The sequence below is a fragment of the Yoonia sediminilitoris genome (genome assembly GCF_003058085.1).
Classification (GTDB): Bacteria; Pseudomonadota; Alphaproteobacteria; order Rhodobacterales; family Rhodobacteraceae; genus Yoonia; species Yoonia sediminilitoris.
Genome location: NZ_QBUD01000018.1, coordinates 1 through 57,671, shown reverse-complemented (window position 1 = coordinate 57,671; position 57,671 = coordinate 1). Strand labels below are relative to the sequence as shown.

Sequence of the window (57,671 nt, the reverse complement as noted above, 5' to 3'; positions counted from 1 at the left end):
TCCCCCATCGAAACAGATGCCAACACATCTCCCGAAAACCACCTGCCCGAAATTTTACTATAAGGCTGCCATCGGGCTCATCGGTGATCTCTTGTGTCGGGTGGAACATGTAGAGCCGTGCATCTGCCGCGGCGGCAGATGAGAACCGCCAAACCACATCTTGGACTTCCTCTTGCCAAGTCCCAAAAGCACGCTGCAACCAGACATTGAGGTCAAAATCTTCAGAGCGCTCAAAACTCTCATTGGACAGTGCGATCCGCTCAAAGCCAGCCAGCGCGAACAGGCGAACATCTTCGGCCCAATCGCTATAAGCAACAAGATACTGTCGACCTTCCCCGAGAAGCATTGCTAAAGGACCGAGCCGCGCGTTTTGGCTCAAAAGACCTGACGCTCGGGTGCGATGGTCGGCATTGATCCAGACCCCGGCAAGGATGGCTTGGCGAAGGTCGTTCAGTGTTTCTTCCGAGATGCGCTCTCTGGGGCCGGGACGCAGGGCGACACCATCCGCCTCAAGAAGTGCGGCAATATCAGGCTCAAGCCGTGTGCGTATGGGGCCTGACAAGCCAGCCCGCAAGCGATCCGACAATATGTCGAGATTATCTGCAGTAACAATATCACCGCTTTGGCGGGCGAGTTCGGCACCGCGATTAAGCGTTGCAATGTCATCGATGCTTGGGTCTGCGAGACGTCCCGTTGTGCCCGGAGGCAGACGCCAACGTTTGCGCTCCCCCGGCTCGCTAATTTCTTCGACCTGTGGAAAGGCATCCCTGATCGCATCTCGCATCCGTTCCGCTGTTCGGCGCGAGACTTCATAAGTTTCCCCAATGTCATTGAGCGACAGACCATCGGCCCGACCCTGCATCTGCAGAGCCAACCTCACTAGATCTGTTAGTCGGCCATAGCGCATTGGAGGATCTCCGTTCTACGCAGTCTTGCGCAAACCGCTCAAGGCTTCAAGCAGACGACGACAGCGCTTTCCGATCTAGTGTGATGAGCACGTCCCCCCTCCGTCAACTCGACACTCGAAATCCAACTGGGGTACTAGCGTTTGGTTTCGATGTTTGTTCGCGGGTTAGCTCAGCAATAATCGCTGAGGGCTCCTTGATGCCCAGCAAGGTGCTCCGTTTAGCCACAACCGCAAAATCCCCTGGCGTCAGTTGATCGAGCAATTGAAGCTCAGCAGAAGGCTCGTTCAGGAAAAATCGCCGGAAACAGGCTCGGCGCTGTTCAAGGCTCAGTGGTAGGAACCCGATCCGCAAGCTAAAGCGTCGAGCGGTCGCAGGGTCCAGCTGATCACCAAGGTTTGTTGTGCATGCAAAGGGTAGAGGGTGGTTCTCCATCCACGTGAGCATTTCATTTACTTGTGAGATTTCCCAGCCATGAGAGGTGGCTTCGCGTGACCTGAGTAGCGAATCGGCTTCGTCAAATACAAGGAATGCCTTGGTATCACGCGCCTCTGCAAAAGCATCTGCAATGTTACGCTCGCTTCCACCCACAAAGCGATCTAGCAGATCAGAGGCACGCCGTTCCAGGACAGGCATATTAAGGCGTTCTGCCAGATAGCGTGCAAAGGCGCTTTTGCCGGTACCTGGTGGCCCGCTGAGACAAAGTCCACCGGTATTGGCGGGACCACAAGTAACGAACCGCTCTGCGATCAAGCTTAAGTCATGATCTGCATTGGCCAGTTCTGGATCGAAATACACTTCTCTATTTGAAACATAGGGAGTGTGACCGCCGCGTACCGCGCGAGAAATCGCCGTTGCGGCCAACCACACGTCATCTGTACCACCACGCGCAATACGTGCTGCGCGAAGGGCGCTATTGGCTAACGCTGGCGCATCCTCCATGTTGTGCGCCAAGTCCATGCAATGCTCTTGGGATAGTGGCACCCGATGTTTTCTTGCAAGTTCTTGCCACACCCGGGCACGAACACTGACCGGGGGTGTGCGCAACTCAAGCGTAAAGCTGATCCGACGCAGAAAAGCCGGATCGCAGTCACTGATGTCATTTGTCGTCCAGAGGGTAGGTACAGCGTTTCCTTCGATTAGCCGGTTTGTGTGTACCTTTGAACCCGAACGACGCAGCGAAAGTCCAAAGAGCCCGTTGTTGAGCCCCGGGAAAAGATCCTCCATCTCATCAAACAGGATAACGCTATTACCTTGATCGGCAAGAAGTCGTTGGCCAAGACGCAATTGCTGTAACCGCTCGAACCGCGTCGGCTCGTCGCCGTCTTCGTCGGATTCGCCAACTGCATGGAGGCTTACAGCCAGCCTTTGGGCAAGCACTTTGCAGAACTCGGTTTTTCCTGTCCCGGGTGGTCCATGCAGCAGAATATTCACGCCCTTTTCGCGTTTTTTTATAGCACCTTTCAATAGTCGAAACGCGAAATCGCGAGACTCACCGAGATGTTCAAAATCTTCCCATGCAACATCTGTGGGTTCTACAGCGGAAAAGAGCTTTCCCAAAATATCTGACAACCCACGTGAGGGCGGCTCTAGTGATATCAGCAACCTGTCTGATGGCAGAAGACCAAGGCCATGAATTGGAGACTTTTCGTGATGCAAAAGGCCAGAGGATAAAAGTCTGGAAGATGATGTCAGTGCTTTGCGCACCCTCGCGGGTGAGATGCCAGTCAGGTAAATGACAGCGTCCTCAACCGGAATCCTTGCTTCATCAGTAAGACTATTGCAGAGCGATTGGAGCGGGCCCGTGCGGGCAGCACGAACTGCCAGAGCGAAGATCTGTTCTTCGTCGGGATCAAGCAACATATGCACTGATAGTGCTGCAATGTTTTTGGAAAGTGCATCAGGGCGGACGCATCGGGTCTGTGCAGCCTTACGGGCTAGGCGTAAGCGAAGGTCTTCCCATATCGCGTTTGGTACGCCCCTCCGCTTATAGTTCTCAAGATCTGGATCCCAACGAAATCCGAGATCCTGCTCTTCCATCCAGTCTGACAGCTCAAGAGCGGCGATGCTGCGTCCAGACAAGCGTGCTGCGATGCGGTCAGCAACTTCTATTAAAAAACGTTGTTCAAATCTGTTGATCATGGTGCCTCCGTGTTCATACACAACATAAGCTAGCAATACGTCATATTCGGGCGTATTGACCCAAGAGGAGTGCCGCGAAGTGCGTATCACCGCGTGACGACCAAACTGGTAGCGGGTAGAATGTGTCATGAACTTTGCATTCTATGATCTTGAGACAACCGGCATCTCTCCGGCATTTGACCAACCCCTGCAATTTGCGGCCATCCTTACGGACGCGCACTTCAGGGAGATCGAGAGGGTTGATTTGCGGTGCCGCATTGCGCCGCACATCATCCCCTCACCGTGGGCGCTGGCTGTAACTGGGTTGCATCCGCAGCAATTGGTTGACCCTGACTTGCCAAACCTGTTTGAGCTTTCACAGTCTTTGTCCCAACTTGTTTCACGCTGGTCACCTGCCATCTGGACAGGGTTCAACAGCATCCGTTTTGACGAAGAAATGCTGAGGCAGGTGTTTTATCAAAACCTCCAAGCCAATGTTTTTGCGACGCAGTTTAATGGAAACACACGATTTGACATCATGACCGCCGTTTTTGCGGTTTGGAATAGAAACCCAGAGATCTTCGATTGGCCGGCTGACGAAACCGGTCGTGTGCGTTTCAATCTTGATCGTTTGGCGCCGTCAAACGGTTTTAATGGACATAATGCCCACGATGCGCTCGGCGATGTTGAAGCGACAATTCATATTGCACGCGCGATTGCCCAACGTGATCCCGCTCTTTGGGCCGAGCTTCTTGAGAACCGACACAAGGCGAGTATCCAAGCACATCTAGAGGGCTTTCAACCGATGGAACTATTTGGGTGTTTTGGCGCAGGCCCACCGCGTGGTTTAGTTGGTTGTTTTTGTGGTTACTCAGCGAGCAACCCCAACCAAGCAGCTTTCTTCGATCTTGAGGCTTGTGATCCTGCTGATTTGATTGACGCAGACGAAAGAGAACTTTTCAATGCTGTTGATGGGTCAACCAAGATTATCAGATCTGTTTCCATCAATAAGTCACCTCCACTTTTGGCGCTTTCCGACCCAACAGACGAGCAGCTGCGTCGTGCTCGTTTGATTGCAGAGGCGCCAGTGTTTCGCGAGCGTGTCGCTTGCGCGCTAGCTGCGCGCTTTCCTTCGGATACTGAAGCTCCCCTGCCACCGATCGAGAGACAGATATTTGATGGCTTTTATAGCTACTCTGACAAGGCGCTTATTGGTGAGTTTCAGAAAGCGGAATGGCCACGCCGTCAAGAAATCGTAGTCGAATTGGATGATAAGCGCCTGCGCCAGCTTGGTCGCCGACTTGTTGCATTTTATGCACCATCTTTGCTTGTAGAGGATGAGCGTCAACAGTTTGATGACTGGCTTCACAAAAAATGGACAGGGCCAGACCTGCCATCGACTGAATGGATGACGCTTGGAAAAGCACGGCGCGCATTGGATGAGATGCGTAAGGATGCCAATTGCAACAAAGTGATGATTGACGAGATTAATCAGTTTCTTTGTCAATTTGATTAATAACAAAGAGAGATGTGACAATCGCCATGAATGCTCCGATCGAAAATGACCCTGATGTTCGCCAAAATATGTTGAGCCTGGACGAGAAGCTTACCAAGGATCAAGTTGAGTACGTCGGACGAATGCTTCGTAAGCTGATCACTCAGTTGGAAAAAAAGCGCTATTCTGAGCCTCTGCGGCCTGTAGAATGGGAACAGTGGAATAATTTTATTCTCTCAACTTACGCTTGCGGATTTGTCTGCTGTGATGGCGGCGAGACCATGGACGATCGCGCACAGACACCGATATCACAGGTGATAAGGGCGCTTCAGGAAGATCCGAAGCCTGTCGAGGGATTTAGCCTGCGTGAATTGCGACAAATCATTCACTTTATCATACGAAGTGAACGCTGGGGGGATGCTGGGGCAGAAACTGGTGGCGGTGCCGTCTGGGGGCTTATTGATACATCGCTTGGTGATGCTATAGCACGTCGTCTAGGAGCTTAAGAGTATGGCCCAACTTTCAGAAGAGTTCGATTACCTGCGTGACATGCATCGCAGGTTGAGGGATCAAATCTCGCCGGAATTAAACCTACGGACCCATCGTTCAATAATTTGGCTGAGCCGCGCAGCTGCATTGATTGAAGATGATGCAGATGCCGCGTTCATTTTTGCTTGGATTGCGTTCAATGCCGCCTATGCAAAAAATATGGATGAGGACCCTGGCTCATTCGCGCGGACCAACTTTCAGAAATTCTTTGATGCGCTGGTTCGCTGCGATCCAAATGGCCGTATTGCGCACGAAGTATGGTACCAGTTTGAAGGTGTGGTGTCCGAACTGTTAAACAACAGGTACATATTTAGCCCATTCTGGAAGTTTCATAATGGTGATCCCGAATATAGCAATTGGGAACTTCGATTCGAGAACGCCAAGAAGGCAGCCCAATATGCGATTGAAGGGCATGAAACAACGAAACTCCTGAGTATTGTATTTGACCGCCTTTATGTCCTCCGCAACCAGCTGCTCCACGGTGGGGCGACCTGGAACAGTAAGGTCAACCGCAAACAAGTGCAGGATGGAGCTGAGCTGCTGATAAGTTTGATGCCTGTTTTCTTAGAGACGATGATTACCAACCCTGAAGAGAATTGGGGTGATCCCTATTACCCAGTGGTGGATTGAGGGAGCCAACTGCCTCTACCCGGTAAGGTCAAGCCCTGTCGCTCCAGCTTAACAATGTATCAATTACAAGCGCCAATCAGGATGAAGTGCGGTTTGGACCAGCATCTCTGGCTAATGTGACGGATCTGTTTAGCCGACCCCCAGTGCCAAAACCCAGACGGAACCAACAGCAATATACGAGGAAATCTTCATGAATGCTCTGGATGATGTCCTTAGCCGTATCGACGATATCGTTGAACAGATACCACAACTTCTCGAAATCGCACCGGTCCCCGAAAATCGGCTGCGTGCGATCTTATGGGGCCTCGCGATTGGTGATGCACTCGGCAACACATCCGAGTCTCGCGTCCCACGGAACAGGTTCCGGGAATTTGGTAAAATCACCGGATATCTACCGAACCGTCACGCCAACGGACAAAGGGTAGGTCTACCTAGCGATGACACGCAGATGGCCTTCTGGCTTCTTGAGCATCTACTTGGTGAAGGACGTCTAGATCCCAATCTTCTCTCCCAGGTTTTTGCGACTCGAACAGTTTATGGCATGGGCCAATCGGTAAGGAAGTTCCGGTTCAATCTGGCCAGTGGTCTCAGGTGGGAAGTTGCCGGTGTTCCCTCGGCGGGAAACGGGGCAATAATGCGTATCGCGCCCATGCTAGCACTGCAGCCACACATGGCGGGTGCAGATCTTGCGCGTGAAATTGCCAAGTGTGCTGCCATCACTCACAATGAGCACGGAGCGATCGCAAGCGCCGTGGCCTGGGTACACCTTCTGGCCGCTCTCGCTTCGGGTCGGCAACAATTTGAACCGCATAACATCCTTCAAACATTTGTCCGTCTGCAAGTAGGTCTTGAAGGCCCCACCCGGTATCGCCCACGTGGCGGCAAAATGCTCGGACAGTTCGATGGCACCCTGACCGAGTTCCTAAATCTGACTGTACCTGAAGGCATCAAAAAGGGCATGACGACACTCGACTTTGGCGATCTCACGTACTCCGGCGCGTTCCTTCTGGAAACATTACCTGTCACGATATTCCTCATAGGCCAGAACCTGGAGGATCCTGATCGCGCCATCTTAGATGCCGTCAACCACACACGGGACAATGACACAATTGCGTCGCTTGTGGCCAGTGCGATGGGTGCACTCCACGGTATCTCGGCCTTTCGCGACGAATGGAAGACTGGCCTTCTCGGGCGCACCAGTGCAGACGATGATGGACACGTTCAAGCTCTTATCGAACAGGTCTGTCGAGAAGGGGTACGGACGCCATACACCGCCCCACCATAGCCCTTCACCAAGGGCTATTTTCGGTGAACACTAGCAGATGTCATAAACAAAAGGCTCATGTAGGCGATTGGCGTAGCTTTTCCGCCGGTTTGTGACCCAAAAAAAAGACAGTTTTTGCGTCTAATCCCGACGATCGCATCGCTCGTTTAGCAGTGTTCTTGTCCAACTCCAGGATGCCGTGATCAAGGGATTGCAGTAGCGGCGCATGCGAGTCAGGACATAATGGACTACGCCGATCATCAGCGATTTGCCCAAGATACGAAGCAACTGGTGATGCGCTTCCGCGCGGAAGGACGGCAGGAAATGAGCTTATCTCTGGCAAGATGGCGCACCAAGCCGAGGCGCAGTTGTTTAGCAGTCTCAAAACTTCTTCTTGGATACGACCGAAAATGACGTAAGCGGATAGTAGTGTTGATTGAATGGACAAAAAGGAACACCGCTTGCCTCGAAACAGCACAACCCTCCCACTTCGCATCGATAGCCTGCCAATCAGCAACGGTCTGCTCGGACTCACGCTTTGCCCAGGCAAGAAAGGCGACAGCGTCTTTGGCGGGGCTTGGGATCGCGATCTGGACGTCGATCTTGATGTGATCAAAACTTGGGGGGCGCATACCGTTCTAAGCCTGATTGAAGATCATGAGTTCGACTTGCTTTCGGTGTCGGGGCTTAGCGACGCCGCAAAGTCCCGGGGCATGGAATGGTATCACTTCCCAATCCGGGATGTGGATGTGCCAACGCCAGAGGCCATGCAGAAGTGGAGGCTTTTGTCGCCACGTCTTCACCAAACTTTGGAAAACGGCGGCCGTGTGCTGGTCCATTGCAGGGGCGGCCTTGGCCGTGCCGGCACGGTTGCAGCCCTACTGCTCGTCGAGCGGGGGCATTCAGCTAGCGGAGCTATGAAGATTGTGCGCACGGCGCGGCCGGGGGCGATAGAGACCCAGGTGCAGAAACATTTGGTGACAGCCCATGGAAGACATGATGGATTGCGGCCTATCCAACTCCATTCCAGCCTACTCGGCGGTGCCATTGGCGACAGCCTCGGCGCCGAGATCGAGTTCCTTTCTCTTGCCGAAATCCGCTGTCGCTACCCCGGCGGTATCATGGACCTGCCGCCGCATATGGGACTGCGCGGCGCCATTACCGACGACACTCAAATGACGCTATTCACGGCCGAGGGGATCGTCCGCGCGCTCATTCGCAGCGAGCTGAAAGGCATCTGCCACCCGCCATCTTTCATCCATCATGCGCTTTTGCGCTGGTACAAAACCCAAGGCGGCAAACCGGAGGTTCGAACAGATGATGTGGGCCTGATCGAAGACCCACGACTTTGGGTTTGCCGCGCGCCGGGCAATACCTGCCTATCATCACTGGAAGCGAGTGCGTATTTTGGTGACTTGGCGCGAAACAATAGCAAGGGGTGCGGTACCATCATGCGCGTTGCACCAATTGCGTTAATGTTTCCACGCGATCAGGTGCGCGAGATGGCGATTGAGACATCAGCGCTGACTCATGGCCATGTGACCGGTCAGCTTGCGGCCGCGGCATGGGCAGAAATGCTTGCTGATGTGGCCGCAGGCGCGCGCCTTGAGGAGACTGCAAACCGCACCGCAGAGATTTATGCGCGACTGGATGGGGGCAATGAGACTGCGCGGGCCATTCAAGCCGCCCTTGCCGTGCCGCGTGACGGTGCCGGTGAAACTGTCGAGTCTCTTGGTGGTGGCTGGACGGCAGAAGAGGCCCTTTCCTTATCGCTCTACGCCTGCCTAACTGGCAATTCCTTTGAAGAGGTTCTTGCGATTGCAGTCACGCATGGTGGGGATAGTGATTCAACGGGTGCGATTGCGGGCAACATGCTGGGTTTGCTCGATCCCGCGGCCGTGCTTCGACACAGATGGGCTGATACCGTTGAAGGCTCGGATCTAATCACTCGGCTGGTTCGTGACTTCAGACGCCTGTCTTCCGATATCGATGCGGCAGAAGAACTCTTCCAATACTACCTGGGCGGATAGAAAAAGCGATTGCTGCAATTGCTGAATTATAAACCGCAAAAGCCATATAGATCATTGATTTAGATTGGATGCTCAATACACTGCGTTATTAGCATTATCTACAGGCAAACCATGTTTTACCCTTTTCTCGTCGCTGATCCCCGTTCTGGTTTGCCGTATCGCCTGACTGATACCAGCCTCGCAGAGCTTTCGCTTGCGCCCATAGCGTCGGAGTGGTCGCCGGGGCAGGCGATTATCGACGACTCGGATCCCGTCTGGAAAAACAGCGTTGCCAACGCACCGGTCGAGACGATCTCGGCAGTCAGTATGGCGTTGGAGGATCTGGTGCTAGCCACCGACGATCTCCATGTGCCCGTGGCAGATCCCTTGCAAGGCAGCCGTGCGCGGCGGCATCTGGATGCACTGATCGGGCTGTGGCGCAGGCTGGGCGATTCACTGCCCGAGGGACTGGCCCCAGTGCGACATGTTCTGGAGCTTCCGCATGGTAAGTTCCTTGATCAGTTACCGGTGGTCGAAGGATCGCTCGACCCGCTTGCACCTGCTGCGATGCGTGCTCTGTATACGCGTCTGAAACAAGAGTTTGGCACAGTTCCTGCACCCGACAGAGGTCTCGCCGCGCCGGTTGGGAGCAGAGTTCACGCCCTACAGAGCGGCATTGCTGCGCCAAATATTTCAGTCGGAAAAGCTGACGATAGCCTTGCATTCTTTGGCTTACGTGATCCGGCGGCCTGCGCGGATTTCGCAGCGGCGCGGGCACGCGCTCTGATTGAGGCCGGGGTCCCCGCTCGCGACATCGCGGTCACGGCCGACAATAATCCAAGCCAAATCGCACGCGCCTTCGCCGAGCAAGGCGTGCCGCTATCCGGCCTTCCCGGCAGCCTGCCAGAGCGCGACATCATTGGCGAGACAGCCCTTCATCTGGCACTTGCCAAGCGCACACCGACCCCGGGAATGGTGCTTGCAAGTCTTGCGCTATCACCTCTGATGCCTTGGTCCTCGCAGTCCGGACGTGATCTAGCCGAAAGCCTGATCAGCGGCGATTTCCGGGGCGAGATCCTGTCATCCACCCCTGCGCATAAGGAATTGTGGACAGACATCCGGTCTTCCGCGGGCAGCCTCGCGCAGTTGCGTTTCTTGCTCGACCGTATCTGTGAAAGGATCAAAAAAGGTCAGGACGTGCGCGCGCGCCTGCCCATTCCGCCCGGTGACGGTAGCCCGGATTGGGAGGCAATCCTGCGGGGCATTCAGATTGCACCGCCTCTCAGTGCTGATCCAGATCGCATTCTGGAGGGCGTTAGCCTGTGGTCCGCGCAGGACAGTCCGTGGCGCCCCTGCCGACATCTGATCGTGACGGATTTCACCGACGGCCTTTACCCGACGCGGACGCGCGGCAATCCGATGTTTCTCGAAAGCGAGATCGCCGCAATCCGCGGATCTGTTGGCTTGCAGCTGCGAGGCCGGGCCGAAGGGCTGGCTTATGGGCTCTCGTTATTTGATCAACAGCTTCAGGCGGTCTCTGAGACGGTGACATTCCTGACCCCTTGGCGGGATTTGTCCGGTGTGCGCCTGCAACCCTCGGCAGGGCTTTCGCTGGTTGCGCGCGCCATCGAGGGTGTCGAAGATGCTGCCGATTTGATCCTAGACCTGTCGCTCTTGCCACCAGCAGATTGGCCCATCACGCACCATCACCTGCCACCGGTGCCGGAACCGCCCGATCTGCCAGAGGCTCTGGCTTTCCCGGGGGTCGACTTGTTGGCCCTGCGCCAAAAAGATGACGGAACGATGAAACCTCAATCACCCTCGCGACTGGAGACGCTTTTGGTCAGCCCGCTGGCCTGGCTTCTGGGCGAAGTCGCAGCCAGTGATATGACTTGGTCGGCAGAAGAGCTGGATGTCATGGCCAAAGGAAACATCGCCCATGATGTGTTCGAGCATGTGTTTCTCAAGGACCAACCCATTCCTGACCCTGCGGCCCTGACCGCGGCAGTGGCCGACGCCTATGATCGCGCATTGACCCGCCATGCCGGGTTCCTACGGAGCGCGTCATGGGAAATGGAACGCAGCGGGCTGGAACGCGAAATTCTTCAAGCGGCCCTTCGCTGGCGCGAATATCTGTTGGCGCTTGGCGCGAAAATCATTGGCAATGAAATCTGGCTGGCTGGCGAAGCGCATGGCATCAACCTGCACGGTAAAGCGGATGCGATCCTTGAATTGCCAGACGGAGCGCTGCTGGTCGTTGACCACAAGAAGAGCGGCACATCGGCCAGGCGCAAGCGGATGGAGGCGGGCTGGGATCTGCAAGCGGGGCTCTATCGCGACATGATCGCGCGTCCCGCACGGCGCGACGGGGACGGAATGGATCCGTTGATCGGCCGTGACGTCGGGATCGCCTATCACCTGATGAATGACGGTGGTTTTCTGACCTCAGGTCTGCCCGTGGCCGAGGGTTCACCCGCCCGCGACATGGGCGATGCCATCAACCTGGCTGCGATTGCAAAGCTGGCCGAGCGGTTGGCCGAGCTTGGTGCGGGGCGGGTCGTGCTCAACACCTCGCTCGACGAGGGGTTCTTCAAGAAAGAGGCGGGGTTTACGCCCTATGCGCTGACCGACGGCTCGGCCCTCGTAACTTCATTCATCCGCCAGATTGAGGAGGAATGATCATGGGCAAATTCGATTCAGACCGGGGACTGGTGATTGTGCCTGCAGGCGCGGGCGCGGGAAAAACCCATCGTATCAAGACGCAGCTTTCTGACTGGGTCAAACGCAAGGTCGTGCGCCCCGAGCGCATCCTTGCCGTGACTTTCACCGAAGCCGCCGCAGGCGAATTGCGCGAACGCATCCGGGCGGGTCTTCTGGCGGACGGGCTGGTGGCCGAGGCCATGGCAGTCGAGCGTGCCTATGTCTCGACCATTCATGGGCTGGGCCTGCGGCTTTTGACGGAACATGCGCTGGCGGCGGGTGCGTCCTTGCAACCGCGCCATCTTGGCGATGCCGAGCGCGACCTGCTGATCAGACAGGCACTGGCACATGCCAGATCGCTGGACCCGATCAAGGCCGAGCCCGAGCGCTTCGGCTATCAGGCCAACTGGCAAAAGGGCGAAACGGTCGAGGACTCATTGCGCGGCCGTGTGCTGTCGATGATCGACCTCTTGCGCGGGTTGGGTGACAAGGGCCGCGATCCCGGCCTTATTGCACCGGCGTTGACGCGCCTCGATACGATATACGGCGAGGTGCTGACCGATCCCGCCGCTGCCCGCGACGCGCTGGTCTTTGCGGTTCGGGCCATGCTTGCGAGTTTTCCCGAGGGCGGCATGGCTACTGTGACGGCCAAAGGTCCGCGCAAGACACTGGAAAAGAACCTCGCGCTCCTTCGTCGCGTTGAGCGGGAACCCGCACTGCTGGCTCGGGACTGGGGAGTTTGGCAATCCCTGCGTAGCCTCTTCATCTCAAATAGCCGCACGAAGACTCCAGAGGGCTATGATGCGCTTGCCGAGGCAATCATGCAGGCCGCCGATGTGCTGCCCACCCATCCCGGCCCGCTGGCGGATGCAAAGCTGCATCTGTCGTGCCTGATTGCTTGCGCACAGGAAGTGATGGAGGCCTATGAGGCGCGCAAGAAGGCACTTGGCTTAATCGATTTTGCCGACATGATCGCAGGGGCTGAACGTCTGTTGCGCACCGATCAGGCGGTGCGACAAGCTGTGCTCGATGAAATCGACTGCGTGATCATTGACGAATTCCAGGATACGAACCCAGTGCAGTTTGCCCTGCTCTGGCAGCTCGGAGCAAAGGCCCCGCGCACTCTGCTGGTGGGTGATGTCAAACAGTCGATCATGGGCTTTCAAGGCGCGGATTCGCGCCTGTCGCAAGCCCTTGCAACGGCCAACCCAGAGGCAACGCAACCTCTTGACCGCAACTGGCGCTCGACGCCGGCAGTGATGGAGTTCATCAATGCCATGGGAACTGGGCTGTTCGGCGCAAGCTATAACCCGCTGTCCCCGACCCGCGATCCGGTGGCGGGTCCGGCCATGGAGATCCTGAATGTCGTGAAAGGGCGCGGGGTCAGGACCTCGTCAAAACCCCAGGAACATATCGCCGAGCGCATCGCCAGCATCCTGAAAACAGGCGAGTTGATCACAGACCGGCACACCAAAGCTGCCAGAAGCGCCCGCCCCTCTGACATGGCACTTCTGGTCTGCCGCCACGCCACCGCCGCCCGCTACGCGGAGGAGTTGCGGGCACGCGGTGTGCCTGTCCGCATCGCCGAGGACGGCTGGGCGGCAAGCCCTGTGGTGCAGGCAGCCCGCGCCGCGCTGAGTTATGCCGCGAACCCCGCCGATATTCATTCGGGGCTTTTGCTGCGCACGCTCGGCCCAGATCCGCTAAGCCTGCAAGTTGCGATGGCCGCACAGATCGACGGTCGGTTGGCGGATGATCCGGTTCTCATACGCCTGGCGGCCCTGTCTGATCGGCTCGCGCGCCTGCCGGTATCGACCGCGCTGGACGTCGTCCTCGACGCCGCCAGTCTCCGCCTTTGGGCCGCCCGTCATCCTGACGCTGCAGCAGCTCGCGCCGACCTTCTGCGACTCGAAGCCGAGGCAAGTGAATTCGAAACCGCGCACCGCGACCTAAAAGCTGCCTCCGGTTTCCACGGCGAAACTGCCAAGGTGTTTCTCGGCTGGCTCGATGCGCGCGCGGCTGATCGCGATTTTGATCGCCGTCCCGATCCCTCGGGGAACAGCGCGGAAGCGGTGGAGATCGTCACATGGCACGCCTCCAAGGGTCGGGAATGGCCGATCACCGTGGTCGCCGAATTCGACCATGGTATTGAAGAATGGCCGGGCAGCACCGCAACCCGGTTCGACGCGTTGGACAAGATTGACGACATGGCCGCTGTGCTGGCCTCTGCCGCCCTGATCCACACGCCCGGATTTGCCGCACCCGAGGCTGGCCGGCGCTTTATCGAGGATCGCCGCGAGGCCTTCGAAGCCAATGCGAAAAACCTGCTCTATGTTGCCCTGACCCGCGCGCGTGACCGCCTGGTGCTGGAATGGCCGGGATTCCTGAAAGAGCGCGAGGAAGAAACGCCCGAAGCGAAGTGCCTGTTCCATGTGTTCGACGATACCTGTGCGCCGCAGATTGCGGACGGGAAGCTGCGAATTGGCGGAGTGGATTGCCCAACGGTGATCATGCAATTGCCGGAACATGCGAGTTTCACGGACTATCAGACCGAGGTGGGGACAGATACGCCCCGGTTCGGCGATGCCGTACCATTGCCCAGTATGCCGACGTCGCCATGGCGCTTGCAGCCATCACAGACCGCAACCGCCGAGCCGACACCAGACTCGCGCGGGATTACCCTCGGTGCACCTTGGCCCAGCACCGTCAACACTGCTGCCCGGGGCACCGCGCTGCATCTTGCCATACGCACCTGCCTGACACGATCAGACCTGATCGCAGCCTTGCCTGCGGCCACAGGGCTGGATGAGGCTACCCTGGCGCTCGTGGCAGAGCGGGCGACCGCGCTAAAGACCTGGCTGGCAGCCGCCGGCTACACTGATCTGCAATGTGAGATCCCTGTTCTGGGACACACACCAGAGGGTGCTGAAATTCCTGGGATGATCGACCTACTAGCAATTGGGCCGAGGGGGCGCCTGTTGATCGACCACAAGACCGGCGGCGCGGGTTTGGGACTTGGCCCTTATTGGCCACAACTTTCGGCCTATGGCGGATTGGTCCGCGACATGTTTCCGTCGTATGAATTGAATGGTATGGCCGTGCTTTGGGTCGATCATGGCCGACTTGATCTTGTGGATATGGCTTCGGCAGACGCCCACGCACATCAAGGCGATTTACTTTGATGTCTTGGGGAATACTGGCGCCTGACACGCTCATTTCACTGCGCAGGCAGCAGAACCTTGGACTTGCCAGCGCCGTGCGGCATTTCAACGACTGTTCGGTTCCGGGCTTGGGCGGCATGTGGTTTCCGATGCCGATCCTTTGGTCCGTTTTGGCGGTATCCATCGCAGAGGAGTTACGTGTGCCGGCCTTGCCAGTCGGCAACGCCATCGAAGCGTTGATGATGCGACAAGCAACTGAAGAGCGCCTGGCGGACCGTCGAGTGCGCGGTATACGCAAGATGCAAGGGCTGGAAGACTGGAGTTTCAAGAACCTGAAACGACGCGGCACCTACGTGGTTCAACCCATCCGCATGGCTATGGTGCAACCGCTGGTCGCGCTTGGTTTCGTGCGGGGCAGTCGCTATGGTGCCTTCACCATCCACACTGCTGGCGCGCAGATGCTGAACCTGCCGGTGATGGCAAACTACCGTCGTATTCTGGGCGCATGGGCACATGGGGGAGACCCTCATGGTTTGAAAAAGATGAGGGAAGACCTGTCGCCCAATGCTGCCGTCCCACCCGAAGTGCGCAAGCTGATCCTGGCCCGCCTTATCGGAGGTGACGATCCGTCAACGTCGCGTCGCCGGTCCCTCGTGGCACTTGGGACCGGGCCCAGTGCAAGCCAACTTGATGCTGTGGAACCGCTCAGCGGGATAACCCCTGACCACTGGACGGACCTGCGCGCGGGGGCCGCTTTCATGGATTTGCGCAATGCCGCGCTCGCGGTGTTGTATCGCTTGGAACATCGTCTGCTTGAACTTCGCGATGCCAATGCGGCCGCTGTGCTGTCCGTCGACGAGGCCAGCAACTTGGCGGGCGAGCCCCTCGCGGCGCTTCGCCAATACGCCCGCCAGCAGGGCGACAGAATTGACGCCAGAGCAGAGGCAACCAGCCGAAAATTCCTATCTGAGGTCAGGGACTTGTCCATCCCGCAGCTTCTTCAGAAACTGGCCGAGCGCGAGGGAACGGTGATCCGGTGGCGGGACGGTCGTATCGGTCTGGGGCCAGCAGCCAACGAGATGTCGGCCAGCGGTGAAAGCGAACCCGTCAAAGATGCCGAATTCGCGCCTCAGTTGTTCCGACTTTACAACCTTCATTGCGTTGCGACCGAACTAAACGGCCGCGTGAACCCTGGATGTCAGGATTCAGCAGATGAAGAACCAGCATGATGAACACAACGCTTATCACCCTCTTCATGCCGCCCGAGAATTGTTTCGGAGATTTCGGTTTCCTCTGCGGATTTACGGCAACGCCTAAGGTGATGGGGCAGATCCGGCGCAGCTTTACCGGTGAAATGGCACGCCCGGTACTTGCCGCATTCATTCACCCTACAATCAATGCAATTTCGGACATACCGGGCCTGGCATGGATGTGGATGCGGCTTCAGGATCGGGGCTATAACCTGCTGCACGCTAAGGTTGCCTTGATGGGATTTCGCAAGCGCGACGAGGATGGATATGTCATCCGACTTGCGGTCAGCACCGGAAACTGGACACAAGATCCGCTGACGGACAGCATCGACTTGTTCTGGTCCATTGACCTTCAGACTGACACGCCCGTCGATCAAGACATCGCAGATATTCAGGCCGCGTGGGCGATGTTCGACTGGCTGCGCAATCGTGGGGATTGCACGCTGATTGAACGCAAATATGACGGCGCACTGCCCTATGCGCGGCTGGAGGCCGAAATCAGGCGCCTTCCGGCCTCCACCTTGCAGCCCCGCTTTATCGACAGCCGCTCTCAGGCGTTGCTCCCGCAGGTTGTCGAGCGGCTGGGACTGCGAAAAAGGGCAGATCGCCTCATCCTCGGCTCCGGCTATTTCGAAGCCGAAGGCGATGGTAGCGCGGGACTGCCTGAAAGGCTCCGCAAGACGCTGCTGGCGGAAAAGCTCTTGAAAAAATCGGCCACTCTGAATCTGTTTCTCAACCCGCTGTCCTGTCAAGGTCTGGCCATGCGGGCTCCTGCCCTGACCGACGCGGGCTGGAACCTGCGGCGCCCGACCTCTGCCTTGCACGGCGAGGACGGGCGGCTTCATGCCAAATTTGTTCTGCTGGCCTCGGGTCAGGATGAGGCCCAAGGGCGCGTCTACATAGGGTCGGGCAATCTCAGCCGTAACGGTTTTGAAACCGCCGCAAACGCAGGCGGTAATCTTGAGGCAGGTGTCGTCGTTGATCTTCCAAAGGGATTGAAATGGCGCCAACGAAAGAACAGCAAAGGTGGCCTTGCAACCCTGTTGCCAATCCAGTTCAACGACACGGTGACACTGTCAGCGCTACAGCCCGGCAGTGGGTTTGTGCCCCCGGAAGAGCCTGCAGCGCTTCCCCCGGTGTCGTGGTTGATCTGGCAGGACGGCACGCTTTCTGCACCCGACGGGATTGTTCTTGATGTTGCAGGCCGGGACGGGGCAACTGTCTCAACGCCCTGCGCATGGCCTGCGCCAGCCCCCGCCATCGTGACCCTCTTACACGGCGACTGGCGCCTTCCGGTCATTGCGGAGGGCGTGCTTGTCGCGCCACGCCCAACCGAAATGACGGTGGAAGATGTTTTAGCGGGGCTTGGATCGTTCCCGGAACCCATGGACGCAGATCAGTCCGATGATGGCCCCGAAGGCGGCGAGCCATTGGTTGAGGCCTCTGACTCACCAGAGCTGCCCCCCGCCACATATGCCATTCGCCGGATGATGGGCCTTCTGGTCCGGCTAGGCGAAACCCAGGCAAATATTCACCCCAGAGACTGGCCGCGATGGTGCCGCGAACTGCGCCAAAATCTTTGCGCGATCTGCGTGCAGGAACAGCCGATGATTGGCTTTTTTCGCGATGCAAATGCAAATCCTTTGCCAGCATTGTTGGACCCGCGCATGTGCCCCACAGGGGCCGATCTGAACCTGCTGGAACGATCCATGAAGGCCGTCGCGCAGGAATGGAAGCTGAATGACATTCCGTCGCTTTGGGCCGAAGAGGAGATATGAAATGGATTGGGTAAGAGCAGCCGACTTTCTGGATCACCTTTCATCTCATCAAACGGACGATCTGCTCGATGCGGGTCAGCGGGCGTCGGTTGCGGAACTTGCCCTGCGGATCAGATCAGGTAAGCGCGCCGCCTTGTTGGCGGACGAGGTCGGCATGGGCAAAACCCGCATAGCGGTCGCGCTGATCACAGCGGTGCGTCATGCGGGCGGCAGAGCTGCGATTGTGCTCCCGGCTGGGTTGGGCGTGCAGTGGCAGAAGGAACTGAAGCTGTTTCAACTTGATGACCAGACCCTGCTGCCCTTGCGCAGCTATGACGGATTTATCGCGGGTTTCCTCACCGAGGAAGATGCCGAAGGAACCGAAAAGCGCAAACGCAAACACGCGGACTGGCTTAAGGATCGGAGACAGCAGCGGGAGCTGCCCAAAAAGGGGTGGGCCACTGAAGAGGTCCTGATGATCTCGCACACATTTGCAGCTATGCGCTTTCCGAACGCAGGCGACGGTCCGGCGGGGGGATGGCGGCGTGAATTGCTTCCGAATGTTGTGCGCTTGCTGGCCGGGCGACGGCGCAATTTCATGCGCGACAGCTTTCGCCGTGGTGAGGTTAGCCATGTTTATGCCAGCCGCCGCGCCGCCAGCACTATTGCCGACACAATCATTGAACACAATTTGCAGGACGATCCGGATTTAATCGGCGATCTGGCTGGCGACTACAAGTGGCTTGGTGCCGATGAATATAAGCACAAGATCCTGAGGCTGATCGGGTATGGGTTGGGGCAGTTTGATTTGATCGTAGTCGATGAAGCACACAAGGCACGCGGTGCCGATTCTAGCCTTTCGCGCATTCTTGGTCCGGTGAGTTGGGAAGCTAACGATCCGTTCCGTCTCGGGATGACCGCAACCCCTGTTGAGCTAGACGCAGGCCAATGGATTGACACACTGGGCCGGATCAGCGGGCGAGACGATGGCCATGATGTCACCGCGCTCGGCGATCTGGCGGCGTGGATTAGTGGCTATGTTGACACCGTCAAACGCATCCAGGTCGAAGAACTTGACGAGCCATTGACCGATGGCTTCGTGACCGCCGCAACCCGATTTCAAAAGGCATTGCGCCCCTATGTCCTAAGAAGGGACAAGCGACACGATCCCGTGATCAGCGCATTTCAGGAAGATCACGGAGATTATCGTGTCGTCCAGGATTTGAAAGTATCTCCCGCAACTGAGGGGTTTACGCGCGACTGGCTGCGTCGGTTCTGTGCTGCTGAAGCCCTGTCGATCTTGCCCCAGGAGGATTCCCGCGTGAAACGTGCAAGACTTTCGGTTGCCCAAGGGTACGGTTTTGGACTCGCTTCTGAAGCCGACCTTGCCGAACAAATGAAGGTGGAAAATGAGTTTGAAGGCCCGCAATCTTTCTGGATGGATGCCTTCTGTGGGCAGCCTGCGGATATATACACCCATCCGGCGATACTGGCCGCAGCACGACTGATCGAGTCTTATACTGAACAAGACGAGAAAGTTCTCGTTTTCGGGCGGTTCATAGCTCCGATGAATGCGCTGACCCGGATACTGGATGCGCGCGAAATGCTCCGGCGGCTCAGAGACGGACAGCACTGGCCAGCCGCGAAAGTACGGGACGAGAGCGAGCCCGCCGTTCTGGCCGCGATGAAAGACCCCGACATGTACGCGCCCTCGGGCGGGATCATAGCAATCAACCAGATGCTGACCGAGCGTTACAAAAAATGGTCCACTGCGCGCCGCACCGAGCTTGCAAGGCTTCATCGTGAGATCGACGCCCTTGCGCCACAGGATGATATCGCCGCACTGCTGGTCAGCTTCTTGCACCAGGATGACGATGGCGAAGAATTGCAGGGCGAAATTGGCCCCCTGCTCGAAGCGCTTGGCGACAGGCGCGAGCGTGCGGATGCATCTTGGACCGGCGTCGAGATACTAGACCTGTTCAGAGGGCTGCTGGCAGATCACTCGACCGATGAAGAGCAAGAAAACGACGACACTCTGCGGTCCAGACTGGTTGTGTACCTTCAGGATTATTCCGGGCGAGAGGGAAATTTCGCCCGCATGATGTCTGGCGCAACCCTACCTCAAACGCGCCGCTTGTTGCAGTCCGCCTTCAATCGCGCCTCCAGCTGGCCAATGGTGCTGCTTGCACAATCCCGCGTCGGACGTGAGGGGCTGAATTTGCATGAAGCCTGTCGCACCGTGGTCATACTGCACGCAGAGTGGAACCCCGGTATTGTCGAACAACAGATCGGCCGCGTGGATCGTAAGGGCAGCTGCTGGATGAATGATCTAAAAATTTGGTACGAACATGACGAGGGCGATCCACCACGTATCCGCATTCATCCTGTCGTCGTCAGCGGAACCTATGACGATCACAACTGGCAAGTTCTAAAGGCACGCTGGATGGAGTTGCGCGCACAGTTGCACGGAGAAGTATTGCCACAGCAGGCGAGGCCTTCCGTGACATTGCCCGAAGTGGAGGTACTGCGGCAGCGCATTATAGCCGCCACGCCTAGCTTTGCTCCAAAAGATATTGAATAATAATTAAGACCGCAATTTGGGACACTAAAAAAATTTGTTAAGATTTGTTCTCTGATGGCATTGAAAACCTGCTGATTGATCAAATGCGTGTCTCCTTTCGCAACGACACATTGAAGTTCAGGTCTATTAGCCAGAACAAGGATCAGGTCCGCGCAAAAGCCAGGGCAAAGGAATCCAAGCTGAATGACGGCGCAAGTTCGAGTCTTGAAAAGCTGTAGGCTTGCTTGGATCGCTTCGTCGCTGAATACAACGACGTGTCAGCCGAAATCTTCGGATCGCGACGAAGACCTAAGAAACCTTCCAGCCTTGAGCGATAGGCACATGCTTCAGTCCTTGGTCCGCACCTAGTTGCCAAGATGGTTCTGGTTCGATGCAGTTGCGATGTTCATCAGGTCTGATGGGAATCCTCCAGAGCGCTTTAGTATCACGATATCTCTTGCTTGTGTCTGTGGTGATTTTATACAACGGACGGGCTTCTGCTCGTCCCAGAGGCTTGATCCAGCAGCTTGGTACCTGCGCGCTCATGGTCACGTTCCGCTCGCTCCATAGATATCCAACAACAGGTCAGGATTCGAACCTTCTCCCGCCAGCTCTGACTTCAGGTCTTGGAGGATAGGCAAGAACTTCGACCGCCGCCTTTGGAAATTCATATTGGACCCACAACGGGCCTTCAGGTCGTGCTCTGTTTTCTCAATGATAGCCAAGAGGTCATCCGCCAACGGGTCGGCCCCGATCACCAAAGCTTTAGGATCAACGAGACGCCATCTTATCAGGCCTGCAAGTAAGAAAGGCGCGTAGTTAAACATTGTATATTGGCCGCCGATATTACGTTGGAAGTCCGCGATAGTCCTCTTGGTCAGCTTCTCTACGTCTTCTCGTTCCAGGTAAGATGGAGCGCTGTCAGAACGAGACAGCATGAACGCCATGGCCGCGCTTTGTCGGTTCCAGACCCAGTCCTCAATGGACGAAGTCAGAAGCAACCGCATTGCTCTCGCTTCGTCCTCTTCGTTTCCGACGATGCGGCCAAGGCCCTGATATACGAGAACCCAACTTGCTTGATGTTTGACGAACGGATGGTTGCGCCCGGACGCTTCAATACAGTCCATCAGCCACGTCGCGACATCGCGCGGGCATCGGCGGAACTGCCAACTCAAGAATTTGAGAGCCTCATTGTCTTCCGTTCCGTAGCCGCTTTCGCCCCTCAGGCGCTTTTCAGTAACCTCAAGCGCTTTGCTGGTCAGAATTTCAAACCGCTCGAGGGTTTCTGCCGCGATCTCCGGAGGCACGTCGCCGTCACTTGAGATGCAGTATTTGCCAAAGGGACGCTGTGAAAGTTTTTGCCGAAGGGTCGCCCAATCCGTGCGGCTGCGATTAGGCTCGGATTCGAGCAAAGTTAGCATACCTGCGGATCGATCGCTGTCATGCCATGCCTCCATGCCGCAGGGAAGAACCAGACGTTTGGGAATTGACACTTGCGTATCCAAGCTCTCGATGATCTCAGACCAGGGCCGTTCCTCTTCCAGTGCTTCATCCCAATCCACCGCGAAATTCCGCCCCAAGTCCGGCGATTCCATGAGGATCCGCGCTCGCCCGGCGGCCGGTTTCTGTTCGACCCACAGCGAGACGGCAGCTTGATGCTTCAGAGGAGCTCCAAGCGACACCCTTGCCTTTCGAGGCCAGGGAGCTTCCTCTTTCCTCAGGTAGACAGAGACGCTCTCCTGCCCTGCCGGTATCGCGAGAGATGCTGCTTCAGGGCTTCTGTAGGTCCGGCCTGCTTCGAGCGTTTCTTCTTTCCGTATGAGATCGAAATTCTTTGCGCCATCCGATCCGAACACGATGGTGGACAATCGTGGTAGAAAGTCGAAGAAGATCGGTTCCCCGTCCCCGGCTCGGCGTGCTGCTTCCAAGGCACCTTCCGCAACAGCCGTTGCGGGAAGAGAGAGCACCTCGACTGGAGCTGCTCTTTGGATAGCATCACTCAGGCATTTTTTGAGCCGACCTTCACAAAGGGTCTCGAAAAGAACGACGTCGCAATCGGCCAGATCGAGCTCGGAACTCGGGACACTCACCACTTCCGACGCGTCAAATTTATTAAGGTCCAAGAGCTCCCAATCGCCGTTGGGCATGCGGAGCATCTCAGGATTGCAATCCATCCCTAAACCAGCTTTTCCGACCGAGCTTGCGATCGCACGATGAGCTGTGCGCGCCGAAAAACCCTCTGCCCCGACAGCGGCGTTGCGGGCACCTCGGAATAGGGACTCGTAACCAGCGTCGCACGGTATATGGGCAGCGGCCTCGCGTCGCTCCGGGGCGAGCACATTCCTTGCGCTACGAATACGCAGCTTTTGAACTGACAAGCCTTGGCGCTGATGGGAGACGACGCCTACAAGCTGCCCCTCCGAAACCTGATCGCGATGAATGGCGAACAAGGCGGCAAGAACTGGTCGCCAAACCAATGAGCCATTTCGGAACTTCCCTCGGGCAAGTGCTTCGAGAAGGTGCTCTTGGACGGCTTCATCGCCATCCGGGCCCTCATCGATCGAAACGACTGTGTTTGCCGAACCGCTCGCAGATCCCACAAGTGCCTGGGCGAGTTTTTCGACCCCGTCATCACGCATTTCCAGCAGTGACCGAACGGGAATGCGTCTTTGTTCTGACCCGACATCACCCCAACCACCACCGCGACCGTGCGGAGCAATGTCAGCCTGCGGTCCTCCGATCCAACCTGCGAGGCGGCTTTCCCCGATCCGCACGATCGACGAAAGAGGGCCACTTGTGACGATATCGGTCGGACCAATGACCTCGTCTTCACCTGGCACGGAGCGCCAGTTCTTCGCAACGAAATCTCTCCATCCGTTGAGATCGAAGCCGCATAGTTTTCGGTCGATCATGTTGCGACCTCGTATAGCTCACTGCGAATGAAGTCGCGCACGGCCTGGAATCCCTTCGCTAGGTCTTCACCGGCTGGGCCTATGGCGATTGCCGTAACGATCGCTCTTCCGTGAGTTGCGCTCTCTTCAGCTGCGACACCACGTGCTGGGGTCATGATCAACCCATTCCGCAAAACTTCCGTCTGAGCGAGGGGCTGGATTTGGTGAAGCAGTTGAACTGCCCCCCGCACAGTATCCTCGAGATCAATTCTACGCATGGCATGTGGCGTCCAGACAGCGATCCTGCGCGGAAGGTCAGCCCGTTTGGGATCGGAAATTCTGAGGGCGACGTGCGCTTGTGCCGCGCTCAACATGGTTCCTGGTCGCTCAGGGCGTGCTTGGACTTCAACAATGCGGTTGGTGTCGCGCAGCCAAAAGACGGCGATTGGCCGATCCTGATTGAACCAGCGTCCGCCTGTTGCCTCACCGCTCCACGAAATCGGCGACTGAGCGACAAGTTCAGCCTCTTCCAATTCGTCGATGGCAAGAATGATCGAAAGAACGGAGAAATCCGTCCAAGTTTCGGCCTGCCAAGCCCAAAGATCATCTACAATTTTTCGGCGTAAGAGAAGCCTCAGCCATCCCTCATGAACCTCTCGATAGCTGCGATCTTGCATGAGCACATAGTTTGGCTGGACGCCGGCCGACGCGATCATGACACCGAGGTCACTGAGTGTTCGCGACAATACTCGACAGGCCTTCCTAAAAGCCTCAACCTGTTTGTAGCGAACACTGTCCTTCGCACGAGGGTGCTCACGGGTCCATTCGCGTGCAACATCTGCGGCAAGACGCGTGTAGGCATGCAGGACACGGTTCTCGAGCGTATCGAAATTCTCACGGCGAACCGTCGCAAGAATTCGTTGCGAAGAACCTGCACGTTCCGCGATGCTTCGCCCTGGCTGTCGGCTGAGCCACACCATAGAGGTCCGATCCATCTCCTGCACCCGATCAAGGGGAGTTAGCTCCCTGTGCCTACGTAGAACCCGGCGGATGCGTTTTTCCAGATCGCGAAGCACCGGAAGCATGCCCCGCGCCTGCCGGACGATTTCAGCCATTTTGGGTTCGGCTTCATTTTCGGCGCGCTTCCAAGCATCCCTCAGGCGCCCCCATGTATCGCTTGGGTCTTCAATCGCACCTTCCAGTTCTTGGATACGTGCAAGAACTTCGTTCATGTGTCGAAGGGCCTCTGCGCCTTCTTCTTCGTCCGGAGTGGCAGGATCGTGCCCCGACCTTGGGCGCACCGGGAAGCCCTTACGCGCGGGCCCGACAGCTTCCTCACGCTTTGGATAGGGAAACAGAACAGTTCCGGTATCGCTACCTCGGACGTTTCCCCTCAAGAGCGTCACGTATTCGTAGCCGCCTGGGTTCGCCCCCTGGTAGCTACCGATCAGACAGTCTTCGGGCCCAAAGGCTTCGTCCTCTCCAAGGGCTTTCGCCGCCCAGGGACGGGCCAGAAACCGCATCAACGCGTGACTCCACTCCATACGAACTGCCCGGTTGCCTCGGCGAGGGACATTGACTCACCGATTGCTTGGGCCAAGGCGTCGTCCCCCAGCTCGCGTTCCACAAAGGTCATCAACCTCGAGAACTGAGGGCCAGCCATGTCGGTTTCCACGCCCCTGAGTTTCGGTAGAAGGCGCATCTCTAATTGATCCGCGAGAGCGTCGTCGACACCGCGGCCGCCTTCAACCTCAGGATAGTTCGCCGCGTAAGCCATGATCGCGCGTCCGAGCCGATGACCGAAAGGCCGTTTGAAGTCACGCATCAGATCAACCATTTGTTCAATCCGGTTGGTGACACGCCGACCGCCATCGACAGACGCACTCGACCGCCCCCAGCTCTCCCATGTCTGTTGCGAAAGGGCCAAAATCGGCTCGACCGTTCCTTCTGCCTGTCCGTCCTTGATTTTCTTCGGGGCGGAAAAACGAAGGATATTCGCACGGTCGACAACTTTATCGGATAGCGACTGCGTGCTTTCGTCCTCGTTCATAGTGCCCGCAAACAAGAGGTTGTAGCCCGGAAAAATCCTGGGGGGGCGTTCCATGTTCGGGATTTCAAGCTCGATCACAGCGTCCTTGCGTTCGTTTTCATTGTCGACGTCATCGGGACGCGGACGGCTTTCCAGCCTGCTGAGGAAGTCCGAGAAATAGTATTCGACCCTTGCGAGGTTCATCTCGTCCAGCAGGATCATCATCATGCGATCCTGTTCCGCATCGTCGTTGTTAAGCCCGTCGACCGCCCAAAGCGCACGCGCCATGTCTGTGGGTCGGAACTTGCCTTCGATGTAGTTGTAAAATCCCATCAGATCCTGAGGACTATCCCAACGTGGCTGCACCGGAACTTGCAAGAAACCGATGCCCATACCGGCCGCGTATTGACGCGGGAGCTGGCTCTTGCCCGTTCCGGAAATACCGGCAAGGACCGCCATCTGCGTTGTTTCATTTACTTTCATGGCGGTGTGAAAAGCGCGAAGCGTGCGAGCCGGGTAGTCGAGACCCTTTGCGCGTAGGCGGCGTTCGACGCGTTTGATGGCATCCGCCTCGTTCTCGCGGGGCGCGTTGTCCCAGGTCCTCATCTCCGTAATGACCGGTGGTGTTTCATTGAGCTCGCGAAGCGGATCCGTTTCGCCGGTTTCCCCGTCGACGGTTCGACCTTCTCGGCGAGCTATCTCGGCCTTGAGGTGTGCCAATCGAGCATCAAGCGCGCTTCGAGTGTCCTGGAGCGTCTCGATTTCGCCCCTGGAGCGGCGGGTTTCCTGGTTCAGAGCCGCAACCTCTGCATCGAGGCGAGCATGTTCGGTTTGGGCAGATGCCAACCCACCGTGTTCCGAGGCGATCCGCGCTTCCAAGGCGGACAACTCGCTTTCATGCGAAGACTTCTGTCCCTCAAGCCGAGCATTCGATGTCTCAAGTTCGAAGGAACGCTCTTCCAGGCGAGAAACCCGTTCCTCGGCCTCTTCAAGTTGCCTCTTCTTGTCCCGAAGATCTTTGACCTGTGTGGAGATTTCGTCGTGCTCTCGTCTCAAGGCGTCAGTGCGCTCAATGAGCTCCTCCGCCTTTTCCAGCCTTTCCTTTATCTCCAGATACTCCGCACGAAGCGGGGCGATCTCCGTTTCGAGTTGCTGGCGTTCGACAACGGCGTCCTCAGTCTCCTTGCGAACTGCCGCAACTTCGTCGCGACGTTCACGGAGACTCTCCCATTCTGTAAGGAGCTCCTCCTTCTGACGCCGTAGACCGTCGACCTCAGCCCGGAGGTCAGTAACGACGGCCATTGCCTCCCGACGTTTTTCCACTTCAGCTTCAAGATCGTCCATGAGCCGCTGTTTTTCTTCCAGCCGCTTCTCGTAGACGGCAAGCTCTTCGATCGGGCCTGCTGCCGTAACCGCCCGGTCGTGGCGGGCGGCCAGAAAAAGTTGAACCACGGCGAGCAGTATCAGGACACCCGCAATCGCCAGCACAAGTATTGTATTGTCCGTAAGCATTTTCGGTTACCTCAATTGTCGGTGCTCGATGGCGCGGAGTTGTCAGACTGAGCGTTTTCACGGGCGCCAGCGCCTTCACTAATGGTTGATACTGGTTCCTGTTCCACAGACTGTCCGTCCATCAGTTCCGCTCGTGTCTCGGAAAGCTCATCATCGGCAGCAGCAAGAGCTTCTCTCAAGCGCCTCAAATCGGCAGTCCGCGCTCTTGAAAGGGCATCGGTTTCCGCAAGTTGACCAAGCTCAGCTTGAAGGGATGCGCGCGCGGCCTCCGCCTCAGCAGTGGCGGACTGCGTTTCCAGCCCGAGTTCGTCGCGACGCTCTTGGAGGCGCTCGATGTCGGCTTCCAGACTGGAACCCTGGCCTTTGAGTTCAGCAACTCGCCCGAGCTCTGTTTCCACTTCTGTCGTGATAGAACCCAAATTAGCCCGCTCTGCTTGAACTCGCTTCTCAAGTTCGGGGAGAACCTCCTCTAGTGTCGTTCGACGTGCTTGCAGCTGGTCTATTTGAGCCTGCAATCTGCTGAATTCCGCCCGTCTCTCTTCAAGTTCGGAAAGCTCTCTTTCAGCAGCTCCAAGAGCTTCTCTCAAGCGCCTCAAATCGGCAGTCCGCGCTCTTGAAAGGGCATCGGTTTCCGCAAGTTGACCAAGCTCAGCTTGAAGGGATGCGCGCGCGGCCTCCGCCTCAGCAGTGGCGGACTGCGTTTCCAGCCCGAGTTCGTCGCGACGCTCTTGGAGGCGCTCGATGTCGGCCTCCAGACTGGAACCCTGGCCTTTGAGTACAGCAACTCGCCCGAGCTCTGTCTCCACTTCTGTCGTGATAGAACCCAAATTAGCCCGCTCTGCTTGAACTCGCTTCTCAAGATCGGGGAGAACCTCCTCTAGTGTCGTTCGACGTGCTTGCAGCTGGTCCATTTGAGCCTGCAATCTGCTGAATTCCGCCCGTCTCTCTTCAAGTTCGGCAAGCTCTTCCTCTGCCGATGCAATCTGCGACTGGAGGGTAGAGAGCTGAGCGCTTCGCGTCGAAAACTGTTCCTGAGCGATGTTGAGTGCTTCTGTAGTTTCAGCGCGCTGCGCATCAGCTCGCGTCACCGCGTTCTGTGCGATCTCCAGTTCATTTTGCAATGAAGAAAGACGCGTCTCTGCTCCCGAGACACTTGCCTGCAGTTCGCCCTGTCTCGACTCGAGGTCATCGACTTCGAAATTCAGTGTTTCAAGTTGAGCTTCTGTGGATGCTATTTGTTCCTGCCCTGCACGCAGCCTCTCCTCGGCCGCATCGACCTTTTCCGCGCTGGTCGCCAATTCAGTCCGTGCAATTGCAATGTTCGCATTCAAATCGTCGAGGCTCTGTTCGAGACGATCCTCGTCACCTCGCAGTTGTTCGACAAGCCGCTCCTGTGCACGAAGGTCTTCAACGGCGGGCGCGAGTCTATCCACTTCACGTTGAAGTTCAGCTCTTCTCTCTTCGAGGCGATCGACAGCCGATTGCGTTTGGTCAACACCAGCAGACAACTCTTGCTGGCTCTCCTTAAGGGCCTGCACATCGCCTTTCAGTTTGACCACCTCTGTTTCGAGGCCATTTCTTCGCAGCAAAGCTTGAGCAGTTTCACGTTCAATTCGCTGCGCATCCGCAATCGTTTTTTGGGCTTCGGCCAAACGGTCCCGCTCAGCAGTCAATTTGGCCTGGCTTGCTTCGACACTAGCCTGCGCATCCGCCTCTCTCTGAGCCGCGCTTTGAAGGCTGCGTTCGGCGCTCGCGACTTCCTGAGACAAGCTTTGCTTTTGGTCAGAAAGTTCGCGAAACTGCTCACGAGCAAAAGCCAGTTGCTGCTGCGCGGATTGGAGTTCCCCGGTGTAGTAGCTCAGATTTTCCTCGATACGACCATATCGGCGATCGAGCGAGTTGACTTGCAGGACGAGAAAGCCCGAGGCAAGGATGGCGGCGCCACCCAGCCCCAACGCAACCGCGGTGTTCCTGCTCGACTTACGATAGGTCTTGTTCGACTCGGTCAAGACAACCCTCCATATCCCTTGAAAGTTCGTCCACCCAGAACCGGCGCACCCGCCATCCCATGGACTTCAGTTGATGATCGCGCCACAGGTCTGACGTCTTTCGACGACCGTCTGGGCTTTCGTGCCATCTGCGTCCGTCGACCTCGAGATCGAGCTTTACATCATTCGCTCCAAACAACGCGAAGTCCAGCCTCCGCCCAGCTATTTCGTGCTGCGGCTGCGGATCCAGACCTCGGGCCTTCAGAGCGTGATAGACTTTGCGTTCCCAATCGCTGTCGAACACACCTTCGCCCCGTTTCGTCCGCGCTTCCGTCGCCCTCGAAGCGAGCTTGGCCAGCGCTTTTGATTGCCCTGAACGTGCAAAATCAAGATCGCCGAAGATCATCGCGACCGCCCGAGCCCGCGAAATCGCAACGTTCAAACGGCGCGTATCTCGCTGAAAGAAGGTCAAGCCAGACTGCGGGCTGCGTGGACCGACGCAAGGCGAGAACATGATGAGATCCCGCTCCTGTCCCTGAAAACCGTCAACTGTGCCAACCTTGAGCTCGCAGGCAATGCGCTTCGGTTCATCCAGGACGGCATCGACCGCGTTCTCGATAGCGGCCACTTGAGCGCGAAACGGCGTTATGACACCGATGCTGCCAGTGTATTTGTCTTCAACGATCAGCTTTTTCAGGTGCCTAACAATCGCGCTTACTTCCGACGGATTGACGTTGCCCATTTGCGGGACCGCGGGAGCAGGAACATGTTCCCATGCGAGGCCAGGGCGCACCCCATCTGGCACGTTCAGTCGCCTCGGGTCATACGAGGTCTGCAACTGGTTTCCGTAGAAGTTCTCGCTGATGTAATCGACGATGGGGCCTGCTGAACGATACTGGTGCCTCAGAGTAATCCTGTTGTCGGCAACAGACACGCGCGATGCGAAATCGAATAGCGAACGGCGACTCTGGGCGAAACGGCCCATTCTGGCGACCGGTAGGCCCTGAGCCTGCATGAGATTGCGATCCTGCGCCTGACCCAGTTGAGGGATGAATGACAGTTGTCGATCATCCCCAACAACGACGGCCCGCTTCGCGCGCGCCAGCAACGGAACGGCCGTCGCGATGTCGCATTGGCTCGCCTCGTCGAAGATCACGAGGTCAAACAGCCCGTCATCAAGAGGTATGCGTCGAGGCGTGCCCAAGATCGATGCAAGCCACAAAGGCCGATGCGAAATGAGGACGCGCGAAAGATCAGTAGGGGGATGTCCCCGTCCCCCGTCGAATGTCCAGTCATCGTAGAGTTCTGCGATTTCGCGCCTCTCATCCTCTGGGAGATGTGTCCGGGCGGACAGAATGCGAGGCAGAAGATTCTCGGTCGCTTCCCGGATCTTCTCGCCTAAGGCGATCGGATCGTCAGGTGTCCCGAGCGCATCGCGTTCATATCTTTTTTCTGCCAGCGCGCAATGAAGCTCTTTGACGTTCATTCCGCGGCGGGACGAAGAATGATCTGTCACTGGCGCTACTTTGGGGGGACGCTTGGCGAAAAGCGATCCAAACCAAGAGACAAAGCGGAGTAAGAGACTTTGTCTCGGATCCACGTCTTCAGAGTCTTGGTTGTCAGGGCGCCCGCGATCCTCTCGGACTTGAATCCGGTCCAGAATATCGGAAATTTCGCATTCCGTTTCCGTGATCTTATCGATCACGCTAACCACTTCGCTTCTCGCGATCGCGTCGCTTTTGAGCTCGCCTAATGCGAATTCGTCGACAGATGCGTTGCGCGTCACATTTTCGCTGTCGATGAGTTGTTTGAGGGCGTCCTTGAAGCCCGTATCCGCCTCGTCATTCGGGTTCAGTGTCCGGATGGCGAATGGGACGTCCGGAGCAAGAGAGCCAAGACGGTCCTCCACAGCATCAAGCGCTTGATGGTTCTTGGAGGCGACGAGAACACTGCCACCATCTGCGAGCACTGACGCGGCCATAGATACGATCGCTTGGCTTTTGCCAGTCCCGGGCGGACCGGTCACGACGGTCAAAGGCGCTTGGCATGCGGATCGAACCGCGCGCAACTGTTCCTTGTTCAGCGGAACTGCGTCGATTGCAGCAGCCTTGTCCGTGCCGTCTTGAAGGTCAAACCCGAATACCGCGCCAAGCGCAGTTCTCTCAAGGCGGTCCTTCGGCCATGTCGCAATGGCATCCAGGTCACGAGCAGCCCCCGCGGTGAAAGAAGAGTCAGTCGGTAGGAAGATCGCGGCGCTGTCAAAAATCCCTTGAGCCGAGGCATCGAGCTGTGTGGCGAGATTCTCGCCGACAACGCGACCACGTATCTGACTGGCAACGGCAATCCTTACCTTCTCCACAAAATCCTGAGCCCGCAGCCCCAGCCCATCGTCCACGAAAAAAAGGTCAGCGAGGTCGTCGCGCTTCCAGCCGCTGGCACGAGCGGCACTTTTGACCCAATCAGGGTTTACCAAAACGTCATCGGCATCAATCGTCAGGATTAGACGGTCATCCTTACGATCCCAAGCTGCTGCTAACATGCCAACGGGTCGAAAGACAGGAACTCCGCCACGTCGTCCGACCGCCATCGGCCAACCCACTGCAAGCGCGTTCTCGTGACCTTCCCTTCGCACCAGAGCCTCTCGAAAGGCAGGATCAATCGCGTCGAGTTCGATTGAAACAGTCAGCGTTTGCCCTTCTTCTGGACCGATAGGGCCACGCCCAGAGATCAAGGCCCACTCGATTCCATGTTTGTCGAGAACCTGGGTCGTGGCTCCTCGTGGATCGGCACGCAAGGCCGAGCGCCAATATCTCAGTAGCGCTTGCGGATCGGGAGCATCTGAACTTTCGTCTTCTTGATCAGGTAGTTCGGCCGCCGTCGGTTCCGAGGAGAAGAATGCATTGGCAGCGTGAATGACATCAACGAAGCCCTCAGGCCCTCCACCTCTCGAAGCCGACACGCTCTCATGTCTGGGTTTGAAACCATCTGCCTTTGCACGCCAGCGACCGTCCTTGCCTTTCACTATCAAACCATCGCGAAATAGCGTCTCCAGTTCGCTGAGAGCCGCAAGCCGCTTGTCATTTGAGAAAGCCGCACCGACGAGAACAAGCAATTCTTCGGTAGTCCGACCTCTCGGAAAAGCCCGAACCGTCTTCAAAACCAGAGACATGCTTCAGGCCTTCTACCGAGCCGGAAACCTTCGGATAACCGGGACGGAATGTTTGAATAGCGTCTGCTGCACCCAATACTCGACCTGACAACGAAAATTGGTTTCAAAGACCACCTCAAAACACAAATAAACATCAATTCTCAATACTTTGCAAGCGACTGGCGCGCGCAGGCGCGCTGTCTGGCCATGGTTGGTTGCCCGACCGGCCCTTCTGGCTGGAGGCATTTGGTGGCCGCAGCTATGCAGTTGATCGGAAGAGTAGCCCTGAACCCATATTGGTGGAGCATCTGTCGATCGCGGTTCTGGGTGGCACCCAGCCCGATAAATTGGACAGGCTCTTGGTTCAGAATGACGACGACGGCTTGCTGGCGCGATACCTCGTAACATATCCAGCCCAACCACCGCTGCGTCGTCCAACGACTGCTGTTGATAACAAGACTTTGCAGATTGCTTATCAGCGTCTGCGGGCCCTTGAACCGGTAACTGATGAGCACGGCAATAAAACGCCGCAGCTTCTCTACTTGGACGCGGCTGCCCAAGACGTTTTGCAGGAATTTCGAGAGCAATGCCGTGATTGGGAGATCGAAGCGTCAGGGTTGATGAAGAGTCACATTGGTAAATTGCCTGGCTTGGCTGTCCGTGTCGCTACGGTTTTTGCACTTCTAGACTATGCAAAGGATGGATTGGCGCCAGTCAAGATGATCAGTACCGTTCATTTAGGGCGCGCATGCCACTATGTGGGAGAACACCTCCGCATGCACGCACATCGCTCTTACGGGGTCGCCTCGAGGCCGTCCGAGATTCGTGCGGCAAGCCGCATTGCAGAGATCATTGTGGCCGAGGGTCTGACAGAGATTAACACGCGGGAGATACAGCGCCGCGGGTTGTCTGACTTGCAATCTGCAAAAGAGATCGCACCCGCATTTGCTGTGCTTGAGAACGCAAACTGGATTAGACCTGCTCCGCACACCGGATCAGGTCGTCCCCGCAAAAGCTATGTTGTGAACCCGCGCGCGGAGGTAGTGAAATGAGTAAGTGGTTGGCGCTCGCGCAAGATCCCACTACTTACGCGAAATCCCTCAATGACAATCCGACAAAACCTGACAAAATTGCAGAACCGCCAACTAAAGCGGACTTCTGTCGGGTTTTGTCAGGCTGTCATGCGGCTGGATATGAAACCGCAGCGGCATTGGACCGCTCTGCAATGCGCCATGGTTTTGCAATAAGCGGCCATCCCAAAACATGGACCGGGCAAATTGTTTCGCTGGATGAATGGCGAAAGCTGACCGCTTGGCAAAAACATGGTGCAGACGGTCAGCTCTGGTGTGGTGTCTGCAAGAGCTGGGTTCATCAGTGCGATCATTGCTAGGTGTCATCAGCGTCGTCGTCAGGTCTTTGGGAAGCAGGTACGTGTTGCATGAAACCACAATGGCAAAAGAAAGGTGGCCATTCTTGAAGAGCGTGATGGCCATCGCTGCGACAACCGCGGCATCCGCTGGGCGGGGAACAGCCTTGGCGGCTGACCGATCAAGAGCGGTTCATCGGTTCATCCCCGCGTGGGCGGGGAACAGTCTGCAAACCGATTTGACCCGCGCCCGAACAGCGGTTCATCCCCGCGTGGGCGGGGAACAGATTCTAGTTGTCGGGGTCCGGCCCGTTGGTCCCGGTTCATCCCCGCGTGGGCGGGGAACAGAGATGCCGTATGTTCCTCAACTGCTTGGCTCTCGGTTCATCCCCGCGTGGGCGGGGAACAGGGCAACATACCTGTTCTGCAACTGCGCGCCGACGGTTCATCCCCGCGTGGGCGGGGAACAGTGACAACATGGACTGCGTTGCCATCCTATGCCCGGTTCATCCCCGCGTGGGCGGGGAACAGGATCAGAACGCGGACACAAGCGACGTGCTAAACGGTTCATCCCCGCGTGGGCGGGGAACAGGCAGGACTATCCGCTGCACGAGGTCAAGGCCGCGGTTCATCCCCGCGTGGGCGGGGAACAGGCGCTCAACGCCGTTCATGACCGATATGGGCACGGTTCATCCCCGCGTGGGCGGGGAACAGGGTCGAGGTCGCGGAACAGGACTTGAGGACGGCGGTTCATCCCCGCGTGGGCGGGGAACAGTTCAACTGGCAGCTTCACGATAACGTGGTCGCCGGTTCATCCCCGCGTGGGCGGGGAACAGGACGACGGCACAGAAAGCACCCTTTGGCCCGGCGGTTCATCCCCGCGTGGGCGGGGAACAGGGTCTCTCGATGGTATATCCTTTTAGTGGTCCCGGTTCATCCCCGCGTGGGCGGGGAACAGCTATCAGCGAAGAAAGTTTTGTAAACACAAATCGGTTCATCCCCGCGTGGGCGGGGAACAGATCCGGTCAATTCGATTGCGAGGCTGACAAGCCGGTTCATCCCCGCGTGGGCGGGGAACAGCACTCGGGCATACGATTGAAGGCGAACAGAACCGGTTCATCCCCGCGTGGGCGGGGAACAGCGGGCGCCCGTTGTTGAATTCCCTCTGCAATTCGGTTCATCCCCGCGTGGGCGGGGAACAGGCTTTGGTGGGACAAGCTGCAAACTATGCCGTCGGTTCATCCCCGCGTGGGCGGGGAACAGGAACGTTGGTCGGCATCGAAGGGCCAAACGAGCGGTTCATCCCCGCGTGGGCGGGGAACAGTCTAGTCCTGGGGTTGTATAGACTGGTCAACACGGTTCATCCCCGCGTGGGCGGGGAACAGGCGGGCGCTGCTGGACCTAGCACTGACGCGGGCGGTTCATCCCCGCGTGGGCGGGGAACAGGGGTGCCACGTGGTCACGTACGGGCTGTCTGGCGGTTCATCCCCGCGTGGGCGGGGAACAGGCTGTGTCATACGAAATAGCCGCACCTTCCTGCGGTTCATCCCCGCGTGGGCGGGGAACAGGCGAGCGCCTAGCATGTCGTCTGCGTCAAAGCCGGTTCATCCCCGCGTGGGCGGGGAACAGCTTCTTTGATGAATGATTCCTCAATCACCCGCCGGTTCATCCCCGCGTGGGCGGGGAACAGACTTCCTGTAGACACTTGATCTACCACTATTATTCGATTGTCAAAAAGCGCACCGAATGTTTCAGCCACGAAAGACGCACTCTAGCGCCTTACTTCGCGCCCGTATTCGGAAAGAACTTCACCAGCTTTAGCCCTTCGAAATCAACAGGCATACGGCGGTTTCTGCCGACAGTCTGGAACTCGTAGCCTTGGTCGGTCGGGGCCTTCCAGATCATCACGCCGTCGCCCTTTTCGATCCCACCCGAAACCTGCTTCCAGATCATCTCGCGGGTGCGGGCGCTATAGTCGCCGACATAAACGCCTGCCCGAACCTCGACGAGCCAAGCCGCCAGCCTACCCCGAAGTCTCGGCGGCGCATTGGAAACCACGACGACCATCATCTCTGCCCATCCTCGCCGGTCTGCTCAGGACGGTCAAAAGCCGCACCGCGCGCTTCGGGCGGTGGCTCGGGGCGTGCAAGCTTGCCTGCAGAAAGCACATCTTCAATCTTCGGAATTATGTCCGCCAACAGGCCCGTTTTGCGAAACATGTCACGACACGCAAGCCGAACCGCGCGATCTGGGTGCATATCCAGCTTGCCCTTGGCGGCCTGTCCGGCGATGCGAAACGCCTCGGGAACAACGGTTATCAATTTATATAGGTCAGCGATGTCGTAAACAAAGGACAGAGGCTTGCCCGTGTGCAAGAAGCCGATCGCAGGGGCATATCCGGCCGCAAGAACCGCCGCCTCGGCAAGCCCGTGAAGACAGGCGGTCGCGGCCGACAGGCAGCGGTTCGGGATATCCCCCGCCTCCCAGTCTGCAACGTCGTAAGAGCGGCGCTTCCACTCAACCCCGTATTGCTGCGCCAATAGCGCGTAGGTCTCGCGCACCCTGACGCCTTCGATCCCGCGCAATTGATTAATCGAGCGGCGCGACGGGGCCTCATCTCCGAACCGCATCTCATACATCTTGCGCACCACACGCAGCCGCGCCGCATCGTCCAAAGCAATCGAGGCTTGCCACAGAAGCTTGTCCGAACGCGCCCCTCCTGGTTGGCCTGCGGAATAGAGGCGCACACCACCTTCTCCGACCCAAGTGATCAGAGTGCCGACCCGCGCCGCCAGAGTAATCGCGGCATGGGAGATCCGCGCCCCGGGTTCGAGCATAACCCCCGCAAGGCCGCCTACGGGAATCTGGGTCCGCGTCCCGTCCGCATTCACTGCAACAAAGGCTCCGTCTGCCACGTCAAGTTGAGCGCGCTCCACAAAGACAAGCTGCGCCCGATCCTTGAGCGGGATCGGACGCGGTGGAGGCAAACCCGGAAGATCGCTCATACTGCGCGACGGATTAGCATAAGCCCGCAACCGAAGGCCTTGGCGCGGCCGAAGCCTTTCTCGAGCGCAGTACGAAATGGCTCTGAGTCCGTGACCTCAACAGTACCCTGAAGATCGAGAATGCCAAACTGCGGCTGCCCCACGCGTTTGCCCCGATAGGTCGGGAGCACATGAACCAAATACTCTTTTACCTCGCATCGTTTGACAACGAACCCGTTTCGCGCGCCTTGACGTTCGATCCAGGCCGGGCCTTCGATCTGGGCGATCTCCATGCGCTTTGTTGCGCGCTTGTCGGGCGCAATCCCATGAAGCGCATCCATAACTACATCCACGCGGCCCACGCTCTTTTTCGCGCGCGTCGCATTGGCCCTGAGTGCAAAGTCGAGCCGATCCCCGACTGCAAGCACAGGATCGAACGGTTTCGTATCGACACGCGAGAAGAGTTCGCTCGAAACAGGCTCACGGGCAGATAAGATCAAGAACTCCCCTGCCCTCTCTTCACGCCAGAGAAAATCACGTTTGCGGTCAGGCTCATCGGCGAAAAGCGTCCAGAGAAGACGGTGATGCGCATCAGTGCGTTTACCTGCGTCGTCGGGGAGGAGAAGGACATTCATCGCCTGAACAGAAGGCGAGCGCGAGACGGTCACACGCGAGATAAACATACTCATCGTGCGACCTCCGGGGTGATCTCTACCGAACGGAACGCCACCCGCCGCGCACCGAAGTGCCAGTGTGCACGGTCAATCACACGATCGTGTCGGATCTCGGTGTGGGTATCACCCTCAGCGGCATCGGTGACCAGCTGCTTCGCTACAGCGCCGCTGCGCCATTCGGGGACTCGTGCTTTGGTCATAGCGTCTTCGACTGTGTCGGCCTGAACCAAATGAGCATCTACAGGGGCGGATAACGGACAAGATTTGCGCCCGAGATAAAGCGTGAACACTGGCCTCTTCAATGCGGCCCAAAGCGGCTCGAGATCATCGCCCCAGACCACCACTCCAAAGAGCGGCCCCGTGCGGTAATCGCGCAGAGTGATCGTAGTATTTGTGTCCTGCCCCGCGGAGCGGAGCGCCTCTGGCCGCGAATTGGGGGACTTGGCCTTGGCAGAAGGAACCGTCTCAACCGTGTGGTAATCGCGAAAGCCCCGGTCGGTCCGTTGCTCAAACCGTGCAACCGCCATCCCTAATGCATTGATCGCTGAGAAATCCGCGTCCCGTTTCAGTCCAAGCGCGGCACCAAGCAGCCCCGTGATCGCAGACCTCCCAGGCCAAAGGTAAGTCCCCCGCCGCTCATGCCCGGCCAGATCGCCCATCGCACCAATCGAGGCTGATAGGGTAAAGACCAGATAATGCGTCATACGCCCGCCTTGACTGTTGACGCTGCAAAGTCTGCGATCCCGTCGAGCGAGCCAATGCTCGCCCGAACGTCCATCACTGAAATCCGATCATAGGTTTTGCCATAAGCGCGGTCAATGTTCTCGGCGGTCTTGGTCAAGGCCTCGACCGAAGTGCGTTCCCAAGGCTGCGCCTTCACAGGCGAAAAAAACGCACCCGTCAGATCGCGCGGTTGCTGCGGGCCCGCCTCTGCGCGGATGTAATAGGCCCGTGGGCGGTTGGCATAGCTGTTCTGCTTGCCCGTGGGCGTCGCCATAGCCACACCCCGCGCCAAGGCCTCCAACCCTTTGGCTGCCAATTCCCGATTGCCGGCAAGGTTCTCTACCAGAAGATCAACGTTCACGCAGACGTATTGATAATAGATGCCCGAACCAAAACCGCTCTCGCCAAGGTGCCCTGCCCCGCTGTCCTCGGCTTTATTGAGGTCATCCACTGCCGAATACCAATCATCCTCAACCACTGCCGTGTGCGTGGTGATCGCATGACTTACTTGCACAGCGGCGTCACGGTTGAAATCCGCGTCATCCGCCAACATCCGCCCGAACATCGCGATATCAATCGCCCCGTCCGCCTTTCGCAACACAAGCCTCTTGAGATCCTTATCCTTGGGCAGGTCTTCGCCCGATAGAACCTTTTCCGCCAACTCCTCAGCCAAGGACCATTCCGCAGGCGAGATGAACGCAAGTGTGGTGCCGATTTTCTTCTCAGGCGCTTTTTTGTCAGGCGTCTCAAGCTTGCCAAAGATCACGGCAACCTGCTCGGCTGCGGCGACGGCGGCATCCTGCTTGGCTCCGCCCACAACCAGGTGATCGCGAAGACCCTCAAACAAACGCTTTGTGCGCGTGCCCTGATGATCCTTCAAATCGAGCGCAAAGAACGAACTCTCACGGATTGCCCGTTTGGACGACTGTGACGAAATCCGAAGACGCGGTGCGCCGCCGACATTCGCCTGTTTCGGGCGACCTTGATCATCGCGGTTCGGGTTGGAAGGGCCGTATTCCGTCAGAACGTGAAATTGCAGAAACGTCGTCATTTAGTGAGTCTCCTCGGAAAACTGATTGGGCGCCTCAGCCCCAAAATAATGAAAGCACCAAGTCATGCGGGTCTGATCCGACCAGAACATCAGGTCTTCGCCCAGAGCCGCCACGTTACAGCGATGCCCTGCGATCTTAATTGCCCGTCGAAGGCCGTTGATCAGTTCATCTCCTTCGGCGCGCATCAGCTTTTGAAACCGAAGCTGCGAAAGGTCAGGGTCGTGGCCACCCAGGACTTTTGCAAGCGTTTGCGGCACATTCTCGCGCACTTCCGCGAGAAGCGACACAAGCCTAACAAGCTTTTCCGCGTCCTTAATGCCAAGCTCGCGCGCAAGCTCGTGCACCTTGGGCTCGCTCATCGCGGCCACAGGCCCCGCCCGCCGAAGCGTCGCCGCAAGCCGGCGCCCATGCGCGGTATCGCGTTCGAGTTCCGCAGACCACCACTTGAGAATAGCTTTACCCTTGTCACTCATGCTGCTTTTCCTTTTGCCTTGGGCGGCTCCTTTTCAAGGGCCTCAAAAAGCAACCGCCCAAACTTGCCGTAGCCGGCAAAGGTTCCCGTCAAGGCCCTGCGCGCATTCACAATCTTTTCGATGTCTGAGGTATCCCGCTGATCAATCGCAGAAAGTGAAAGGGCATCGAAACGGCTGAGCACCTCGGACCGCAGAACCTTGAGCCAGCAGGCATAGACCTCTTCAATCGACTCGCCCATTTTCAATGCCGCAAGGCAGCCCACGAACGCCGGTTCGGTCGCAGCATAGAACGCCTCGCGCTCGGCCTCGAGTCCTTCGCCTTTTGCCAGAACAGGGACAAGCGAGCCGCGCAGGGCGATGGCGGCATTGTCAGCCGCTGTCACCAGCCCAATAAGACAAATCGTTTCATCCTCGGGCAGATCAATGAGCGGCTGGACCGAATGGACAAAATCCCGCGGTTTCATGTTGTCCATCGACCATCCGGCCAAGATCACGCTGGCTTCCTTTCGGGAACGCTGTTCCCATAGGTTCACGCAATGCGCCCGCTCGGCCAACTCGGCATCCCTGGACTGTGCGAGGATACCAAGCCAGTTACGATAGCCGAAGGATCCCGCCTTGGGGTGCACGGGCAGAGGTTCCTCCCCTGCCTTGATTCGGTAATAAGGGCTGAGCGGGTGCATCCAGATGCCATAATTGGTGCCATAAGGTTTCTGGACCACGCCCGTTATCACATCCCCCTCGACCACCAGATGCAGACGGCGCGGTACCCCGAAGAAGGCCTCGACCGAAAAACGCTGGCCCTGAGGCGGCAGGACCACCTGATTGTTGTCAGACACCCGTGTCGGGTTCATCCAAGGCAATTCGGACAACGCCGCCGGCATTCCGTTCGGCACGTTCGCCCAGATAATCGACCAGAGACCCTGCCCCGGATCAACCAACGTCACCATCGGCCCGCCACCCCGCATCGAGGTCCGGTTGCCTGCCCCACCCGAAGGCGCATGGGCCTGAAAGGTATGAAGCGCCATCGCGGCCAGCGGCAGGTCAAGCCCCCTATAGCGATCTCGATGCACCATCAGGTCAGCATTTTTTTTGGCCGTATTGGCACCCGCACTGTCGATGAACAGCATATCCACAGGGTTCGGCGACCCGTCCAACGGCTCCAAATCCTGCAAAAAGAGCGGTCCCTCGCCGGTAAGGTTGAACGCTGGTGCATAAGGAGCCAACTTCCCTTTCAACCGTTCAGGATCAGGTTGCACCCGCGCAACCCAATCATCACGGCTCGCCGGTGGATCGGCCATGAAAACCAACCCGACGAGCAATTCAAGACAAGCAATGTTGAGATCACCGCGCGGCCAATCCGGTCGCTGCAGAGACATATCTGCCATTTCCCAAGGCGCGATGATCCGGCGGCTACCAAATTTATCAACAACCGGAATCCATTGTTCAGTAATTAAATTCAAGGGCAAAGAATATTCCGAGAATAGTAAATATTTTTATCTTCACTACCTTAAAGTAATTTCCCTCGTTATCAACTCTCATTTAATGTTGAATCAGAAAATCAGCCCCTTATCGCTTTGATAAGAGAGCTCCTCGCAGATACTTCCGTCCTCCGCCACCGGACAAAGAGTATATTTCCCGCGCATCCATTCTTTCCATATATCTGTTATTGCCGTAATTCTTGGACTACTTTGATCCGGCAATTCCAGCTTTTCCAATCGGTGTTTCGCCGCGCTGACTTCCGACATGGCCCAGCCGTCCGGTCCGTCGATATAAGGCACCAAACGTCCGTCTCGTTCTCTGGCAAGGACAAGGGTCCGTTGCTCGGGACCCAGACGCGTCGGATAGCTGGCATCGTCGTGGGCTTGCCCGCCAAGCCCATAACCATCCTCGATCCTAACGATGTTCATGCTCGCAAGTGACTGGTGCGAAAACTCCTTGCCCTTCCTATCTCGTTCGAACTTATCCAAAACCTCCGGCGTCTCGGGATTCCCGGAATACGCGCTCTCGATCAGGGGCCGGATGCCCGACGGTGCAACGATCTCGGCTTGGCGAAAGAGGTGATAGGCCGTGCGCCACATAAGGTCGGCCGAATAAGTATAGGCACCGCTGTCGAGCACGTCCATCAGCCAGCGTCCATGCTCGACCGCTAAAGGATCGGGCGAGACCACATAGAGCACCGGCGCCGTTACAGGCCTATTGTCTGCAGGCCGAATATCCATATGACGCCACAATCGACCGACCCTCTGGACCAGCCCCGCCATTGGGGCAAGGTCCGAGACCATCACGTCAAAATCGAGGTCAAGCGAGGACTCAAGCACCTGAGTGCCGACTAAAACGCACCCTTCCCTTCCCTTTCCGTTTTTACCGAAGCGGTCCCTCATCAACCGTTCGATCCGCTTGCGATCCCCAAGCGTATACCGCGCGTGCAGAAGTTCGGCCTCAACTCCTTCGGCCCGCAATGCTTCAAATGCCGCAATTGCATCATCAACGGCGTTCCTGACCCAGACACAAGCGGCACCCGTCGCGGCCTTTTCCTTGATTAGCAAAACAGCATGCTCGGCGCTTGCCAGCCGCTCGACCGAGACCGGACCTTTCGGCCCTGTGTTCTGCGGCATATCGCGCACTGCAGCACCACCGCCGATGGTCAACGCAGGATAGGCCTGATCCTTATCATCGGCACCCCCGTAGGTCGCAAGTAGTTTGCTTCTAAGTTCGATTGGCAATGTTGCCGTCAGCAAGATCGCGGACCCACCAGCCACGCGATGAAGCTTCAGCAGCGCCGTCAGAGTTTCGGCGATATATGGCTCCCCGAGTTCATGCACTTCATCAACGATCAGAATTTTCGACGCGAGCCCAAAATGGCGAAGGGTCTGAAATTTAACCGGCAGAGTTGACAAGAGCGCCTGATCAATCGTGCCGACCCCGACAGTTGCCAAGAGCGCCCTGCGCCGACTATCCCCAAGCCATTCGGTACAACCGATGTCTTCCGGCGCATTTGGCTGTCCCTCCTGAATATCGCGGTAGTCTTCGGACAGACCTGCGCGGCCATGCGCAAGCGTCACTGTGGGCTTGTGCACGAACATCTTACCGACGAGTTTGCTGACGCGCGAAAACATCGCATCTGCCGTTGCCATCGTCGGCAAAGCAAAGAAGAGCCCCTGCCCCTTCCTCGCCGTCAGCATCCGCTGAGCCAGCATCAAAGCCGCTTCGGTTTTGCCCGACCCAGTTTCGTCTTCGATGATCGCGAGCATAGGGCCATTGGCTAAAGCGACGGAGCGGCTGGCTTCTTGCATCGGACGCAGTTCGGGCCAGTCGAAAACACACAATCTGCTGGCAGGATTTGACTCGATTCCGACGCCCTTGATGGCCGCGGCAGCTTTTACTCTGGCTACGTTAAGATAGCCCCCCAACGAATACACTGGTTCTGCGGCTTCAAACCAATTCGCATTCGAACCGATCCAATCAGCCGTTGTCACCAACCCCGAGAACCACCAGCTCAGTTCATAGGATCGTTGCTCATCGATTCCGGCAAGGGATGCTCCTGGCCAAAGCTCTGCTATGGCCTTGATCATCAACTGGACGTCGTCCGGGATGTTGCGTTTGGCTCTACGCTTTTCCTGCGCCGACCAGTCTGATGGTCTTCCGTGATGGCCTGCCGTTGCATCAATAAGAGGATCTAATCGAGAAGGGGAATCAGGATTGAGGATTTTCGCGAGCAGCTCTATGTTTTCAAACAGATAGACCTCGCTTAACCGCCAATGCGAAACAGAAGGCGTGGATGAGCCACGCAGCATACAGCGAAAACGGCTGTGCAGTTTTCCGATATCGTGCAACGCCGCAAGAATGACCAAGGCCTGCTTATGTTCTGACGAAAACGCCGTCTGCTCTAAAATAGCTTCAGCTACCGAGGCAACGTCGAGCATGTGGTAAATCGCCGGGTGTTCCACGCCGTTTTCCCCGGCACTCTTGCCAGGCCAACGAGCGATCAAATCATATTCAATCATAAAAAATCTTTCGCCAAATAAGGGTAGTAGACCAATTTAGCCAGTCGCCTTCAAGAAAATTGTCAGTCGATTGTTATCAGGACTGACTGGCTTTGGCTGTGCAGTCAGCGCACCCAATCAATCAACGCCCTGCGGGCGCAATTGGCGGCCATTCTTGAGGCAGAAACTGGATTAAAAAGGGCCCAACTTTCCCTTAACAATCCCGAGGGTCGAAAAGAGAAAATCGTTTCAGCCATAACTCAACTAGATATTTTGCTAAGACGCACTGCGGAATTGCGCTACCGACTGCCTCCGTACGTAAACAACCTAGAAATAGGCGCTCCGATCGACCTAAATCCCATTTTCCAACGTGACCACCGCCTTCGTTTGCTACTTCGTGCTTTTGCGCCAAGTCCAGTTGAAGCTATTTCAGAGAGCTTATCAACTAGGTCTACATATCCGCCGGTCATGCTTAACCACCTGTGGGAACTGTGGGGGATAGTTTGGATAGCTAAACAACTAAGAAACCTTGATTTTACGGGCACATGCTTTGTTGAAACGATAAAGTCCGAGAGGCGATGTTCATGGCATTTCGAAAGGGACGGAGTAACAATCAAACTCGATTTCGAACCTGAACCCGCTCTTGTTGACTATACGCAAATGCCACCGGTTCATGAGCGTGGCATTCCAGCGTTCGAGTGGGCTGCTAGCAATCAAGATGTAGATCGCGATCGACCATTCCTTGGCTTGGAAGAGAAGTGTTCGCCAGATTACCTAATTCGAATAGTGAGTAGCACTGACAGTACACTTTTGGTTGGAGATGCAGCTTTGGCAACGGCCGAACATCATAAAAAAAATATTAACCAAATAAAGACCAAGCCTCAAATAGTTGAACGATATCGGAGAACGATAGGGTGGGTGGCCGACGATAAGATAGTAAGGTGTCATCCTATGGGCGCATTCGTAGTCTTTCCCCCTCCCACCAGTCAGTGGAGCGACTTAGAAACTATAGTGCAGGCCCGTGATTGCACAATTCTGTGCCCTAGTCCTCTAGACGACAGGGAAGCGAGCAACAGGCTAACAATCCTTCTAAATTCTTTGGTCCCAGAACTCCGCTCCCGAGATAATTCTGTTTAGAGATCGTTGCCGCTTGCACGCTTTCATAGATTCAACTTCGCATGTAGCATTCTTCATTTTCGTTGTTTTCCAGTAAGATAGGGGGAATTTCGCAACCCATTTTAGAATGCGCCGGTAATCCCCCAATTCTAAATGTAAGCGGTGCGCTGGTCACACGTGTTTGGCGTGATTCCAAGGCAGCAGTTCGTTGATGTCGGTTTGTTTGTGTCCTTGTGCGATATGTAAAGGCCACACCGGGAGGGTCATCTTTGCGATCATTGCTAGTTGTCATCAGCGTGTTCGTTAAGTCTTTGGGAAGCAGGTACGTGTTGCATGAAACCACAATGGCAAAAGAAATGTGGCCATCCTTGACGAGCGTGATGGCCATCGCTGCGACAACCGCGACATCCGCTACAAGAGCCCAGTCCTGATTATTCGTGTCGCAGATGTCGCGACTGTCGCAAGTTCCTGACGTCATAAAGTCGCTCAATAAGTAGAACAAGTAAGAACAGTATTGGGGTCACTGGTCAGATAAAATACATCGGTATGACAAAGCTGCTTCGAACATCGTAGACGGTCAAAATGAAAGCGAATGAAAGCATTTTTAGAGGTGGTCGCAAGATTTCGAACAGTTTGCAACCTCGTGCGCATTTATGACCTTAGACGATCCAATGGCAGTTTTAGGGCGGCGTAAAAGCTTAGTGTCGGCGATCAAAACAATACCCGAGGGTGGCCATGGCGCCTGTTGGAAATGTTAACTAATGTTAAGTCCTGGCAAGCACAACGACCGTCAAGAATGATGACAAATGAAGCCATGCTTTCCGAAGGCGCACTTAAAATCTGTCGCAAGACTGATGCATGGGTTGTTGCCGGTTTGTGTTGTTTCTGCCGGGCGTAAATTTAATAAAAACAGGGTGTTGATGCCTGCAGTCGGGCAGGTGGTACAGATAGGGCCACGTGTAAAACGATACTCCGACTAGCAGCATTTCCACGAAAAATGCTTGATAAGACTTTCAAGGAAATTCATGGTTCATGGTTCATGGTTCATGGTTCATGGTTCATGGTTCATGGTTCATCTTTGTCGCATTGGCATCTTATTGAACTTGTGGGTCGTCTGCAGTGAACGAGCGCTAGATAATCGAGGCCGTCACAATGAAGTCAAATAAAGTCATGCGTTGACACAAGAAGCGACCAATACCTGCTATTGTCTGACGTCAGCACGTGTGGGACATATCTGAGGATTTGAATAAGGGAGGATTTCTGGTTCATCTTATCGATTAGGAGATCGAGATGACGAAGAAGCCACAAACATCGAAAGCCGCCGCCGAGAAGGTGGTGAAGAACATCCGCCGCAAGACGCGGCAAACCTATTCAGCTGAAGAGAAGATCCGCATTGTATTGGCAGGCCTGCGTGGCGAGGAGAGCATCTCGGTGCTGTGTCGCCGGGAGGGTATTGCTGAAAGCCTTTATTATAGCTGGTCGAAGGAATTTCTTGAAGCTGGCAAGCGCCGGTTATCTGGCGACACGGCGCGGCAGGCCACATCGCCTGAGGTAAAGGATTTGCGTTCTGAGTCCTTGGCCCTGAAAGAGTGCGTCGCTGATCTGACCCTTGAAAACCGTCTGCTCAAAAAAAGCATGACAGGTGCTGGGGAGTTCGAGGAATGAGATACCCTGCGTCCGAGAAACTGGAGATCATCCGCACCGTGGAGGGATCGCACCTGCCGGTTAAGCAGACCCTCGACATGCTGGGCATCCCGCGCACGACCTTTTATCGATGGTATGATCTTTATGTCGATGGTGGCCTGGATGGGCTGGCTGATAGATCCCCACACCCAGGATCGGTCTGGAACCGCATCCCGGATGCCCGTCGTGACGACTTGATTGAGTTTGCGCTGGAACATGAAGCGCTGACCACGCGGGAACTGGCCGTCAAATACACGGATGAGAAGCGGTATTTTGTCTCTGAATCATCAGCTTATCGCATTCTCAAAGCCGCTGATCTGATCACGGCACCAGACTATGTGGTGATCAAGGCGGCCGAAGAGTTTGCGGACAAGACCACGGCCATCAACGAGATGTGGCAGACCGACTTCACCTACTTCAAGATCATCGGCTGGGGCTGGTATTATCTCAGCACTATTCTGGATGATTACAGCCGCTACATCATCGCTTGGAAACTCTGCACAAACATGCGGGCCAAGGATGTGACAGACACGATCGAACTGGCACTGGCGGTATCGGGTTGCGACCAAGCCGTCGTGCGCCACAAGCCGCGTCTGCTCAGCGATAACGGCTCATGCTACATCTCGGGTGATTTAGCTGAATGGCTGGAAGGGCAAAGCATGAAGCACGTCCGTGGCGCGCCATTCCACCCACAGACCCAAGGCAAGATCGAACGCTGGCACCAGACCATGAAGAACAGGGTTCTGCTCGAGAACTACTACTTACCGGGTGATCTCGAACGCCAGATCGGCGCATTCGTCGAGTATTACAACAATCAACGTTACCACGAGAGCCTGAACAACGTCACACCGGCCGACGTCTACTTCGGTCGCGACAAAGCTATTCTGAGAGAAAGGGAGAAGATTAAGAAGCTGACGATCCGCGAACGCCGCTTGCAACATCAAAAACAAGCCGCATAATCAATCACACAAACGAGCCAGAGCCTCCAATGCTCAAGCCCCTCTTATGTCCCATTTTATATGACGACGGACAATCCAGACACACATCTATGCCCCTTGAACGCCAAAATACCCCCTTGGAAATTGATTTTGGGGGTACGATCGGGGGTACGGATAGATATCCGAAAATCTTTTACGTTTAAATACAATCGACTAAAAATAGATTGTGAGTCCGTGTGGGGGCACCATTAAATCAGATACTTAGCCGACGATAGTTGTTCTCCTAGGCTCGTTTTAGGCTCTTTGAATATCGGTTGTGGCCTTGCTACCCACAATTAAAGTAGGAGGCAGAGCTCGATTGAAAATCCTCGTGTCGGTGGTTCGATTCCGCCCCCGGGCACCATTTAAATTAAGCAACGCATTGATAATCAACAAAAAAGTGATACGATTGCTTTATAATACCCCCCCAATTATCCACCCTCCTTCTGCTGCCTGTCTCGGCAAAACCGCAGCATGAATGCAGTCAAGCTCCGCTAGTGTCGGGACCTATATCCTGTTCTACGTTTCACGACTCGACCCGGTGGATGCCCCGCCGTGCGTTCGTTGAAAAAATATTCCAGTGCGGGAATGCCTTGGCCTTCTCCGAATCTTGGAAGATACCAAGCAAGAGCATAGACGCGTCGTGCAGCATTAATACGAAGCATCCCACTTCTCCTTCCAGCTGCCACTTGTAGCTGTATTGAAGCTCTGATGTCTTCTTACCTTGTCGTAACTCTCCGTAGTTCCTCAGTGAACGTAGCAAATCGTCGGGCGTCTCTTCATCGATGACTTGGGCATTTGTGAACCATCGGACCATCACCTTGGCGGTGTCAGGCAGTATTTTTCCTTCAGCGTGAAGATAATGGAGTGCATAAGCCTGTTTTGCAGCCCAAGGGTTGAGCCAATCTGTGTAGATTGAATTGTCAATTTCAACACGGGCATACATGTTCACTCGTCCGTTAACCTTAATCGGTACGTCTGTGGAACTGCCCTCCGCAATCGCGGCAAAAGCTGAGGGGGCATTGTTTTGTACGCCCTTCACCAGCTTTTCCATATAGGTTTCAGGAATATCTTGATGGATCGTTGATTGAATTAAGGCTGAGAGAGCAGCAACCTGGTCAGATCCGCTCGAACCAGAGTTGCAACGTTCACATGCGGGCACTCGATGCGTAGCCGACGGAACTTCCTTGTTTACGAAGAACACCTTTGGTGGAGCATGCTCGATAGTTGTTGCATAGACTGATCCTCCACACAAACAGCAGTATTTGTGCCTCTCCAAGAACAACTTGTTGCTCAAAATCTTCCGCTTGGCTTGCCCCATGACCCTATCTCCGTTCAATCAGCCAGAAGCACTTCTGCCAACCGATCTAGCTGCTTCTTGGTTTGACGCCAATCACCTGCATGGGCATCGATCAGCTTCCAGAATGCAGCGCCATGGTCGTGGTGTTTGAGGTGGGCAAGTTCGTGGATCAGCACATAGTCGATGCACTGGCGGGGTGCTTTGACCAAATGCGGGTTGATGATGATTTCACCGGATGGGGAGCAGCTTCCCCACTGACGTGACATTTCCAGCAACCGGAACGGTGGTGGTGCATCTACCCACGGTAGGCTTTCGGCCAGAGCATCGATGCGGCGGCTCAGGTAGTCCCGCCCTCGGACGCGGTACCAGGCACGGAGTCGGCCTTTTATGTCGTCCTCCGTGCCGTTGGTGGTCTCGACCTCCAGCCGATTGCCACGCAGCCGTGTAGGGGATGGTTTGGTATCCACGGGGATCACCTTGAGCACATAGCGGCGGCCCAGATAGAGTACTTGTTCACCGGAAACATATTCACGGGGCCGCACATGGGCGTAGCGTTCCCTCGCTTCACTGACATGCCCGACCACCCAACGGGCCCTCTTCTGGACGGCTTGTTTGATGGACTGGTCTGAGAACCCATTTGGGGCATCGACGGCGACCGATCCGTCGGGATTGACGTGGATTGCAACACGGGATTTGCGGGCGTCATCATATGAGACCTGGTATGGGATGCGGTGATCCCCGTATGCCAGAATGAAGCCTGTCATGGCTTGTTCGCACCTGCACGAACAATGCCTACGATCTGGTCGATCAGTTCATTCGCAGCGTCCAGACCGCCGAGGAACTTGAAATAACGTGGCAACAGAGCCTTGCGTATCTCGGCCTCGATGCTGCCAGGGTTGATCGAGTGCGTCTGCACGGCGTCATCAACGGTGGTGTCGATGTGCATGGCTTCTGCAACCAGAACGTCTTCATCTTGTTCCGCACCCGCCGGTTGTTCCAGCAGGGCCCCGTAGTAGGACTGTGCCCGTGGGTGATCCGCGAACCGATCCGGCACACCAGGGGTGTTCCGAGCCGCGACCTGCTCTTCTAGGTCCTTGAACATGACGTATTGCTTGCCAGGGTGATCAAACATCGCTTCCGCTGCGAGGATCGCTTCTTTCAGCAGTTCGGAGAACACCCGTTGTGCATAGGGGTCATCGATAAGGTCCTGCTCGATGGTTTTCCTGAGACGGGTCTTAATGACATCGGCCTCGGTACGGGTCTTCTCGTCCGACCAGTCTTCGCGATCATCGGCCTGACCAAGCGTGTCCACCCAAATATAACCTTCGGGGTCAACCACCTCTTGGCCGATCACCTGCTTATCGACCATTCGGCGGATTTGCTCTTCGTATTCAGAGAAATCCACGGTCTCTTGCGCATCACGCTTAGCCTGTGCGCGCAGTTCAGTGAAGAACCGCAGGTCACGCTTGTAACGCTGGATCGTCTTCTCGTCGAAGGCCCCATCCTCGAAGAATGTCCGCGATGACAACGCCAGCTTGAGGCACATACCAAACTTTGTCAGTGCATCATAGAAGTCCTCACGCACCTTCTGGTTGGCGTCGATGCTATGGCCCGCCCCATCTTCGGCAGTCCTTGGCACCAGAATACGCCGAAACTGTTCGACATCCTGCTTGTTCTGCACGGCTGAGAAGATCGCCCACAGCGCATCATGCAGGCTAGGGAGACGTTTGTATTCGACAGAGACATTGGTGACCGTACCCGCGAGATCGTCGATCTCGTATCCGGCTTGGGTTTGTGAAGCGAGGTCTTGGTAGTCCTGTATAGACGTATCAAGCTCGGCCAGGATGCCACGGTAGTCGATCAGATATCCGAACTGCTTGGCTTCATGCAGTCGGTTCACACGTGCAATCGCCTGGAGCAGGTTGTGCCCCTTGAGATGCTTGTCGATGTAGAGGACGGCATTGCGCGGTTCATCAAAGCCCGTCAGCAATTTGTCCACGACAATCAGGATATCTGGGGCCCCATCAGTGCTGAACCGTTCAATTACATCCGTCTCGTAGGTCTCCGCATCATTGCCAACGTTCATCTTCCACCAGGTCTGCAGCTCTGGTGTCTTGGCCTCGTCGGTATCCTCATGACCTTCCCTTGTGTCGGGGGAAGAAATCACAACCGCGCTGGTCACCATACCCGTCAGATCGAGGGCGTTCTTGTAGCGGATTGCCGACAGTTTACTGTCCGTCGCCAGTTGCGCCTTGAGGCCCAGCCCTAGCTTGGCAAAGTTCTCGGTGAAGTGCGTGGCAATGTCCAAGGCGATCAGATCAATGCGCCCGCCAGCGCCATAGACTTGCCCACGGCTAGAGTATTTCTGTTTGAGGTCGGACTTCTGACTATCCGTGAGGCCCGTTGTGATCTTTTCAAACCATGAGTCGATAGCTTTGTCGTTGATATCGACGATGGGTTTTCGTTCTTCGTAAACCAACGGGGTGACAGCCCCGTCTTCAACTGCATCCTGCATCGTATAGGCATGGAGGATCGGGCCGAACTTGTTGCGGGTCTTGTCCTCCTTCAGCAGGGGTGTCCCAGTGAAGGCGATGAAGGCCGCATTAGGCAGGGCCTGTCGCATCCGTTCGTGGTTCTCACCACCCTGGCTGCGGTGTCCCTCATCGACCAGGACGATGATCTTGTCAGATGTGTTCTTGCACTCTGGCAGTTTGGTGGCCGAATTGAACTTTTGCAGCAGGGTGAAGATGATCCGTTCCGACCCTGACCCGATCCGCTTTGCCAGATCACGACCTGATTGCACCTTGGAGGTCTCGCCTTCCTTCTTAGTGGCCACGGCAGACCCAAAGGCCCCGCCCGTCATGAAGGTCGCAGCAAGCTGCTTTTCCAGGTCCACTCGGTCAGTCACGATGATGATCCGACATCCAGCAAGCTCGGCATCCAGCAGTAGCGCCTTGGTCAGGAACACCATCAAGTTCGACTTGCCCGACCCCGTGGTGTGCCAGATGACGCCGCCTTCACGGCTACCGTCAGGTTTCTGGTTCGCCACTTGGGACAGGATCGCCTTGGCCCCCTGGACCTGTTGATACCTGGCCGCGATCTTGCCCAGCTTTCGGTCGAAGAAGATGAACCGCCTGGTGAAGTCCAGTAGGCGGTCAGGGCGCAGCAGGCTGGTGATCAAGCAATCCTGTTCTGTGAACAGCACAGGGCCGCTGTGAAGTCTGTCGAAGTCGTCCCGCATCCACTTGGGCTTGTCCGCGAACAGGGCCGTTCTCTGGGCCTCTGTCAGGGGGGTGGACTTCACGGCCTGCATCTCGGCTTCGGTGATCTCTTCCTCGGTCCAGGCTCCCCAGAACTTCGCAGGTGTGCCAGTGGTGCCATAGCGCCCGTCGGTGCCAGAGATCGACAGCAGCAGTTGTGAATAGGCGTAGAGGTCTTGGATACCGTCAGACTTTTGATTTCTAAGGTGCTGACTGATCCCCTCGGTCACCATCGCGGCGTCTTTAGTGGACGAGTTGGGGCGCTTTGCCTCGATCACCACCAGGGGAATACCATTGACGTAGCACACGACATCGGGCCGATAGCGGCCCATCCCTGCGGGGCGTTCGACACTCAACTCTTCGGCAACATGCAGGGTGTTGGCCACTGGATCAGCCCAGTCGATCAAGGGCACTGTGACGGATGTGCGCTGGCCATCCACGAACTCGGTGACGGTGATGCCGAGGGTCAGATGCTTGTAGATCGCTTCGTTTGCAGGGATCAGCCCTTCGTTCAGTCCCGTCGCACTGATGTCTCTGATTACTTGGTCAATACCGCCTTGGGACAACGGATAGCTCTGCCCCTTGAAGTCAAACCGATGCGCCTTGAGCCGTTCCCGCAGCACAGGTTCCAGCAGCACAGACCGCTCCGACCCGCGCAGGCCCAGTGCATCAGCGGGGGACAGATAGGTCCAGCCCATGGCCATCAGCACGTGCAGCGCTGGCAGTTTCGAGGCCGCTTCTTCGCGGGTGTCGGGAGTGCGGTTCGTCATGCTCATATCCTGTCGAATACCGATCCGACACGTGGTTCGAACAATTGTTGATACCGTTTCGTCGCGTAGTCGTCGGTCATGCCAGCGAGATAGTCGCAGATTACCCGTTTCTTGAGATCGTCCGTCTCCATCGCTTCGTAACGTTTCGCGTCACGAGGTGGGAGCAACCTGGTGGGATCAGTGGCAAAGGCGTGGAAGAGTTCGGTGACGATCTTCTGCCCTTTGAACTCAAGCTGTTGAACTGTAATTGTAAAGATAACCTGCTGCTCTACCAGCTTTTGCAGCACATCCAGGACCTTACGGGCATCGGCTGCCAACACTGCCTGGTATCCAAAGATCGGGTTGCCGAAGCCATGTGGGTTGGATGTGTCCAGGGTCGTGTGCCGAATGCAGAAATCAACCAATGCTCCAATCGCGTTCTTTCGTTGATATGTGTGGGATGAGAACAGGTGACCCACCAGATCGTCATAAGACTGGCCATCGGACCAAGCACAGAACCCAGCGATGTCTTTGGCACTCACGGCTTCGATGAAAGATGCGCGGTCGATCAAGCCCAACCCTATCGCATCTTCGAGGTCGTGCACCCCATAGGCGATGTCGTCAGCGATCTCCATGATTGAGGTATCGAGGGAGTGATGCTGGGTCTTCTTGTGTTTCTTTTCGCCCTGATCTTCAAACTCACTGCTGATCCGTGGCCAGTCACCAAGGTCTTTGGCTATCCAGTTGACGACCTCAATCTCGGTATCCAAATAGCACTTCGGCGGCTTGAATGGCTTGGCACTGAACACGGATGACGCACTGGCGTCTGCACCTTCATACTGCTTCTTGTTGACCACGGCGCTTAGCGGCGCGGGATACTTCAGAACACCCAGCAGTGACCTGCGGCTTAGGTTCATGCCCAGAGTTTCATGGTAGGGCTCAATCAGGGTCATAATACGCAGGGTTTGGCCATTCCCTTCAAAGCCGCCGTGGTCAATCATGCAGCGGTTCAGAGCAATCTCACCACCGTGGCCAAAGGGCGGGTGACCAAGGTCGTGAGCAAGACAGATAGTGCGGATCAAAATAGGATCGGGCAGAATGTCGTAGCTGGGAGTGCCCTTGACGGCTTCGGCCTTGAACCGACGCGCAATGCCCTCCCCGATCTGGCTGACCTCCATCGAGTGGGTCAGACGGGTGCGGTAAAAGTCACTATCACCAACACCCAGCACCTGTGTTTTGGACTGTAGTCTGCGAAAAGCGGCAGAGTGCACGACCCTGGCATAGTCGCGCTCATAAGCTGTGCGCCCGTCCTTGGTGACACCACCATCCCTGCGTTCGTCCCAATACTCGACCATCAAAATCTCTCACCAAATCAGTTATCTACAAATCAATTCCATGGTTGCTACCGCCTGAAAACCAAGCGCAACCGTTCAAGCTTGTCTGCGAATGCGGGCGCGTCACCCGTCAAATGACTGCCATCGGCTTGTGTAAGTCCGTCATGTTTTGCAACACAGATGGGGAAACCCGTTTCTTCGCGTAGAAGCTCAATGCATCGGGTCCCAATACCTTGATGAAGATATTTGCGATTGCCCCCTTCTAAGAACGCATTCGTCATTTTTAGGCAATAGCCATCAGGTGCCCGGGGATCCTCAATGAGGCGGCATTCAATGGCACCTATTAGGGTTCCGGCCTGATCAAGAACGGTGGCGGTGTAGTTGTCTTCATCAATCTCGATGGTGACGACCGAGCCGTTCTTCGTACTGAATGTTGTCTTCATAGGGATACCCGCCGTTTGCCCGTGAGCAGTTGCTGCATCAAGGCCTTCTTTTCGGTGCGGAGTTTGGTGATCGATTGTGCATGCTCAGCGATCTGATCCTCTGCATCATTCAGAACCGCTGCGATCCGTCGCTGTTCGCCAAGTTCGGGCATCAAGAAGCTGCGCTTATCGAAGTCCTTCTTTGACAACTCCAGAAAGGTTGATCCGCAGGCGTAGCGAATGAGGTCCTTCTTGAAAAACTGGAGCAGATAGAAAATGAAATCGGAGTCGAAGGCATCGGACAGCACCAGGTTCTTGAAACCTTGGTTGGTGCAGATCGGACCGGTGGCGATTGCCATTTCACCGATGGTCGCACGAGTGCAGATCAGTATCGTGCCAGAGGGTACAAGTTTCGCAGAGGAACCCTTTAATCCGCTTTCAGTGATCATCCGTGCTGTCTTGCGAATAAAGCGCGAAGTTAGCTTCGTGATGTCGGTGGGTGTCGCCCAGTGAATATCGCCATCCCAGTTGCTGGCAACGGTGCTGTCCGGTGTTCCGCCAGACACTGTGGTGCCCGTCTCCCCCAACCGCACCTCTTTCCACGGCTGCCCCTCGAAATCAGGGAAGCGACGTTTGCCTGTGAGGAGGGATTGCATGAGGGCGCGTTTTTGGTCTTTGGCGGTGGCTAGCAGGGCCTCTGTCTTCTCGATGGCCGCGTCCCAGGTCGCGAGGATATCCGCGATCTTCCGTTGTTCGGGGAGTGGGGGTGTCGAAATCCTGAAGCCGCCAATCGCTTTTGTATCTAAGAATGGTTGTGCGTTGCCAGTAAACAGACTGCGTTGCTGTTTTGTGATCTCGTTTGACTTCAGGAAGTTAACTAGAAAAACCTTATCCACGCTACTCTTTGGCCGAATGCGAGGTGCGTTATATGAAAACGCAAACCCTTCGAAATGTTCAGGAACCTCAAATGTGATCCCTGCCGTGGCACCTGTTCCTGCGATCAAGATATCGCCTTTTTTGAGTATGAAGCGGTTCATGTCTGGGGTGTGGCTGACATACTTGGGGTTATCACCCAAAAAATCACCGATACGAATTAACCGAATGCCGTCGTCAGGGTCATCGACGTAGGTCAGATACTGTGAACCTGCGCCTCGTTTGACGTCGGCTAGGTCTGAAAGCTTTGTGATGCTCCACCCCTCAGGAACCATACCCAAGCTCCTGCAAATACCCTGACATCCGCTCTTCCAGTTCAGCCAGATCGTCCTTCAGCTTCACCCGCTCGGCACGGACGGCCATCAGATCGATCTCTTCTTCCTCCTCGAACGTGTCCACATAGCGGGGGATGTTCAGGTTGAAATCGTTCTCCTCCACCTCTTCCCTCGTGGCGCGATAGGCGTATTTATCCACGCTCTCCCGCGCCTGATAAGTCGCCACGATCTTGTCGATATTGGTCTGATCCAAGGCGTTCTGGTTGGTGCCAGAGATGAACTCTCGCGACGCATCGACGAACATCACGCTGTCGTCTGCTTTGTGTTTGCGGAACACCAGCAGGGCGGCGGGGATGCCCGTGCCGAAGAACAGCTTTTCCGGCAGGCCGATGACGGCATCCAGCAGGTTTTCCTCGATCAGCTTTTGGCGGATTTTCCCCTCGGTTGAGCCACGGAACAGCACCCCATGTGGCACGACCACCACGGCGCGGCCTGTCTTGGGCTTCAACGTCTCGATCATGTGCAGGATGAAGGCATAGTCGCCCTTGGTCTTGGGCGGGATGCCACGGCGGAAGCGTCCGAACTTGTCGGTCTCGGCGGCCTCGGTGCCCCATTTGTCCAAGCTGAACGGTGGGTTCGCCACCACGATATCGAAGTGCCGCAGCGCGTCGTCCTTGGTGCGCAGCTTGGGGTTGCGGATGGTGTCGCCCCATTCGATTTGGTGGTTTTCCTCGCCATGCAGGAACAGGTTCATCTTGGCCAGCGCCCAAGTGGAGCCGATGGCCTCTTGACCGAAGAGCGCATAGCCCTTGCCGCCCTGATTGCGGATGAGCCTGCCGCATTTCATCAGGAGAGAGGCAGATCCACAGGTTGGATCGCAAATGTGATCCCCTGGTTGCGGATCGGCCAGACGGGCCATCAGGTCGGACACCTCGGCAGGGGTATAGAACTCGCCTGCTTTCTTGCCCGCCGTGGCGGCGAAGCGAGAGATCAGGTATTCATAGGCCCCGCCGATGATGTCGAGTTGCCCGACACGGGAGGGGCGCAGGTCAAGCGCAGGTTTGTAGAAGTCTTCCAGCAGGTGGCGGAGGATGTCGTTCTTCTGCTCCTCGTCGCCGAGCTTGTTGGAGTTAAAGCTGATGTCCTGGAACACATCGCGCAGCTTGTCCCCGTTGGCCTCTTCGATGGCATGGAGAGCCTTGTCGATGCGCTCGCCATTGCCCGCCTCATGCCGCCGTTTGTGCAAGGAATCGAAGCTGGCCCCGTCCGGCAGCTTGAAGGCTTCCTGCTGCATCATGGCCCCGACCAGTTCGGGGCTATCGGGATGCTCGGCGTGGTAACGGGACTGGTGATCCTTCCACACGTCACTGACGTATTTGAGGAACAGCAACGTGAGCACATAGTCCTTGTAGACAGACGGATCGACGACACCCCTGAACGTGTCACATGCCCCCCATGCGGCTTTGTTGATTTCAGCTTGGGTGACTGGTGTCATTGATCTTCCTTCAGAACTCTTCTTCCGCTGACCATTTCGACATATGCAATAAGTTTCAACCGCAACTTGTTAAGCTGGACGTTACAAATGCTTTGAAAAGCGCTGCTTTGCTTTCTCAACGCTAATGTTGCTTATGTCAGCATAGCCTTGAAACCATATATTGAGTTCTTCATGAAGCGCCGCAACTCTGATGGCTTGGTAAGTCCGCCAATGCATACCCTTTGGCTTGAGTGGAAAAGGTGGGCCTATGCCGCCCTTCTTTTGGCCTAAGCGTCTACGAACAGCAAAAGCGGCATGCAGCCTTCGGCCCTGCGGTGACATGTACTCGCTCGCATAGCGGCCCTTTAGACATACTCGGCAGCCCATCTTCAGGGTCTTGGGGTGACAATAAATGATGGCGCACCGGCGATCGCATGATGGGCACAAGAACCACTGACGTCGGCCGCCAAAGTTTGACGAGGTCCAAGTCGTTTCAAGCACGCCATCTGCAAACTCGAACCGGTCAGGTAGGTGACACCCAGGTTTGGCCAATTTGCGGATGTCGAACTGCGCCGCGTGATCACAAATCATATGGGAAGTTGTTCTTTCTGATTAATGCCCAGCCGGGGCGGGACACGGGACATGCCTTAGGCATTTGTCCCGTTTGTCCCGTCTAATTCCGCTTCTGCATCGGGACATTTTTCATTTTGTCCCGCTGTGTCCCGCTTGTCCCGCTGCATCATAATTGCAATTTGCAGGTCAGCATCACCGGTGAGATATACGTCATCTTGCACCGTCATCTGCCTAGAGTTCACCATATCTCTGCGGACTGTCCGTCGTCAGGGTTTTTGGGACCAAGAGCGTCCGAACCTAAGAGAGAGTTTGGCTCATCTGTTTGGTTTGATTATGCGGCGTGCTGGCGGT

General features: G+C 56.4%; 35 protein-coding genes and 1 CRISPR repeat array (1 of these 36 running past the window's edge). Of the genes, 13 read left to right on the top strand and 22 right to left on the bottom strand.

Features of this window, described 5'->3' with window-relative positions:
• Together C8N45_RS21005 and C8N45_RS21000 are read right to left on the bottom strand one after the other, a co-directional pair.
• On the bottom strand, positions 1-862 hold the 5' portion of the coding sequence (locus tag C8N45_RS21005; RefSeq protein ID WP_168769548.1) for a helix-turn-helix transcriptional regulator. It extends 74 nt beyond the left edge of the window; only the first 862 of its 936 coding nucleotides appear in the window; the start codon lies at positions 860-862; its stop codon lies beyond the left edge, outside the window.
• A gap of 148 nt (positions 863-1,010) precedes the next feature.
• A complete protein-coding gene (locus tag C8N45_RS21000; protein ID WP_168769547.1) occupies positions 1,011-3,047 on the bottom strand; it encodes an AAA family ATPase in 2,037 nt (678 codons plus the stop codon).
• 127 nt (positions 3,048-3,174) lie between these two features.
• On the opposite strand from C8N45_RS21000, the gene C8N45_RS20995 reads away from it, so the two are divergent.
• The 10 genes from C8N45_RS20995 to C8N45_RS20950 all read left to right on the top strand — a co-directional run bounded on the left by C8N45_RS20995 (position 3,175) and on the right by C8N45_RS20950 (position 20,422).
• On the top strand, positions 3,175-4,542 hold the full coding sequence (locus tag C8N45_RS20995) for an exonuclease domain-containing protein (protein WP_108388673.1): 1,368 nt from the start codon (positions 3,175-3,177) through the stop codon (positions 4,540-4,542).
• 14 nt (positions 4,543-4,556) lie between these two features.
• Positions 4,557-5,027, top strand: coding sequence for a hypothetical protein (locus C8N45_RS20990; protein WP_133176028.1), 471 nt, complete (start codon positions 4,557-4,559; stop codon positions 5,025-5,027).
• 4 nt (positions 5,028-5,031) lie between these two features.
• The gene (locus C8N45_RS20985) at positions 5,032-5,700 is read left to right on the top strand and encodes a HEPN domain-containing protein (protein ID WP_168769546.1); all 669 of its coding nucleotides are present in this window, start codon (positions 5,032-5,034) and stop codon (positions 5,698-5,700) included.
• Positions 5,701-5,890: 190 nt separating this feature from the next.
• Positions 5,891-6,985, top strand: a complete 1,095-nt coding sequence (locus C8N45_RS20980; RefSeq protein WP_108388669.1) for an ADP-ribosylglycohydrolase family protein — start codon at positions 5,891-5,893, stop codon at positions 6,983-6,985.
• 440 nt (positions 6,986-7,425) lie between these two features.
• Positions 7,426-8,994 (top strand): ADP-ribosylglycohydrolase family protein, encoded by a 1,569-nt coding sequence (locus C8N45_RS20975; protein WP_108388690.1) that lies wholly within the window; start codon positions 7,426-7,428, stop codon positions 8,992-8,994.
• A 111-nt stretch (positions 8,995-9,105) separates the two neighbouring features.
• The gene (locus C8N45_RS20970) at positions 9,106-11,652 is read left to right on the top strand and encodes a PD-(D/E)XK nuclease family protein (protein WP_108388667.1); all 2,547 of its coding nucleotides are present in this window, start codon (positions 9,106-9,108) and stop codon (positions 11,650-11,652) included.
• Positions 11,653-11,654: 2 nt separating this feature from the next.
• Positions 11,655-14,855 (top strand): UvrD-helicase domain-containing protein, encoded by a 3,201-nt coding sequence (locus C8N45_RS20965; protein ID WP_108388688.1) that lies wholly within the window; start codon positions 11,655-11,657, stop codon positions 14,853-14,855.
• Positions 14,855-16,063, top strand: coding sequence for a hypothetical protein (locus tag C8N45_RS20960; protein ID WP_245882787.1), 1,209 nt, complete (start codon positions 14,855-14,857; stop codon positions 16,061-16,063). Before C8N45_RS20965 ends, C8N45_RS20960 begins: the two co-directional genes overlap by 1 nt.
• Complete coding sequence (locus C8N45_RS20955; RefSeq protein WP_108388665.1) at positions 16,060-17,862, top strand: phospholipase D-like domain-containing protein; 1,803 nt, start codon at positions 16,060-16,062, stop codon at positions 17,860-17,862. The genes C8N45_RS20960 and C8N45_RS20955 overlap by 4 nt, the downstream gene beginning before the upstream one ends.
• A gap of 1 nt (position 17,863) precedes the next feature.
• Positions 17,864-20,422: a DEAD/DEAH box helicase family protein gene (locus C8N45_RS20950; protein WP_108388663.1), complete on the top strand. Its 2,559-nt coding sequence runs from the start codon at positions 17,864-17,866 to the stop codon at positions 20,420-20,422.
• 527 nt (positions 20,423-20,949) lie between these two features.
• Here the strand turns inward: C8N45_RS20950 and C8N45_RS20945 are convergent.
• From C8N45_RS20945 to C8N45_RS20925, 5 genes are all read right to left on the bottom strand, one after another.
• A complete protein-coding gene (locus C8N45_RS20945) occupies positions 20,950-23,313 on the bottom strand; it encodes a hypothetical protein (RefSeq protein WP_108388661.1) in 2,364 nt (787 codons plus the stop codon).
• The gene (locus C8N45_RS20940) at positions 23,310-24,524 is read right to left on the bottom strand and encodes a hypothetical protein (RefSeq protein ID WP_245882786.1); all 1,215 of its coding nucleotides are present in this window, start codon (positions 24,522-24,524) and stop codon (positions 23,310-23,312) included. Before C8N45_RS20940 ends, C8N45_RS20945 begins: the two co-directional genes overlap by 4 nt.
• Before the next feature lie 290 nt (positions 24,525-24,814).
• Positions 24,815-26,833: an McrB family protein gene (locus C8N45_RS20935; protein WP_108388659.1), complete on the bottom strand. Its 2,019-nt coding sequence runs from the start codon at positions 26,831-26,833 to the stop codon at positions 24,815-24,817.
• Positions 26,834-26,844: 11 nt separating this feature from the next.
• Positions 26,845-28,842, bottom strand: a complete 1,998-nt coding sequence (locus C8N45_RS20930; RefSeq protein WP_108388657.1) for a coiled-coil domain-containing protein — start codon at positions 28,840-28,842, stop codon at positions 26,845-26,847.
• Positions 28,814-31,990 (bottom strand): AAA domain-containing protein, encoded by a 3,177-nt coding sequence (locus C8N45_RS20925; protein ID WP_108388655.1) that lies wholly within the window; start codon positions 31,988-31,990, stop codon positions 28,814-28,816. Before C8N45_RS20925 ends, C8N45_RS20930 begins: the two co-directional genes overlap by 29 nt.
• A 194-nt stretch (positions 31,991-32,184) precedes the next feature.
• On the opposite strand from C8N45_RS20925, the gene C8N45_RS20920 reads away from it, so the two are divergent.
• Both C8N45_RS20920 and C8N45_RS23050 read left to right on the top strand, forming a co-directional pair.
• Complete coding sequence (locus C8N45_RS20920; protein ID WP_168769545.1) at positions 32,185-33,021, top strand: DUF3987 domain-containing protein; 837 nt, start codon at positions 32,185-32,187, stop codon at positions 33,019-33,021.
• An 8-nt stretch (positions 33,022-33,029) separates the two neighbouring features.
• The gene (locus C8N45_RS23050; RefSeq protein ID WP_133176027.1) at positions 33,030-33,359 is read left to right on the top strand and encodes a hypothetical protein; all 330 of its coding nucleotides are present in this window, start codon (positions 33,030-33,032) and stop codon (positions 33,357-33,359) included.
• A gap of 173 nt (positions 33,360-33,532) precedes the next feature.
• Positions 33,533-35,025: a CRISPR direct-repeat array (repeat unit 29 nt; unit sequence CGGTTCATCCCCGCGTGGGCGGGGAACAG).
• Between the two features lie 89 nt (positions 35,026-35,114).
• Here C8N45_RS23050 and cas2e read toward each other — a convergent pair.
• From cas2e to cas3, 8 genes are all read right to left on the bottom strand, one after another.
• Positions 35,115-35,405: a type I-E CRISPR-associated endoribonuclease Cas2e gene (gene cas2e, locus C8N45_RS20915; protein ID WP_108388651.1), complete on the bottom strand. Its 291-nt coding sequence runs from the start codon at positions 35,403-35,405 to the stop codon at positions 35,115-35,117.
• Positions 35,402-36,340 (bottom strand): type I-E CRISPR-associated endonuclease Cas1e, encoded by a 939-nt coding sequence (cas1e, locus tag C8N45_RS20910; protein WP_108388649.1) that lies wholly within the window; start codon positions 36,338-36,340, stop codon positions 35,402-35,404. Before cas1e ends, cas2e begins: the two co-directional genes overlap by 4 nt.
• Positions 36,337-37,008, bottom strand: a complete 672-nt coding sequence (cas6e, locus tag C8N45_RS20905) for a type I-E CRISPR-associated protein Cas6/Cse3/CasE (protein ID WP_108388647.1) — start codon at positions 37,006-37,008, stop codon at positions 36,337-36,339. Before cas6e ends, cas1e begins: the two co-directional genes overlap by 4 nt.
• On the bottom strand, positions 37,005-37,697 hold the full coding sequence (gene cas5e, locus C8N45_RS20900; protein ID WP_108388645.1) for a type I-E CRISPR-associated protein Cas5/CasD: 693 nt from the start codon (positions 37,695-37,697) through the stop codon (positions 37,005-37,007). Before cas5e ends, cas6e begins: the two co-directional genes overlap by 4 nt.
• Positions 37,694-38,767 (bottom strand): type I-E CRISPR-associated protein Cas7/Cse4/CasC, encoded by a 1,074-nt coding sequence (gene cas7e, locus C8N45_RS20895; protein ID WP_108388643.1) that lies wholly within the window; start codon positions 38,765-38,767, stop codon positions 37,694-37,696. Before cas7e ends, cas5e begins: the two co-directional genes overlap by 4 nt.
• Positions 38,768-39,241 (bottom strand): type I-E CRISPR-associated protein Cse2/CasB, encoded by a 474-nt coding sequence (casB, locus tag C8N45_RS20890; RefSeq protein ID WP_108388641.1) that lies wholly within the window; start codon positions 39,239-39,241, stop codon positions 38,768-38,770.
• Complete coding sequence (gene casA / locus C8N45_RS20885) at positions 39,238-40,707, bottom strand: type I-E CRISPR-associated protein Cse1/CasA (RefSeq protein ID WP_108388639.1); 1,470 nt, start codon at positions 40,705-40,707, stop codon at positions 39,238-39,240. The genes casB and casA overlap by 4 nt, the downstream gene beginning before the upstream one ends.
• A gap of 84 nt (positions 40,708-40,791) precedes the next feature.
• Positions 40,792-43,245: a CRISPR-associated helicase Cas3' gene (gene cas3, locus C8N45_RS20880; RefSeq protein WP_168769544.1), complete on the bottom strand. Its 2,454-nt coding sequence runs from the start codon at positions 43,243-43,245 to the stop codon at positions 40,792-40,794.
• Between the two features lie 2,385 nt (positions 43,246-45,630).
• Between cas3 and C8N45_RS20875 the strand changes: the two genes are divergently transcribed.
• Positions 45,631-46,982, top strand: a protein-coding gene (locus tag C8N45_RS20875; RefSeq protein WP_108388637.1) for an IS3 family transposase whose coding sequence is annotated in 2 segments (ribosomal slippage) — positions 45,631-45,967 and positions 45,967-46,982 — 1,353 coding nt in all. Because the reading frame shifts where the segments join, the coding sequence is not laid out codon by codon here.
• A gap of 544 nt (positions 46,983-47,526) precedes the next feature.
• Here C8N45_RS20875 and C8N45_RS20870 read toward each other — a convergent pair.
• Genes C8N45_RS20870 through C8N45_RS20840 form a run of 7 tightly spaced genes read right to left on the bottom strand, consistent with a single transcriptional unit; the run spans position 47,527 to position 56,768 of the window.
• Positions 47,527-48,321 (bottom strand): hypothetical protein, encoded by a 795-nt coding sequence (locus C8N45_RS20870; protein ID WP_133176026.1) that lies wholly within the window; start codon positions 48,319-48,321, stop codon positions 47,527-47,529.
• 14 nt (positions 48,322-48,335) lie between these two features.
• Positions 48,336-49,064: a M48 family metallopeptidase gene (locus C8N45_RS20865; RefSeq protein ID WP_108388633.1), complete on the bottom strand. Its 729-nt coding sequence runs from the start codon at positions 49,062-49,064 to the stop codon at positions 48,336-48,338.
• Positions 49,061-52,330, bottom strand: a complete 3,270-nt coding sequence (locus C8N45_RS20860) for a type I restriction endonuclease subunit R (RefSeq protein WP_108388680.1) — start codon at positions 52,328-52,330, stop codon at positions 49,061-49,063. Before C8N45_RS20860 ends, C8N45_RS20865 begins: the two co-directional genes overlap by 4 nt.
• 2 nt (positions 52,331-52,332) lie before the next feature.
• Positions 52,333-53,664 (bottom strand): anti-phage deoxyguanosine triphosphatase, encoded by a 1,332-nt coding sequence (locus C8N45_RS20855; RefSeq protein ID WP_108388631.1) that lies wholly within the window; start codon positions 53,662-53,664, stop codon positions 52,333-52,335.
• A gap of 47 nt (positions 53,665-53,711) precedes the next feature.
• The gene (locus C8N45_RS20850) at positions 53,712-54,086 is read right to left on the bottom strand and encodes a hypothetical protein (RefSeq protein WP_108388629.1); all 375 of its coding nucleotides are present in this window, start codon (positions 54,084-54,086) and stop codon (positions 53,712-53,714) included.
• On the bottom strand, positions 54,083-55,273 hold the full coding sequence (locus C8N45_RS20845) for a restriction endonuclease subunit S (protein WP_108388626.1): 1,191 nt from the start codon (positions 55,271-55,273) through the stop codon (positions 54,083-54,085). Before C8N45_RS20845 ends, C8N45_RS20850 begins: the two co-directional genes overlap by 4 nt.
• Complete coding sequence (locus tag C8N45_RS20840; RefSeq protein WP_108388624.1) at positions 55,263-56,768, bottom strand: type I restriction-modification system subunit M; 1,506 nt, start codon at positions 56,766-56,768, stop codon at positions 55,263-55,265. The genes C8N45_RS20845 and C8N45_RS20840 overlap by 11 nt, the downstream gene beginning before the upstream one ends.
• Positions 56,769-57,671 lie beyond the last annotated feature (903 nt).

What these genes read in the sequence shown, in the direction of transcription:
- cas1e (WP_108388649.1), bottom strand. Translation starts at nt 36,340, where the DNA reads ATGAGCGATCTTCCGGGTTTGCCTCCACCGCGTCCGATCCCGCTCAAG.
- C8N45_RS20935 (WP_108388659.1), bottom strand. Translation starts at nt 26,833, where the DNA reads ATGCTTACGGACAATACAATACTTGTGCTGGCGATTGCGGGTGTCCTG.
- cas6e (WP_108388647.1), bottom strand. Translation starts at nt 37,008, where the DNA reads ATGAGTATGTTTATCTCGCGTGTGACCGTCTCGCGCTCGCCTTCTGTT.
- C8N45_RS20870 (WP_133176026.1), bottom strand. Translation starts at nt 48,321, where the DNA reads ATGGGGCAAGCCAAGCGGAAGATTTTGAGCAACAAGTTGTTCTTGGAG.
- cas7e (WP_108388643.1), bottom strand. Translation starts at nt 38,767, where the DNA reads ATGACGACGTTTCTGCAATTTCACGTTCTGACGGAATACGGCCCTTCC.
- C8N45_RS20960 (WP_245882787.1), top strand. Translation starts at nt 14,855, where the DNA reads ATGTCTTGGGGAATACTGGCGCCTGACACGCTCATTTCACTGCGCAGG.
- C8N45_RS20965 (WP_108388688.1), top strand. Translation starts at nt 11,655, where the DNA reads ATGGGCAAATTCGATTCAGACCGGGGACTGGTGATTGTGCCTGCAGGC.
- C8N45_RS20985 (WP_168769546.1), top strand. Translation starts at nt 5,032, where the DNA reads ATGGCCCAACTTTCAGAAGAGTTCGATTACCTGCGTGACATGCATCGC.
- C8N45_RS20840 (WP_108388624.1), bottom strand. Translation starts at nt 56,768, where the DNA reads ATGACACCAGTCACCCAAGCTGAAATCAACAAAGCCGCATGGGGGGCA.
- C8N45_RS21000 (WP_168769547.1), bottom strand. Translation starts at nt 3,047, where the DNA reads ATGATCAACAGATTTGAACAACGTTTTTTAATAGAAGTTGCTGACCGC.
- cas2e (WP_108388651.1), bottom strand. Translation starts at nt 35,405, where the DNA reads ATGATGGTCGTCGTGGTTTCCAATGCGCCGCCGAGACTTCGGGGTAGG.
- C8N45_RS20945 (WP_108388661.1), bottom strand. Translation starts at nt 23,313, where the DNA reads ATGATCGACCGAAAACTATGCGGCTTCGATCTCAACGGATGGAGAGAT.
- C8N45_RS20845 (WP_108388626.1), bottom strand. Translation starts at nt 55,273, where the DNA reads ATGGTTCCTGAGGGGTGGAGCATCACAAAGCTTTCAGACCTAGCCGAC.
- C8N45_RS20850 (WP_108388629.1), bottom strand. Translation starts at nt 54,086, where the DNA reads ATGAAGACAACATTCAGTACGAAGAACGGCTCGGTCGTCACCATCGAG.
- C8N45_RS20860 (WP_108388680.1), bottom strand. Translation starts at nt 52,330, where the DNA reads ATGACGAACCGCACTCCCGACACCCGCGAAGAAGCGGCCTCGAAACTG.
- C8N45_RS20855 (WP_108388631.1), bottom strand. Translation starts at nt 53,664, where the DNA reads ATGGTCGAGTATTGGGACGAACGCAGGGATGGTGGTGTCACCAAGGAC.
- C8N45_RS20995 (WP_108388673.1), top strand. Translation starts at nt 3,175, where the DNA reads ATGAACTTTGCATTCTATGATCTTGAGACAACCGGCATCTCTCCGGCA.
- C8N45_RS20950 (WP_108388663.1), top strand. Translation starts at nt 17,864, where the DNA reads ATGGATTGGGTAAGAGCAGCCGACTTTCTGGATCACCTTTCATCTCAT.
- cas3 (WP_168769544.1), bottom strand. Translation starts at nt 43,245, where the DNA reads ATGATTGAATATGATTTGATCGCTCGTTGGCCTGGCAAGAGTGCCGGG.
- cas5e (WP_108388645.1), bottom strand. Translation starts at nt 37,697, where the DNA reads ATGACGCATTATCTGGTCTTTACCCTATCAGCCTCGATTGGTGCGATG.
- C8N45_RS20940 (WP_245882786.1), bottom strand. Translation starts at nt 24,524, where the DNA reads ATGAACGAAGTTCTTGCACGTATCCAAGAACTGGAAGGTGCGATTGAA.
- C8N45_RS20970 (WP_108388667.1), top strand. Translation starts at nt 9,106, where the DNA reads ATGTTTTACCCTTTTCTCGTCGCTGATCCCCGTTCTGGTTTGCCGTAT.
- C8N45_RS20955 (WP_108388665.1), top strand. Translation starts at nt 16,060, where the DNA reads ATGATGAACACAACGCTTATCACCCTCTTCATGCCGCCCGAGAATTGT.
- C8N45_RS20925 (WP_108388655.1), bottom strand. Translation starts at nt 31,990, where the DNA reads ATGTCTCTGGTTTTGAAGACGGTTCGGGCTTTTCCGAGAGGTCGGACT.
- casB (WP_108388641.1), bottom strand. Translation starts at nt 39,241, where the DNA reads ATGAGTGACAAGGGTAAAGCTATTCTCAAGTGGTGGTCTGCGGAACTC.
- C8N45_RS20865 (WP_108388633.1), bottom strand. Translation starts at nt 49,064, where the DNA reads ATGACAGGCTTCATTCTGGCATACGGGGATCACCGCATCCCATACCAG.
- C8N45_RS20980 (WP_108388669.1), top strand. Translation starts at nt 5,891, where the DNA reads ATGAATGCTCTGGATGATGTCCTTAGCCGTATCGACGATATCGTTGAA.